The 57671-nt window shown below is 36.0% G+C and carries 53 protein-coding genes and 1 pseudogene (1 of these 54 running past the window's edge); 42 read left to right on the forward strand and 12 right to left on the reverse strand.

Translation table 11 applies throughout. The features are described from left to right. Positions 1–91: 91 nt before the first annotated feature. The 12 genes and pseudogenes from ACIQVU_RS15360 to ACIQVU_RS15415 all read left to right on the forward strand — a co-directional run. Positions 92–1027, forward strand: a pseudogene (locus tag ACIQVU_RS15360) (sodium:solute symporter family transporter); the annotation flags it as partial. Positions 1028–1165: 138 nt separating this feature from the next. Continuing rightward, the gene (hflX, locus tag ACIQVU_RS15365; RefSeq protein ID WP_340807989.1) at positions 1166–2452 is read left to right on the forward strand and encodes a GTPase HflX; all 1287 of its coding nucleotides are present in this window, start codon (positions 1166–1168) and stop codon (positions 2450–2452) included. 485 nt (positions 2453–2937) lie between these two features. Further along, positions 2938–4425, forward strand: a complete 1488-nt coding sequence (locus ACIQVU_RS15370) for a peptide MFS transporter (protein ID WP_340807988.1) — start codon at positions 2938–2940, stop codon at positions 4423–4425. Positions 4426–4664: 239 nt separating this feature from the next. Then, the gene (locus ACIQVU_RS15375) at positions 4665–5810 is read left to right on the forward strand and encodes a M20 peptidase aminoacylase family protein (protein WP_340807987.1); all 1146 of its coding nucleotides are present in this window, start codon (positions 4665–4667) and stop codon (positions 5808–5810) included. Next, positions 5810–6634, forward strand: coding sequence for a GNAT family N-acetyltransferase (locus ACIQVU_RS15380; protein WP_340807986.1), 825 nt, complete (start codon positions 5810–5812; stop codon positions 6632–6634). Before ACIQVU_RS15375 ends, ACIQVU_RS15380 begins: the two co-directional genes overlap by 1 nt. A gap of 22 nt (positions 6635–6656) precedes the next feature. Beyond that, a complete protein-coding gene (menC, locus tag ACIQVU_RS15385; protein WP_402896225.1) occupies positions 6657–7763 on the forward strand; it encodes an o-succinylbenzoate synthase in 1107 nt (368 codons plus the stop codon). A 37-nt stretch (positions 7764–7800) separates the two neighbouring features. Next, positions 7801–8853 (forward strand): YkvI family membrane protein, encoded by a 1053-nt coding sequence (locus ACIQVU_RS15390; RefSeq protein WP_340807983.1) that lies wholly within the window; start codon positions 7801–7803, stop codon positions 8851–8853. Positions 8854–9333: 480 nt separating this feature from the next. Next, on the forward strand, positions 9334–10284 hold the full coding sequence (locus tag ACIQVU_RS15395) for an ABC transporter permease (protein ID WP_340807981.1): 951 nt from the start codon (positions 9334–9336) through the stop codon (positions 10282–10284). After that, a complete protein-coding gene (locus tag ACIQVU_RS15400) occupies positions 10277–11230 on the forward strand; it encodes an iron chelate uptake ABC transporter family permease subunit (RefSeq protein WP_340807980.1) in 954 nt (317 codons plus the stop codon). The genes ACIQVU_RS15395 and ACIQVU_RS15400 overlap by 8 nt, the downstream gene beginning before the upstream one ends. Then, positions 11227–11988, forward strand: coding sequence for an iron ABC transporter ATP-binding protein (locus ACIQVU_RS15405; protein WP_340807978.1), 762 nt, complete (start codon positions 11227–11229; stop codon positions 11986–11988). Before ACIQVU_RS15400 ends, ACIQVU_RS15405 begins: the two co-directional genes overlap by 4 nt. A gap of 60 nt (positions 11989–12048) precedes the next feature. Next, a complete protein-coding gene (locus ACIQVU_RS15410; protein ID WP_340807976.1) occupies positions 12049–13074 on the forward strand; it encodes a siderophore ABC transporter substrate-binding protein in 1026 nt (341 codons plus the stop codon). Between the two features lies 1 nt (position 13075). Beyond that, complete coding sequence (locus ACIQVU_RS15415) at positions 13076–13390, forward strand: antibiotic biosynthesis monooxygenase family protein (RefSeq protein ID WP_340807975.1); 315 nt, start codon at positions 13076–13078, stop codon at positions 13388–13390. A gap of 175 nt (positions 13391–13565) precedes the next feature. Here the strand turns inward: ACIQVU_RS15415 and ACIQVU_RS15420 are convergent, their stop codons facing one another. Next, on the reverse strand, positions 13566–14114 hold the full coding sequence (locus ACIQVU_RS15420; RefSeq protein WP_402896229.1) for a hypothetical protein: 549 nt from the start codon (positions 14112–14114) through the stop codon (positions 13566–13568). 331 nt (positions 14115–14445) lie between these two features. Here ACIQVU_RS15420 and ACIQVU_RS15425 point away from each other — a divergent pair, with 331 nt between their 5' ends. The 7 genes from ACIQVU_RS15425 (at position 14446) to zupT (ending at position 21819) form a co-directional block, all read left to right on the forward strand. Continuing rightward, on the forward strand, positions 14446–15348 hold the full coding sequence (locus ACIQVU_RS15425) for a polyprenyl synthetase family protein (RefSeq protein WP_402896230.1): 903 nt from the start codon (positions 14446–14448) through the stop codon (positions 15346–15348). A 12-nt stretch (positions 15349–15360) separates the two neighbouring features. After that, positions 15361–15519 (forward strand): competence pheromone ComX, encoded by a 159-nt coding sequence (comX, locus tag ACIQVU_RS15430; RefSeq protein ID WP_340807970.1) that lies wholly within the window; start codon positions 15361–15363, stop codon positions 15517–15519. 71 nt (positions 15520–15590) lie between these two features. After that, positions 15591–17813: an ATP-binding protein gene (locus tag ACIQVU_RS15435; RefSeq protein ID WP_340807969.1), complete on the forward strand. Its 2223-nt coding sequence runs from the start codon at positions 15591–15593 to the stop codon at positions 17811–17813. Continuing rightward, the gene (locus ACIQVU_RS15440) at positions 17797–18411 is read left to right on the forward strand and encodes a response regulator transcription factor (RefSeq protein WP_340808639.1); all 615 of its coding nucleotides are present in this window, start codon (positions 17797–17799) and stop codon (positions 18409–18411) included. The genes ACIQVU_RS15435 and ACIQVU_RS15440 overlap by 17 nt, the downstream gene beginning before the upstream one ends. A 422-nt stretch (positions 18412–18833) precedes the next feature. Continuing rightward, positions 18834–19736, forward strand: a complete 903-nt coding sequence (locus ACIQVU_RS15445) for a hypothetical protein (RefSeq protein WP_340807968.1) — start codon at positions 18834–18836, stop codon at positions 19734–19736. A gap of 456 nt (positions 19737–20192) precedes the next feature. Further along, positions 20193–20789, forward strand: a complete 597-nt coding sequence (locus ACIQVU_RS15450) for a phosphatase PAP2 family protein (RefSeq protein WP_340807967.1) — start codon at positions 20193–20195, stop codon at positions 20787–20789. A gap of 220 nt (positions 20790–21009) precedes the next feature. Beyond that, complete coding sequence (gene zupT, locus ACIQVU_RS15455) at positions 21010–21819, forward strand: zinc transporter ZupT (RefSeq protein ID WP_340807965.1); 810 nt, start codon at positions 21010–21012, stop codon at positions 21817–21819. Between the two features lie 311 nt (positions 21820–22130). Here the strand turns inward: zupT and thrB are convergent, their stop codons facing one another. Next, positions 22131–23027 carry a homoserine kinase gene (gene thrB / locus ACIQVU_RS15460; protein ID WP_340807964.1) on the reverse strand — a complete coding sequence of 299 codons (897 nt, stop codon included), beginning with the start codon at positions 23025–23027 and terminating at the stop codon, positions 22131–22133. After that, positions 23024–24076, reverse strand: a complete 1053-nt coding sequence (thrC, locus tag ACIQVU_RS15465) for a threonine synthase (protein WP_402896234.1) — start codon at positions 24074–24076, stop codon at positions 23024–23026. The genes thrB and thrC overlap by 4 nt, the downstream gene beginning before the upstream one ends. 203 nt (positions 24077–24279) lie before the next feature. Between thrC and ACIQVU_RS15470 the strand changes: the two genes are divergently transcribed. Together ACIQVU_RS15470 and ACIQVU_RS15475 are read left to right on the forward strand one after the other, a co-directional pair. After that, positions 24280–25509: an MFS transporter gene (locus tag ACIQVU_RS15470; RefSeq protein WP_340807960.1), complete on the forward strand. Its 1230-nt coding sequence runs from the start codon at positions 24280–24282 to the stop codon at positions 25507–25509. Between the two features lie 320 nt (positions 25510–25829). After that, positions 25830–26696, forward strand: a complete 867-nt coding sequence (locus tag ACIQVU_RS15475; protein WP_340807958.1) for a MurR/RpiR family transcriptional regulator — start codon at positions 25830–25832, stop codon at positions 26694–26696. A 211-nt stretch (positions 26697–26907) separates the two neighbouring features. On the opposite strand, the gene ACIQVU_RS15480 is transcribed toward ACIQVU_RS15475, so the two are convergent. Next, entirely contained in the window at positions 26908–27714 is an 807-nt protein-coding gene (locus tag ACIQVU_RS15480; protein ID WP_402896237.1) for a GNAT family N-acetyltransferase, read from the reverse strand. Positions 27715–28108: 394 nt separating this feature from the next. Between ACIQVU_RS15480 and ACIQVU_RS15485 the strand changes: the two genes are divergently transcribed. Further along, positions 28109–29035: a manganese-dependent inorganic pyrophosphatase gene (locus ACIQVU_RS15485; protein ID WP_340807956.1), complete on the forward strand. Its 927-nt coding sequence runs from the start codon at positions 28109–28111 to the stop codon at positions 29033–29035. 34 nt (positions 29036–29069) lie between these two features. Here ACIQVU_RS15485 and ACIQVU_RS15490 read toward each other — a convergent pair whose 3' ends face one another. Then, complete coding sequence (locus tag ACIQVU_RS15490; RefSeq protein ID WP_402896239.1) at positions 29070–30449, reverse strand: FAD-dependent oxidoreductase; 1380 nt, start codon at positions 30447–30449, stop codon at positions 29070–29072. A gap of 126 nt (positions 30450–30575) precedes the next feature. Here ACIQVU_RS15490 and ACIQVU_RS15495 point away from each other — a divergent pair, with 126 nt between their 5' ends. From ACIQVU_RS15495 to ACIQVU_RS15505, 3 genes are all read left to right on the forward strand, one after another. Next, positions 30576–31283 (forward strand): DsbA family oxidoreductase, encoded by a 708-nt coding sequence (locus ACIQVU_RS15495; RefSeq protein WP_340807952.1) that lies wholly within the window; start codon positions 30576–30578, stop codon positions 31281–31283. Positions 31284–31447: 164 nt separating this feature from the next. After that, positions 31448–32074 carry an FMN-dependent NADH-azoreductase gene (locus tag ACIQVU_RS15500; protein WP_340807951.1) on the forward strand — a complete coding sequence of 209 codons (627 nt, stop codon included), beginning with the start codon at positions 31448–31450 and terminating at the stop codon, positions 32072–32074. 304 nt (positions 32075–32378) lie between these two features. Next, positions 32379–34739, forward strand: a complete 2361-nt coding sequence (locus ACIQVU_RS15505; RefSeq protein ID WP_340807949.1) for a bifunctional 2',3'-cyclic-nucleotide 2'-phosphodiesterase/3'-nucleotidase — start codon at positions 32379–32381, stop codon at positions 34737–34739. Between the two features lie 211 nt (positions 34740–34950). Here ACIQVU_RS15505 and ACIQVU_RS15510 read toward each other — a convergent pair whose 3' ends face one another. Further along, positions 34951–35478 (reverse strand): YceI family protein, encoded by a 528-nt coding sequence (locus ACIQVU_RS15510; RefSeq protein ID WP_340807947.1) that lies wholly within the window; start codon positions 35476–35478, stop codon positions 34951–34953. A gap of 290 nt (positions 35479–35768) precedes the next feature. Here ACIQVU_RS15510 and ACIQVU_RS15515 point away from each other — a divergent pair, with 290 nt between their 5' ends. From ACIQVU_RS15515 to ACIQVU_RS15565, 11 genes are all read left to right on the forward strand, one after another. Further along, positions 35769–36074 (forward strand): winged helix-turn-helix transcriptional regulator, encoded by a 306-nt coding sequence (locus ACIQVU_RS15515; protein ID WP_340807946.1) that lies wholly within the window; start codon positions 35769–35771, stop codon positions 36072–36074. 180 nt (positions 36075–36254) lie between these two features. Then, positions 36255–37169 (forward strand): UDP-N-acetylmuramate dehydrogenase, encoded by a 915-nt coding sequence (gene murB / locus ACIQVU_RS15520; RefSeq protein WP_340807944.1) that lies wholly within the window; start codon positions 36255–36257, stop codon positions 37167–37169. 53 nt (positions 37170–37222) lie between these two features. Continuing rightward, complete coding sequence (locus ACIQVU_RS15525) at positions 37223–37999, forward strand: exodeoxyribonuclease III (RefSeq protein WP_340807942.1); 777 nt, start codon at positions 37223–37225, stop codon at positions 37997–37999. Between the two features lie 179 nt (positions 38000–38178). Further along, positions 38179–38550 carry an ArsR/SmtB family transcription factor gene (locus ACIQVU_RS15530; protein ID WP_340807940.1) on the forward strand — a complete coding sequence of 124 codons (372 nt, stop codon included), beginning with the start codon at positions 38179–38181 and terminating at the stop codon, positions 38548–38550. Beyond that, entirely contained in the window at positions 38531–40654 is a 2124-nt protein-coding gene (locus tag ACIQVU_RS15535; protein WP_340807939.1) for a heavy metal translocating P-type ATPase, read from the forward strand. The genes ACIQVU_RS15530 and ACIQVU_RS15535 overlap by 20 nt, the downstream gene beginning before the upstream one ends. 170 nt (positions 40655–40824) lie before the next feature. After that, positions 40825–41121, forward strand: coding sequence for a late competence development ComFB family protein (locus ACIQVU_RS15540; protein WP_402896264.1), 297 nt, complete (start codon positions 40825–40827; stop codon positions 41119–41121). Between the two features lie 122 nt (positions 41122–41243). Then, on the forward strand, positions 41244–41663 hold the full coding sequence (gene mntR, locus ACIQVU_RS15545) for a transcriptional regulator MntR (RefSeq protein ID WP_053996941.1): 420 nt from the start codon (positions 41244–41246) through the stop codon (positions 41661–41663). Positions 41664–41703: 40 nt separating this feature from the next. Next, on the forward strand, positions 41704–42561 hold the full coding sequence (locus ACIQVU_RS15550) for a CvfB family protein (RefSeq protein WP_340807936.1): 858 nt from the start codon (positions 41704–41706) through the stop codon (positions 42559–42561). A 210-nt stretch (positions 42562–42771) separates the two neighbouring features. Next, positions 42772–43686, forward strand: a complete 915-nt coding sequence (locus ACIQVU_RS15555; protein WP_340807935.1) for a DUF1002 domain-containing protein — start codon at positions 42772–42774, stop codon at positions 43684–43686. A 130-nt stretch (positions 43687–43816) separates the two neighbouring features. Further along, on the forward strand, positions 43817–44098 hold the full coding sequence (locus ACIQVU_RS15560) for a GNAT family N-acetyltransferase (protein ID WP_340807933.1): 282 nt from the start codon (positions 43817–43819) through the stop codon (positions 44096–44098). A gap of 417 nt (positions 44099–44515) precedes the next feature. Beyond that, complete coding sequence (locus ACIQVU_RS15565; protein ID WP_340807932.1) at positions 44516–44827, forward strand: hypothetical protein; 312 nt, start codon at positions 44516–44518, stop codon at positions 44825–44827. 114 nt (positions 44828–44941) lie between these two features. On the opposite strand, the gene ACIQVU_RS15570 is transcribed toward ACIQVU_RS15565, so the two are convergent. The 3 genes from ACIQVU_RS15570 to ACIQVU_RS15580 all read right to left on the reverse strand — a co-directional run bounded on the left by ACIQVU_RS15570 (position 44942) and on the right by ACIQVU_RS15580 (position 48901). Continuing rightward, entirely contained in the window at positions 44942–46084 is a 1143-nt protein-coding gene (locus tag ACIQVU_RS15570; RefSeq protein ID WP_340807931.1) for an MFS transporter, read from the reverse strand. A gap of 289 nt (positions 46085–46373) precedes the next feature. Further along, on the reverse strand, positions 46374–47897 hold the full coding sequence (gene scpC, locus ACIQVU_RS15575; RefSeq protein ID WP_340807930.1) for a succinyl-CoA:acetate CoA-transferase ScpC: 1524 nt from the start codon (positions 47895–47897) through the stop codon (positions 46374–46376). A gap of 353 nt (positions 47898–48250) precedes the next feature. Then, on the reverse strand, positions 48251–48901 hold the full coding sequence (locus tag ACIQVU_RS15580; protein WP_340807928.1) for a LytTR family DNA-binding domain-containing protein: 651 nt from the start codon (positions 48899–48901) through the stop codon (positions 48251–48253). Positions 48902–49405: 504 nt separating this feature from the next. Here ACIQVU_RS15580 and ACIQVU_RS15585 point away from each other — a divergent pair. From ACIQVU_RS15585 to ACIQVU_RS15600, 4 genes are all read left to right on the forward strand, one after another. After that, positions 49406–50200: a helix-turn-helix transcriptional regulator gene (locus ACIQVU_RS15585; RefSeq protein ID WP_340807927.1), complete on the forward strand. Its 795-nt coding sequence runs from the start codon at positions 49406–49408 to the stop codon at positions 50198–50200. A gap of 164 nt (positions 50201–50364) precedes the next feature. Continuing rightward, the gene (yidC, locus tag ACIQVU_RS15590; protein ID WP_340807926.1) at positions 50365–51126 is read left to right on the forward strand and encodes a membrane protein insertase YidC; all 762 of its coding nucleotides are present in this window, start codon (positions 50365–50367) and stop codon (positions 51124–51126) included. Positions 51127–51184: 58 nt separating this feature from the next. Next, entirely contained in the window at positions 51185–51436 is a 252-nt protein-coding gene (locus ACIQVU_RS15595; RefSeq protein ID WP_340807925.1) for a hypothetical protein, read from the forward strand. A gap of 152 nt (positions 51437–51588) precedes the next feature. Beyond that, on the forward strand, positions 51589–52374 hold the full coding sequence (locus ACIQVU_RS15600; protein WP_340807923.1) for a M15 family metallopeptidase: 786 nt from the start codon (positions 51589–51591) through the stop codon (positions 52372–52374). A 42-nt stretch (positions 52375–52416) separates the two neighbouring features. On the opposite strand, the gene cls is transcribed toward ACIQVU_RS15600, so the two are convergent. After that, positions 52417–53874, reverse strand: coding sequence for a cardiolipin synthase (cls, locus tag ACIQVU_RS15605; RefSeq protein ID WP_402896249.1), 1458 nt, complete (start codon positions 53872–53874; stop codon positions 52417–52419). Between the two features lie 86 nt (positions 53875–53960). Next, a complete protein-coding gene (locus ACIQVU_RS15610; protein WP_340807920.1) occupies positions 53961–55133 on the reverse strand; it encodes an MFS transporter in 1173 nt (390 codons plus the stop codon). 316 nt (positions 55134–55449) lie between these two features. On the opposite strand from ACIQVU_RS15610, the gene ACIQVU_RS15615 reads away from it, so the two are divergent. Then, positions 55450–55587, forward strand: a complete 138-nt coding sequence (locus ACIQVU_RS15615) for an Lmo0850 family protein (protein ID WP_004232019.1) — start codon at positions 55450–55452, stop codon at positions 55585–55587. 59 nt (positions 55588–55646) lie between these two features. Here ACIQVU_RS15615 and ACIQVU_RS15620 read toward each other — a convergent pair whose 3' ends face one another. Next, complete coding sequence (locus ACIQVU_RS15620) at positions 55647–56834, reverse strand: FtsW/RodA/SpoVE family cell cycle protein (RefSeq protein ID WP_340807915.1); 1188 nt, start codon at positions 56832–56834, stop codon at positions 55647–55649. Between the two features lie 214 nt (positions 56835–57048). Between ACIQVU_RS15620 and ACIQVU_RS15625 the strand changes: the two genes are divergently transcribed. Further along, a protein-coding gene (locus ACIQVU_RS15625; RefSeq protein WP_402896251.1) for a hypothetical protein crosses the window boundary here: on the forward strand, positions 57049–57671 show its 5' portion. It continues 130 nt past the right edge of the window; 623 of the gene's 753 nt are visible here — the first part of the coding sequence; the start codon lies at positions 57049–57051; the stop codon falls past the right edge of the window.

Raw genomic sequence — 57671 nt, forward strand, 5'->3', positions numbered from 1 at the left:
TGCTGTCCAAGGCTTTATCCAAATGATTAATCAAACACCTGAAAATACGGTGAATAGGCTGTGCTTGAAACTCTAATTTTCTTTCACCGTATATACAGATTTTATTCAAGGACTTATTATGTTTATAGCCCTTATTAGTGTGCCACTATTCGGTGTGTTTGTAACAGGGGGATTAGGAGATACGATTACATCCATTAAAGCTGTTAACCCTGACCATCTAAATTTATTACCTGTTACAGCGACAGCCGCTGGTATTATTTCTTCTATTGCATGGGGCTTAGGTTATTTTGGGCAGCCACATATTATTGTACGCTTTATGGCGATTAGCTCTGTTAAGGAAACAAAGCAGGCTCGTCGTATTGGAATCGGCTGGATGATGTTAAGCCTTTTTGGTGCGATTGGAACAGCCTTAGTAGGTGTCGCATACTACGAGCAAAACGCTGGCGAATTAAAAGATGCTGAAACGGTATTTATTGTGATGGGGCAAATTTTATTCCATCCATTTATAGCAGGTATTATGCTGGCAGCAATTTTAGCCGCTGTAATGAGTACCATTTCTTCACAATTAATTGTAACGTCCTCAGCGCTTGTGGAGGATATTTATAAGGCTCTATTTAATAAAACAGCAGACGATAAACATTATGTTTTGGCTGGCCGTATGGCTGTATTAGTCGTTGCTATTATAGCCATTATCCTAGCATGGAATCCAGATAATTCAATTTTAGATTTAGTTGGCTTTGCATGGGCAGGCTTTGGTGCTGCATTTGGTCCTATTATTTTGCTGTCTTTATATTGGCGCAAGCTAACGAACTATGGAGCAATTGGTGGTATGATTACAGGTGCTATAACAGCATTTATTTGGGGTAAGGTTGATGCTTTATCCGATGCATTATATGAGATTGTACCGGGCTTTCTTGTTTGTTTAATTGTTGCAGTTGTTGTCAGTATTATGACATATAAACCAAATCCAGAAATTGAAGAGGAATTTAATCGCTCAGAGCAATTATTAAAAGAAGAAAGAACATAAACAATGTTGATGCGCCTTGCTTAAGAGGCGCATTTTTGGGAAAAAATAATAATTGTTTATGAATACGAGTAATATATTATATGGTAAGATAAAGGAAATTTGCCGTAGGGACACCAAGGCTTTGGTGGGAGGATGCTAATGGATAAAATTAAAGAAGTTGATGTATTAATGGAAAAAGCCATATTAGTTGGCGTCAATATACGGAATGATGAGCATTTCGATTATTCAATGGAGGAGCTGCAAAACTTAGCAGAGGCTTTGCATGTGGAAGTAGTTGGTGTTGTGACACAAAATTTAGAGCGTGTTACACCATCTCATTATGTGGGCACAGGTAAAATAGAGGAAATTAAAAATTTCTATGAGGAAGCGCAAGCCAATTTGGTCATTTTTAATGATGAATTATCACCTTCGCAAATTCGTAATTTAGAGCGTGATTTAGTAACAAAAGTAATTGATCGCACGATGCTAATTTTAGATATTTTTGGACGAAGAGCGAAAACACGTGAGGCACAAATGCAGGTGGAGTTAGCACAGCTACAATATATGCTGCCGCGCTTAGTAGGCTTGCATGCATCTCTAAGCCGTCAAGGTGGGGGAACTGGAGGCGGCTTTAAAAACCGCGGTGCTGGTGAAACGAAGCTTGAGCTTGATCGTCGAAAAATTGAGGATCAAATTGCAAAAATTAAAAAAGACCTTGAGCATGTTCAGGAGCAGCGAGAAACACAGCGTAAGCAGCGCCGTAAAAATGCATTGCCAATTGTGTCGATTGTAGGTTATACAAATGCTGGGAAATCAACGATTATGAATCAGCTACTTGCAGCAATAGGGCAAGAGGAGCATAAACAGGTTTTTGAGAAGGATATGCTCTTTGCTACGCTGGAAACGTCTGTGCGTCAAATAGAGTTGCCTGATAGAAAGACCTTTTTATTAACAGATACAGTTGGCTTTGTCAGTAAATTACCGCACCATTTAGTAAAAGCATTTCGCTCTACATTAGAAGAGGCACGAGATGCAGATCTTTTACTTCATGTTGTCGATGTTTCCAACACTGAGCACGGCTTTATGATGGATGTAACAAATGAAACATTAAAGGCAGTTGGCGTTGAAGCCATTCCAACTATTTATGTATACAATAAGGCTGATGCTGCGAATGTTCCGTATCCTGTAGTAAGTGGTGATAATATTTGGATTTCCGCCAAGCAAGGGATAGGCTTAGAGGAGCTATTACAACTAATCCGTCAGCATATCTTCTCCGATTATGTCACATGTGAAATGTTAATACCTTATGATCAAGGCAATATTGTTTCCTATTTGAACGAGCATGCCTCTGTGCATCAAACAGCGTATGAAGAGGATGGCACATGGCTATCGCTAGAGCTAAAGCAGGCAGACTATGCTAAATATCAGCATTATGTGGTGAGCTAAATCAAGTAAAAAACCAAACTATTACGAAACTCTCAATGGGCGTTTCGTGGAATAGTTTGGTTTTTTTCGTTTTAGGTTATGAAATTATTTTGGATAAGGCGTACCAAAGCTTTATAGCATGCTTTTTTTTATAAAAGGGCATAGTAGCACTAGAGAACATTTATATAGTTATACTGTAGAAAAAATAGTATAAATTTGTATAAAGAGTTATAAATCAGAATTTTATATATTTTAGAATAATTTAATGAATGCCAAGGATATGATCTTTACTAAAGAATAAGAAAACTTAGATATATCAAAGGATTTAATGTTTTTTAGAAAAATCAATCAGAATTTATTGAAAAATAATAAATTTTCAACATTTTTTAAAACTCTTGCTAAAGTTTAAAAAAGAATTTAGTATGATGAAATAAAGTTTTTCTTCTTAAATTAGGTCGAAAAATATTTTTTCAGAATAATTAAATTAAATCAGGAGAGGGTATTATATGTCTAGTAAAGATGAAGTTGTAAAATCGGTCCCTCAGCAGGGCTTCGTTGGACACCCTAAAGGGCTCTTTACTTTATTTTTCACAGAATTTTGGGAACGTTTCTCATATTACGGAATGCGTGCCATTCTTATTTTCTTTATGTATTATGAGTTAAATGAAGGTGGATTAGGCTTAGATCGTGGAACAGCGAACTCGATTATGGCAATTTATGGTTCACTTGTTTATATGTCTGGTATTATCGGTGGCTGGATTGCTGACCGAGTTTTAGGAACACGTAAAACAATTTTTTATGGTGGCGTTTTAATTATGATTGGTCACCTATTGCTGGCATTGCCAGGCGGTGTAACAATGCTATTTGCTTCAATGGCATTTATCGTGATAGGGACAGGGTTATTAAAACCAAATGTTTCAAGCATTGTTGGGGATATTTATGCAGAAACTGATAGTCGCCGAGATGCAGGCTTTTCAATTTTTTATATGGGTATTAATATGGGTGCGTTTGTTGCACCATTTATTGTTGGAACAATCGGGCAAAAATATAGCTTCCACCTTGGCTTTGGCTTAGCAGCACTTGGAATGCTACTTGGTTTAATTGTTTATAAATTAACAGAGAAAAAATATTTAGGCTTAGCAGGGCTGCAGGTAAATAATCCATTAAAGCCTGAAGAGCGTAAAAAAATCTTTACACAATTTGGGATTGTAGCTTTACTCATCATTATTCTAGGTGCTGTAGGTATTAAAACAGGTACATTAACAATGAATGTATTTAGTGTAATTATTACAACACTTGGTGTATTAATCCCAACTATATTCTTTATTTATATGTATCGCAGTAAAAAAACAACAAAAGATGAAAAATCACGCCTGCTTGCCTATATTCCGTTATTTTTAGCAGCGGTTATGTTCTGGGCTATTCAAGAGCAGGGAGCAACGATTTTGGCAACCTATGCAGATGAGCGTACACAATTAAGTATTGGTAGCTTCCAGCTTCAATCTTCATGGTTCCAATCACTGAATCCGTTATTTATTATCACATTAGCACCTTTATTTGCGATGCTATGGTTAAAATGGGGAGATAAGCAACCAACAACACCACGTAAGTTTTCCTATGCATTATTCTTTGCAGGTTTGTCTTTCCTTGTAATGATGATTCCAGCACACTTATCAGGCGGGGAAACATTAGTTAGCCCATGGTGGTTAGTGCTATCGTTCTTCTTAGTCGTTGTAGGAGAGCTATTATTATCACCAGTAGGTTTATCTGCTACAACGAAATTGGCGCCACAAGCTTTTGCGGCACAGACAATGTCATTATGGTTTTTAACAAGTGCAGCAGCACAAGCTATTAATGCACAGCTTGTAAGGGTCTATGAAGTCGTAAGTGAATTTACTTACTTTGGCTTTTTAGGGTCACTATCCATTGTGATAGGCATCATTTTACTACTCATTTCACCGATTATTTCTAAAGCGATGCGGGGCATTAATTAACAAAAAAGATGTAAGCATAGTCTGCGTATAGACTGTGCTTACATCTTTTTATATTGTGTTAAAGTGGTGATTTGATAGTGGCTTAAGCTTTGGAATTATGGGGTATCTATTAAAATTTAGTATGAATATAATATTTTAAGTAGTTATTTTGCTGAATACGGGTATAAGTTTCTATGTAGAACATTAGTATTTTCGTTATAATAATCTTAATAATATGAAAATTTAGGGGGTTGGAAGCTATGAAAGAAGAGTTGAATCGTTTAAGGCCAAGGTTAATGGAGATTTTTACGCATTTACATGACCATCCAGAAATTAGCTGGCAGGAGATAGAAACAACCAATTATATATTCGATTTATTAACACAAGAAGGTTTTTCACCTAAACGCTTTAAAAATTCCACGGGGCTTTATGTTGATATTGGGCATGGAACACCAAAGGTAGGCTTACGAACAGATATCGACGCATTATGGCAGGAGGTGGATGGCGCTTTTCGTGCAAATCATTCCTGTGGACATGATGGACATATGACAATGGCTATAGGTACGTTATTACTTTTAAAAGAGCAAAAGCCATTATTGAATGGGACAATCCGTGTTATTTTCCAGCCTGCTGAAGAAAAGGGGACAGGGGCATTAGCTGTTTTAGAAGAGGGTGTTATTGATGATTTAGATTTTTTATTTGGTGTCCATGTAAGACCTGTTCATGAGCTGGAGGATGGTACATATTGTGCTGCGTTATATCACGGAGCCTCTCGCTTAATTGAAGGAGAAATTATTGGAGAGGATGCCCATGCTGCAAGACCACATCTTGGTGTCAATGCAATTGAAGTCGGTGCAACCATTATTGAAGATTTACGAACAATCCATACAGACCCGATGGTACCTGTATCTATTAAAATGACAAAATTTCAAGCTGGTGGCGAATCAGGAAATATTATTCCTGGGAATGCCGCATTTACGATTGATATACGCGCACAGCAAAATAGTGTGATGGACGATTTAGCACAAGGCGTAAAGCGTGTAATTGATTCCGCTAAGATTTTGCATAAGGTGCAAATTGATTCACGTACCGTAGCAAATATCGTAGCTGCTGAGGTGGATGCAAGTGCGCAATATATTATGGAGCAGGCAATTATACAGGCGGCAGGATTATCCAACCTGAGAAAGCCTGTCCACACACCGGGAGGAGAAGACTTTCATCATTACGCAGTGAAGCGTCCTCATTTAAAAACAACTATGCTAGGGTTAGGGTGTGGGTTAACGCCAGGGTTGCATCATCCAAAAATGAGATTTAAGCAGGCTAGGCTTGTTACAGGAGTTGAAATTTTAACGAAGGCTGTGCTGTTAGCATTAGAGGCAGGACATGCGAAGGAGGCGTCGGCATAATGTTAGAAAAAGTGCGTATTCATAAAATCATGACACCTGTAGAGATTGCAGAAGCACAAAAGTTAAATGCTGAAATTTGGGGAACACAGGCTATTCCCTCCCACCAATTATTAGCTGCGGTACAAAATGGCGGCTTGGTGCTTGGCGCTTATTTAGAAGAAAAGCTAATCGGCTTTAACTATTGCTTTGTTGGCTACCAAGATGGAGAAATGTATTTACATTCACACATGATTGGTGTGGAGAAAGCATATCGTGAACAAGGTGTAGGTGAGCTATTGAAGCACGCACAACAAGAATATGCAAAAGAACACGGTTTTCAGTTAATTCGTTGGTTAATTGAGCCACTAGAAGCACGTTTAGCAAATCTAGCATTTTTCAAGCTTAATACGGTTAGTTATCAATATGAAATGGATTATTATGGCGCATTGCAGGATGATTTTAATGAAGGACTGCCTTCAGATAGACTCGTTGTTGAATGGTGGATTGAGCGCAAACAAATGACGGATAGCTTGGATGAGCTAGAGGAAATTGCACAAGAAATTGTACCATGGTCATTAACCGTTGATGGCTTGCCTGTACTTGATGTTGATAATGCATTTCAGCTTCAACAATCCTTTTATAAGGATGCCTATTTATTGTCAATCCCTCAATATTTGCAAAAAATGAAAGTTGAAAGCCCTAAGCTTGCAGAGGATTGGCGCTATAAAGTACGAACAATTTTAACAACCTTATTTAAACAAAATTATGCCATTGTACGCATGAAAAAGCACCCTGAATATGTTCATAGCTATCTATTAGTCAGACGTTCCTTATTAGCTTTATAATGGGAGCGAGGAGTTGACGATTGTGAAATTAGAAGAAATCACATTACGGCACTTAAAGATGCCAATGAAAGCACCATTTACAACGAGTTTTGGTACAGTTGCTGAAAAGGAGCTGTTATTGATAGAGGCAAAAGATGCGTCAGGTGTAACAGGATGGGGAGAAACAGTTGCGTTTGTAGCACCTTGGTATACAGAGGAAACATTACAAACAACATGGCATATGCTCAAGGATTTTTTAATACCTATCTTGTTACATACAGAAATTAGGCATCCTGATGAGGTGTCTGCATTATTTGCATCTATTCGTCGAAACTGTATGGCAAAAGCTTCAATTGAAGGTGCTGTATGGGATATTTATGCTCAACAAACAAAGCAATCGCTTGCACAAGCGCTAGGTGGACAGAAGCAGCGTATTGAAGTAGGTATAAGTGTAGGCATTCAATCGTCTACCGCTAAATTAATCGAGCTAATAAAAGAGCATATGAATAGCGGCTATAAACGAGTGAAAATCAAAATAAAGCCAGGTTATGATATTGAGGTAGTACGAGCTATTCGCGCTGAACTACCAGACCTACCTTTAATGATCGATGCCAATTCAGCCTATACATTAAATGATATTAATCTATTACAGCAGCTTGATGACTATCGTTTATTAATGATTGAACAGCCATTAGCGACTGATGATATTGTAGACCATGCGATATTACAGAGAAGTTTGCAAACGCCTGTTTGTCTTGATGAAAGTATTACATCTGTTGAAGATGCTCGAAAGGCCATTGAGCTTGGAAGCTGCGGTGTGATAAATATTAAAATTGGACGAGTAGGTGGCTTAACAGAAGCAAAGAGGATTCATGATTTATGCCAAAAGAACAATATTCCAGTGTGGTGTGGTGGTATGTTAGAGGCGGGCATCGGACGAGCGCATAATATTGCCCTAACATCGCTTAGTAATTTTGTTTTACCTGGAGATACTGCAGGTTCTAGTCATTATTGGTATGAGGATATTATTACGCCGGAAGTAAAGGTGATTGATGGTTATATTCATGTGCCACAATCAGTGGGCATTGGTTACACGCCTAATCAAGCTATTATTAATAAATTAACAATGAGTACAGAGGTTTATCGATAAATCAACCTTGCATCAGTATAAACGAGGAGAGAATTGTTTGAAAAAAAGCTTGCAAATCGGTGGTGCCTATGTAGGAATTATCGTTGGTGCAGGATTTGCTTCTGGACAGGAGATTATTCTGTATTTTACAAGCTTTGGTTTTAAAGGAATTTACGGTGCACTATTAGCGGCTGTCTGTTTTGCATTTGTCGGCATGTGCATTGCGCAAGTTAGCTCAAGATTACGTACAACATCACATAAGGATTTAATTTATCAAATTTGTGGGAATGGAATAGGCTTTATATTGGATTTTATATTATCTATTTTCTTATTCGGTGTGGCTGTAATTATGTTTGCCGGGGCAGGAGCGACCTTTCAACAAATGTTTGGGCTGCCTGCGTGGTTAGGAAGCATTTGCATGGTTGTCCTAACTCTAGCAACTGTTATGCTGAATGTAAAAAGCATTATTAATATCATTGCACTGGCAACACCATATTTGCTAGCGATTGTATCCATCATTGCGATCTATGCCATTGCTACAATGGAGCTTACCTTTGCGGAGCAGGCGGTTATTGCACAGCAAGCTCAAATTAGCATGAATAGCTGGTGGGTAACTGCCTTATTATATATGGCATTTAATATAGGGGTAAGTTTTTCACTTCTTACTGTGATGTGTGGAGCAGTTCGCAATGATAAGGTAGCTAGCATGGGTGGCATTATAGGTGGTATTTTGCTAGGTGCTTTAATTTTGCTTATTCACTTATCGTTACTTGCTAAAATGAATATCATTATTGGATTAGATATTCCGATGCTAGCATTAGCAAACGAAATTCATCCAATGGTTGGTCTGCTTATGACCATTGCCCTTTTAGGGATGATTTATAATACTGCCGTAGGGATGCTTTATTCATTTATCGTAAGATTTATAGAGCCTAGTAGACCAAACTTTAAACTGGCTGCTATTTTAATAGGTGGTCTAGGCTTTTTAGCAAGCCTAGTAGGTTTTACAACACTTGTTGCCAAGCTCTATGCAGTGATGGGTTATGTAGGGCTAGTATTAATCATATTTATTGTAGCCGCATGGTTAAGAGGTGTAAAAAGAGCTAGATAATGCTAAAAAGGTAGTTGAGAAAATTTATTTATTCTCAATTACCTTTTATTTTGGTTATTGAAAATGACAGATGTTTCTATGTTATAAGCTTAGAGCTAAGATAAAAACCTTGGCGGATGTACCGAAAGTATTAGCGACAGGTACAATTACGCTAGGGCGTAATTGATTGAACGTGAAAGAGGACAAAGCCAATATGAGTGTCAAAGCAGCAAGCTCCTTTCTCCGCAATAGCATGGAACTAGCTGTATTGAAATTTAGTCATTGCGAATAATAAATTAATTGAAGTAGAAAAAATAACGAAATTACAGAATTTTTGTCGTTCATACGAATTTTTCGGAAATTATCAAATAAAACGAGAATAATTCTCAATTGCTTGTTGACTGAGAATGAAAACATGCTTATAATGAGAATCGTGAGTAATGATAATCATTTTCACTAAAGGTGAATTACACACAAAAATGAAATCTACCGGGGATTACTATGAAAATAAGATATCTTTTAACAGCAACAATTGTGTTGTCTATTGTGTCACTATTTATCGGTGTAGCCGATATAAAACCAAGTGATCTATTAGACTTCCACTCAGAAGAAACTAGACTATTTTTAATTAGTCGTGTACCTCGGCTTGTGGCTATTTTGCTGGCAGGTGCGGGTATGAGTATTGCTGGTTTAATTATGCAAAGCTTAAGTAGGAATAAGTTCGTATCACCAACAACAGCAGGTACTTTAGATGCTACTCGATTAGGTGTTTTGATTTCGATGATGTTTTTTACAAATGTCACGTACTTTCAAAAAATTTCCTTCGCTTTCATATTTGCTTTAGCCGGCACATTATTATTTATGCAAATATTAAATCGAATTAAGTTTAAAGATGCGATCTTTATACCACTTATTGGCTTAATGTTTGGTAATATTTTATCGTCTGTTACAACATTTTTTGCGTATAAGGCGAATATTATCCAAAACATTTCTGCATGGTTACAAGGAGATTTCTCATTAATCATGAAAGGTCGTTATGAGTTACTATACATAAGTGTACCAGTGCTTATTTTAGCTTACATTTATGCAAATCGCTTTACAGTCGCTGGAATGGGGGAGGATTTTGCTAAAAACCTTGGGTTATCCTATAAATTTGTAGTGAATTTAGGGTTAGTGCTAGTAGCGCTTATCTCAACAACAGTGGTGTTGACAGTTGGTGTGATTCCATTTCTGGGCTTAATCATTCCAAATATTATTTCATTGTTTAGAGGCGACAATTTAGCAAAAACATTGCCACATACTGCATTGCTCGGCATGTCCTTCTTGTTATTCTGTGATATTTTAGGACGCGTGCTTATTTTCCCATATGAGATACCAATTAGTATGACGGTTGGTGTTATCGGAAGTGCTATCTTCCTATTCATGTTGTTTAGGGGGAGAGCATATGCGTAATCGTACAAAAATGTTTATTTTAGTGGGACTAGCAGTCGCATTCGTGTTACTGTATGTATTTTATCAATTAAACGGAAACTATCATTATGCATTTCCACGTCGCTTAATGAAAGTATTAGCAATGGGATTGACAGGCGTAGCTATTGCCTATTCAACAGTTGTTTTCCAAACGATTACACATAATCGTATTTTAACGCCAAGTGTTATGGGATTAGATTCTTTATATATGCTAATCCAAACACTAATCTATTTCTTCTTTGGCTCGATATCTATCTTGGTTATTAATGTGCACTACAATTTCTTAGTAGCGGTTTTTGCTATGGTTGTATTTGCGTTAATTTTCTACCGAGTATTGTTTAAAGAAGGCAAGCGCCCAATTCATTTTTTACTGCTTGTTGGTATGATTGTTGGTACATTTTTAGGTAGCATTACAACATTCCTTCAGGTGTTAATTGATCCTAATGAGTTTTTGGGCTTACAAAGTAAAATGTTTGCAAGCTTTAATAATGTCAATTCTGATTTAATTTGGCCAGCGGGTATTATTATTGTACTAACATTTATTTATGGCTGGCGTCATATGAATCAATTAGATGTTATGTCATTAGGGCGGGATACAGCGATTAATTTAGGTGTACCGTACGATAAACTAGTACAACGCATGTTAATTTTATCGTCTATCCTAATTGCTGTTTCCACAGCACTTGTTGGTCCGATTACATTCTTTGGTTTAATCGTTGCCAATCTATCATATCAATATTTTAAAACATACAAGCATTCCATATTAATTACAGGTGCCTGTGTGATGAGTATTATTGCTTTAGTCGGTGGACAATGGATGGTTGAACGAATTTTCAGCTTCAATACAACACTCAGCGTTATTATTAACTTTGTTGGTGGAGTATACTTCATTTACTTATTATTAAAGGAAAGTAGGTCATCAGGATGATTCAAGTCAAAGAGATTACAAAGTTTTTTGGGAAAAAACCTGTTGTTCAGGATGTAAGCGTTGATATTGCTTCTGGAAAGATTACCTCATTTATTGGACCAAATGGTGCAGGGAAATCGACACTACTTTCGATGGTAAGCCGATTATTAAATGCAGATACTGGTGAAGTGCTACTCGATAAGGCAGATGTGCGTCGTTGGAAATCAGATGATTTTGCAAAACGAGTATCTATTTTAAAGCAATCTAACTTTATGAATGTACGTTTAACGATTCGTGAGCTTGTATCGTTTGGACGTTTCCCATATTCAAAAGGCAATCTTAAACCAGAAGATGAAGAAAAGGTTGACGAAGCTATTCAATATATGAATTTACAAGAAATTCAACACAACTATTTAGATGAGTTATCGGGTGGTCAACGTCAACGTGCTTTTATTGCAATGGTTATTGCACAGGATACTGAATATATCTTACTGGATGAGCCGCTCAATAATTTAGATATGAAGCACTCTGTACAAATTATGAAAATTTTACGTAAGCTAGTTGATGAGCTAGGGAAAACAGTTGTTATTGTGTTACATGATATTAACTTTGCCTCTGTTTACTCAGATCAGATTGTGGCATTAAAGGATGGACGTGTTGTGAGAAATGGTCCTACAAATGACATTATTAACTCACATGCGTTAAAGGAAATCTATGATATGGATATTCCTGTTCAAGAGCAAAATGGCTGTAGAATTTGTGTTTATTTTAATTCTTAAAAATAGTAATAGATGGAATGAATATTCATTAACTATATAAAAGAAAAAGGAGAATTTTAAATGAAAAAGTGGAAATTACTTACGGTTTTAATGGCAATGATGCTATTAGTATTAGCTGCTTGTAGCTCAAAAGAAGGGGCAAAAGAAGAAGATAAAGGTGATTCAGCTGATAAACCAGCAGAAGAGCAAAATGAAGCATCTTCAGCATACCCACTTACAATTCCAGGTAGCACAATTGAAGGACGCGATGGTAGCACTACTTTTGAAGAAGTAACACTTGATGAAATTCCAGAAAAAGTGGTTGTGTTTGATAATGGCTTCCTAGATACTTTAGATGCTTTAGGCGTTGAACCTACTGCTGTTGTACAAGGCTCATTACCAAAGTATTTAAGTAAATTTGAAGATAGCAAATATGTAAACGCTGGTACATTATTTGAGCCTGATTATGAAAAATTATCTGAAATCGACCCAGATATTATTTTTATCTCTGGTCGTGCATCAGCAGCATATACTGAATTATCTAAAATTGCACCTACAGTATATGTTGGTGTAGATAATACAAACTTCTTAGAATCATTTAAAACAAATGTAGAATTAGCAGGTAAAATTTTCGGTAAAGAGCAAGAAGCAGCAGATGCACTTGCTGACTATGAAGCAAAAGTAGAAGAAGTGAAAGGTAAAGCCACTGCATCAGAAGAAAAAGCATTAATCGTTTTAGGTAGCGAAGGTTCATTATCTGTATTTGGTCCTGGTTCACGTTTCGGTGTTGTTCACGATGTATTTGGTGTAAAAGCTGTAGCTGAAGCTGATGGCTTTAAAATTGACTCACATGGTGATAACGCAAGCTTTGAATTTGTACGCGAGAAAAACCCTGATATTTTATTCGTAGTTGACCGTGATGCGGTAGTAAACGAAAATGGCGAATCTGCTACAAAGGATGCAATTGAAAATGAAATCGTAAGTGCAACAAATGCCATTAAAAATGGTAAAGTATTCTACCTAGACCCAGAGGTTTGGTACCTTTCTGGTGGTGGTTTACAATCAGAAGCACTAAAAGCTGACGATGTGTTAAAGGCGTTTAACTAATATGTTTGTACAAATTAAACGTATTGTTGTGACGGAAGGGAATTCGGACAAGGTTGTAGAGCGTTTTGGTGCTAAACCAGATGCTCCATCATTGCTTGAACAGCAGCCTGGCTTTATAGATAAGCAAGTGCTTGTAAAGAAAGTACGACGTGGCGATGAAGAAGTGCTTGTAATGGTTCGTTGGGAATCAGAGGAAGCATGGAAAAATTGGGAGAAGAGCCCTGAGCATATCGCTGGTCATAAGGCAAATGCAGGTAAGCCAAAGCCTGATCATGTAATTGAAAGTGGACAAGAAGTCTATTATGTAAAAGGTTAATAATAAAAAGATGTCTCAAATTATTTGAGGCATCTTTTTTATTATCTTGGTTCAGCAAATTCTTTTTGTATCGAAAGTGAAGCGCATCAGGAACAACCTGTAAAAAACGATTGGTGACACATCCAATCAGCAGGAGCTTTCACAAAGCTCCTGCTGATTGAAGGTTCACCTTATTTTAATGCTTTATCGATGCTTTCCTCCATCGATTACATGTTGCATCCATATTAAAGGAGATAGTGCTTTCATGAATTGATAACTCAGAAATATTTATATGATATGTTTCACTATCATTTTCTATATTGTTAGCGGCACCTTTCTCAAAGTCTAATCCTCTTGCGTTAATAATTGTATAATGCGGCGTTAAGTAAATGGTGGATGAATGGATATTTAGACCAAAATTTAATGGATTTACAGTGGACATTTTGGAGAAACTTTCGTTTGAGATTCTAGTAATGCCGTATTGTTCAAGGTAATAATCCCTCTTTTGTTGAAATGCTTCCTCAAACCCAGGAGTATCGCTAATAAAATTTGAAACAACTGAGATGTTTTTATAGGTTGCTAATGTTTCTTGATAGGCCTTTAACTCAGATTGAATAATGCTTTGTTCAATCTGTAATTGCTCATTTGTAGGCTTTTTAATTATAATTTCTTCTGCTGTAACAGAGATATTACAGGAGAAAGAAGTTGTAAGTATAAAAACATTTTCATGTATTCCATTTTTCATTATTAAACACTCCCAGTACAAAAGACTTTCATTTATCCTTCTATCTTTCTAATTTCTATGACGCTTGTATTAAGCGTAACATTAGCAAGAACGCCATTTCAATGGTGAATTCACGCCAATTTAATGGCGGTGTTTGCTACCACACCGCCAAATTTTTAGTAATTATTAACAAAAAAATGGCGTGGTTTGCAAGAATAACGCCATTTTTTGGCGGTCTGTACCTTTATGAAGGAAAAAATGTAATTAAATGTATCTTATAATGATAAAGCTAGTATTATTTCCCACTAATATATATAATATTTATTAATAAAACAAAAGGGGGAGAGGACTATTGAAGGGGTTGGATAAACATATAAATGAATCATTAGACTTTCTGATTGACAATGAGGCATTGCTTAGTTATGAGCTGAAAACGCTATTAAAAAGCTTTAAAGAAGAAAAAATAGCTGTGGGCTTTTCATTTGGCAAGTTATGTTTCTGGCATTACGAAGCGTTTGTAGATAATGTGCATGAAGATATTTATAAGGTTGCTGCAGCAATTGAATTATTAATCTTATCATTTGATATTATTGATGATTTACAGGATAAGGATTCAGATTATAGCTGGAGCAAAATACCTGAGCTTTCGTTAAATGTTGCTCTAGCAATGCTAGTAATGGCATCAAAAGCAATAGAAGAAACATCCTTCGAACATAAAAGATCGGCGATTACTTTGCTTGAGGAGCATGCATTAGCAAGTATAAATGGTCAGCAATTAGATTTATTAAATAATTGCCGTGATGAAGATTCCTATATACAAATGATTACGCAAAAGTCAGGCTCTTTAACAGCAATGGGTTGTTTGATTGGGGAAATCCTTGCGAAAGGGGAAGTGTCGAAGGAAGTGCAGGAATACGGGAAATACATAGGAGTCATCCAACAAATTAAAAATGATATTCAAGGTTTGAAAAGTTGGGGGCCTAAGAATGATCTACTAAACAAAAGATATTCGTTACCGATTATTTATCTTTTATCACAAAAAAATGATGTTTCAAAATCAGTTGAGAACTATTATAATGATGATATAGTTACAGTTTTGGATAATAATGCAATAGAAGACGAATTGACAAATGGTGGAGCAATCCGCTATGCCATTACGATTAAAAATGTCTATAAATTTAAAGCATTAGAGAATCTTGAACGAGTAGCTATCAATGAGTTAGGTAAAGAATACCTACAAAAACTAATACGATGAGGAGAGATAAGTATGTTGAATGTAATTCAGTATTTAGAGCAAAATCCGAGCCTAGTAACGTTGTTAAAGGAACAGAAAGCCTCATTAATCGGAGTTTCATCTGTAGAGCAGCAGGCAATTTTAGAAGCGTTTAATGGTGAAATGAATACAGAAAGTGAAATTTGGAATTAAAAATTTTGTATCGTAAGTTGTTTTGGCCTGCTATAATTCTCTATTTGGTGATAGGTCTTTATCTCAATTATGTGAATTATAGCGCGCCTTATGTAGAAATAGAGGTAGAACAACAAGATGATAAATGGCTCGTATCTCAACTCTATTATAAAAAATGGGCAGAAAAACAAAATATATCCGTAGGTGATACAATTGTAACTGTAGATGGACGTCAAATGGATGATCTTAAACAGGTAAAGTATAAATCTAGGATATTATCTGCGAATAAATTAACAATTATGAAGCCAGATGGGGCTCTAATCCATATACATATTAAGCATTTAGATATCCCTCAGCAATTTATTTATATATTTATGATTCCAGCCTGTTATTTTATTTTAACATTGTTCGTGGCAATTTATTTACATGTTAAACAACGAAATACAGGATTAACAAATTTACTGATTCTTTTTATTTTAACAGTATCCATAGCTTATGTAAGCGGCGGTGCTTCGGGTAGATTGAATGGGGTTGGAATTATTGTTAATCGTAGTAGTATGCTGTTATGTTTAGTAATATTATTACATTTTTTAAGAAATTATTATTCATTTATGAAAACGAATTGGGCATTTACAAGTCATATTAAATTATTTTATATCTTGCCCTTGCTTGCTTTTATACTAGGGTGCATTGGTACAATTTATCCTGCTTCGAACAATATTCTTTCTTATGTTGTATTAGCATTTTTCTTTATTCTCCTTGTGATGATTCTTAGCATTTTATTGCTAAGCTATTTCAGATACAGTTCACCTCAGTTGAAAATTTTATTGAACAGTATATTAATACCGTTTCTACCATTTCTTTTTTTATATGTATTCCCTAAAATTCTATTCCATACGTATATACTTTCAACTGAGATTAGCGCATTGTTTTTATTGGCGATACCTTTTAGCTTTATTTTTACACAATTAGCAGAGCGATTATTTGACGTTGAGTATCATATTACAAGATTGCGCTATTACGTTATTTTTTCAATGATCTTCACATTATGGTTTACAGGTGGGCTGTACGTCATTGCAGGACGATATTTAACAATGTCTGCTGTATCAGGCTTTGCTCTTTTTACATTTTTATCATTGGTTGTGCTTTTTTATATAAAAGAAAAGGTTGATTATCGAAAACGGAAAATTTTATTTTCAACAAAAGGCGATTATATTCATCAACTCTATACAGCTGTTGATAAAATTGGGAAGACCATTAAAATTGATGAGCTTTTAGAGAAATTTGCACATGAAGTTTCTGTACATCTTGAATTAGATAATGTTTTTGTCTTAACGTATAATTATCACACAAATGAATTTACAACAAGAGTTGAAGAAAATATCATTATACAGTCTGAACTAATGGAAGAAATGCGACTAGGAGAAATTCGAAAGATTGATAAAGTTTATTTAGCCTATCTGCACCAAGATACACATTATAAAAGAGCTTTAGTGCTTGGACATAACAATACCATTCATTTAAAGGATGAGGAACTGCTATGGCTGGAGTTGCTGCTACTATATGTGAATAATTTTATTGAAAATACAAAAATGGTAGAAGAGCTATTAGAGGAATTAAAGCATATGAAGCAGGCTGATGATGGTCAACTACCTTGGCTAAATAAGCTATTATGGTTGCGATTTGAAGAGGAAAAGTACCAATTGGCGCAAGAGCTACATGATACTAATTTGCAGGAGCAGCTCCATATTGCACGAGAGGTAGATGTTTTAGTAAATACAAAAGATACAGAGGATATTCAGGAGCAGCTAGCAAAAATTCATCAGCAAATGGTTGCTTCTCTGCATGAGCTAAGAGTATATTGTGAAAATTTAAAGCCGCCATTACTAGATACATTAGGCTTAAATGCAGCGTTAGAAAAGTTAATAAGAAATGTTACAGAACGAGCTAACTTTATGTTAATCTACACGATAGATCGCCTTTATTTAGAGGATGAACGTATGAATTTAATGATTTATCGACTGTTTCAGGAATTGTTAAATAATGCATTAAAGCACTCCTATGCAACAATGGTTGATATCCATCTTAAAGAAAAAGATGATGGTTTTGAAATCCTTTATAAGGATGATGGTGTAGGTTGTAATGTGGAGGATATTATTGTTGCAGAGTCAATGGGGATTCGAGGAATGCAGGAGCGCGTAAAAGCATTTAATGGACAATTTTATATTGATTCCCATATTAATCAAGGGATGTCCATTCGAATTACTGTAAAAGAAGGGAGTGAAGCACTTGATTACGATGCTCATAGTGGATGATCACCCAATAGTATTAGAAGGAACTAAAAATCTATTTCAAGAAAATGAAGATATTATTATTGATACAGAAAGTGATGCAACAAATGTTATTCAAAGAATCAAAAGTAAACCATATGATATTTATTTAATTGATATCAATATGCCATTAGAAAACGGAATAAACTTAGCCCGTAATATAAAAGCTATTCAGTCAAATGCTTCAATTATCCTTTATACAGGTGATGATATTACAGATTATTATCACCTTATTTTAGAGAGAAAAATAGAAGGCATTTTGGCTAAGACGGCTTCTAAAGAGCAAATTATACGAACAGTAAGAGCAATCGCCAATGGTGAAATTGTGTTGCCAAATAATTTCTTAGATTTTTTAGATGATAAGTTTCAATTACAGAATGCTAAATTTGATATTCATTTGAATGAAAAAGAAAAGAAAATATTACGGCTAATTGCAGAAGGGCATACAAATAAAGCAATTGCCATTGAACTAAATATTCCTCAGCGAACAACTGAGCGATATTTAACACAGCTTTTTTCTTTGCTTAATGTAGATTCACGTACAGAAGCTGTAAATCTTGCTGAAAAAATGAATTTACTGTAAGCTAACTCTATGTTATAATATTGGTATATTTTTCAATTATAAGGGAGCGATTTGGGAATTATTTAACCCATATATTACCTTTAGTATATATTTCCTATATTATATGATAAAAAGCCTATAAAAAATTTTGACACCGCCAAAAAGTGGCGGTGTTTTTTATATGTCCGCCAAATCACGCCAAAAATTTGTGGAAAGAACGCCAAAAAATTGGCGTAAACCCGAAGTTGAAATGGTGGTATAACTACTGGTACGCTTAATTTAAGAGTGGTTAAGTAGATTTGCTATCAAGAGTAATAGACAAATAATTTCTTTAAAACAAGCAACCTGATTATCTATGCATAAGGTAGAGATAGTAAATTGTACAATATTACTAGTTGGTTAACATACTTTACCATAAAACTATATAAAGGTAGGCGTGTATTGTGAAAGTAGAACTTGAAAATTTATTTTCTATAGATGAATCTAGCCAAGATCAAGTTATTAACGTTTATAATCGTCATGGTATTGCTGTTGGTGCGCCTGAAATTAAAAAAAGAAATTTAAAAACAAAATTTAATCCCATTTTTACATTAAATGAAGAAGTCACATATGAACAAGTAACGGCTTTATATAAATCATTAGAGCGTGAATTAGGTATTGTTTCAATAGGAGAACGGTTTTACTTTGAATTTTCAGAGCAGGAATATATGCAAGCACCATTATTTACTTTAAATTCAACGGGTAATTCACCAGAAATGTTTTTAGAGGATAAGGGGACATTATTTTCTTTAAGTACACATTGTAAATCTTGCGGACTTATGGACAAAGAACAGTTATCACCAATTGTGATAGATACATCTCAAATGAAGGATCGCTATTTAGTACATGTAAGTGGTTACTGGGTTGCCTCTCAAGAGCTAGTGTCATTAATGAAACGTGAAAATTTAGAAGGTTATGAATTGTTAGAGGTTATCCATAAAGGACCTGAGGAAGGAAAACAGCCTGCTTATCAAATTATTCCTACACAAATTCTACCGTCATGCAGTAGTGATAGAATTAAGCTATATTTCGCTACTGAGCAGCCTCCATGTAGCTGTGGTTTAAATGGTGTTATTAATGGTCCAGATATCTATCATCGGGAGGATTTAAATCATTTAAAAGGTGATGTTTTTTACTCTGCTGAATGGAGCCATGATGGAAGATATTTATATCGAAAAACTTTATTTAGTAAAAGGTTCAGAGAAGTAATTATTAAGCATAATATTTCTCGTGATGTAAGAGGCGAGAAGGATTCAAATTTTGGAACAAAAGATTGGCTATTTGATCCCGTATTAATACAGCAGTAGATGTTAAACAATGCTATAAAGTGAACCTTCAATCAGTGAAGTTTTCCTCATCCCCACACTGATTGGTGATAGAGGAACACAAGCTAAAAGCTTCACATCCTGTGAAAACGCTTGTATGGCCAACATCGTGTTGGGCTCAATCGGTTTTTACAGGCTGCTCGCCCCTGCTGCTGTCGCTTCGCTTTTAGTACACAAAAATTGTTAATACTGGATAAAATGGTTAGGGGAGTGTTTATACTATTGAAAAAAATACTACCTATAGTGGCAATTTTATTCATTGTTGCATTGGCTGTGTCTATTTATTTTCATAAACAAGAGGAAGTATCAATTATCTTTACTCAAAAACATCAAGAGATATATTTTTCTAAAAACTATAGCTATTCACCATCTAGAATAAATTGAATTATGTTATGATGTGAAGAACATAGCATGAATGTTTTTGAGGTGAAGAAATAGATGAAAAAATGGGCATATCCATTAGCAATTATCACGTTTATTATATTTATTGTATTAAGAGCTACTTATCAAAGTGATTTTGTGAATAAATTTGATACAAGCATAGCAGAGCTACTTTTTGGCAATCGTTTTATTGATGTTTTTCATTATATAGGGGAACCTCAATTTGTGGTTGCTGTGGCAGTAGTTTTAATGGTGTATTTAGCTTGGCGGGTAAAAAATTACCGTGCTATGCTGTTGGTTGTCTTTACATTTGCAGCAGGCAATGTTTTAAATCAACTATTAAAAAAATGGATTCAACGACCAAGACCTGAAATTGAAGAACAGCTAACATCCTTTAGTTTTCCATCTGGGCATGCTATGACAGGTATTTTGTATTTGTTCACAACGGCTTATATTTTAGCTGAAAATACTAGTAAGGGGCGTAAAGCTTTACTATGGCTTGGCGCAATACTATTAACAGTGCTTATTGGATTATCCCGTGTTGCAGGTGCTAGACACTTTGCATCAGATGTCCTAGCTGGCTGGAGTATTGGATATACATGGTTTATTATTTGTGTTATCTGGTACGAACGCCGTAAGAAATTATATCGATAAGTAAAAGCAGTATTTGTATTCATTCATGAAACGATACTGCTTTTTTTTGATTCAGTAGGTGCATAAGCATCTCTCGAACCAAGATAAAAGTTGGAGAAGCGTTAGCCAAGATGTAATTGATATGGGGAAGTATAGTATTTTCCTGATAAAAAAGAATTGCGTACAGGAAACTTTTGCGTTAAGATGAGTACAATAAGAAAAAGGGTAAAGGAAGAAGGCAATGGAAGGAAACGTTTTACTAGCATTAGGGCTGACCCTTTTTGCTGGACTTGCAACAGGTGTAGGCAGTTTAATAGCCTTTTTCACCTCAAGAACGAATACAAAGTTTTTATCACTAGCATTAGGCTTTTCAGCAGGGGTGATGATTTATGTATCACTTGTTGAAATCTTTGTAAAAGCAAAAGACGCGTTAACAAATGCATTAGGTACAACGAATGGCTATTGGATGACTATTCTTGGATTCTTTGGTGGTATGCTATTTATTGCATTAATCGATAAGTTTATTCCAAAGGCCACTAATCCGCATGAGGTAAAGCTTGTTGAGGATGTAAACGCGATTAAGCCACAGGTTAATGAAGAGCATTTAATGAAGATGGGCATTTTTACCGCCCTTGCTATTGCCATTCATAACTTTCCAGAGGGTATCGCAACATTTATGTCAGCGATTAATGATCCAAATGTAGGTATAGCCATTGCTATTGCAGTAGCTATTCATAATATTCCAGAGGGCATCGCTGTGTCTGTGCCAATTTTCTTTGCCACAGGTAATCGACGTAAAGCCTTTAAGCTATCATTTTTATCAGGATTAGCAGAGCCTGTTGGGGCATTAGTAGCGTTTTTAATTCTTATGCCATTTTTAACGGATGTTATGTTCGGCATTGTTTTTGCAGGTGTTGCAGGTATAATGGTCTTTATTTCATTAGATGAGTTATTGCCAGCAGCACAGCGATATGATGAAACACATTTATCGATGTATGGCTTAGTAGGTGGAATGGCGGTTATGGCCATTAGTCTAGTATTACTAGCATAATTGTACCTGCGCTGATGCTTTGTTTTCGATACAAAAAGAATTTGCTGAACCAAGATAAATAAGGAGGAAGTCATCTATTTAGAAGGTGGCTTCCTTTTTATGCTATCTAGGATGTAGTAATCATTTGGTAGGATGTCACAAGCTCTTGCGCAGCCCTAAAGGCATTTGATAGCTGTAATCTCTAGCTGAAACTATAATATTAGACTTTGCAGCAGCCATAGCCTTTTTTGAAGAACAATAAAGATTCATTAAAAAATCAATACCGCTCCTAACAATATAAAAAACGCCTACCATGATAGTAGGCGTTCAGCTTAGTTATTGACTTGCACGCCGTGTTCATCGGCTTTTGTAAGGATAATTCGATGTGCTGGAAATTTAGCTTTCATTGCTTGCACAAACTCATCAGCAATCGCAGTAGGAATAATGGAGATTAATGTTGGACCTGCTCCACTCAGTGCCGTTCCATAAGCACCATTTGCTTTTGCTGCTGTGCGAATTTCTGTATAGGCAGGAATCAGCTTTGCACGAAATGGCTCATGAAATAAGTCAGCCTCCATATACCGCCCAGCACGTTCAAAATCACGTGCCATTAAAGCCGCCGCTAACATATTTGCATTTGCGGAAGCATTTACAGCATAGGCACGGTCAAATTGCTCTGGTAATACAGAGCGAGCTTCACTTGTTTTAAGCTCAACATCTGGTATATATACAACAAAGGATGCATGGATATCATTTATATGGAATGTATCGACTATGCCATTTTCATCCATTGAAGAAATGGTTAAGCCACCTAAAACAGAGGCTGTTGCATTATCAGGATGTCCTTCAATCTGTGAGGATAGATTGAGCTTATCTTGAACGGTTAAGCCAAGCTCACATACTTGGTTTGCCAGCTCAATCCCTGCAACAATAGCGGCTGCACTACTTCCGAGCCCGCGTGCTAATGGAAGCTCACTTGCCATTTCAACACGACAAGCAGGTAGTTGCTTGCCATATTGCTCTGCAATTTTTTTAGCAATTACGTATAGTAAATGTTCTTCAAGCTCAAACTCTTTAGGACCATTGTTATCAAGATGAATAATCTCCCATGTATCTTGTAAAGAAACTGTAAGCTTTAAGTAAAGGGACAAGCCAAGTCCTATTGAATCGAAGCCAGGCCCTAAATTGGCTGTGCTTCCAGGAACTGAGATTTGCCACATATTACTCATAGTACACCCTCAATATACGCACGAATTTCTTGTTCATCATTTTGTAGGGATACAACTTCTACAGTAGATGTATTCATCGCTGTATCAGGGTCTTTTAGTCCGTTACCTGTGAAGACAGTTACTACTTTAGAGCCTTGTGGAATTTTGCCATTTTCCACAGATTTAATAACACCTGCTAATGAAGCGGCTGAACCTGGCTCAACAAAAACGCCTTCTGTATTGGCAATTAATTTATAGGCAGCTACAATTTCCTCATCTGTAACGGAATCAATAATACCACCAGACTCATCGCGAGCAGCCTCTGCAAGTTTCCAGCTAGCAGGGTTACCAATACGAATAGCTGTTGCCACTGTTTCAGGGTTTGCAATCGGCTCTCCTTTTACAATTGCAGCAGCACCTTCAGCTTCAAAGCCGTACATTTTTGGAAGACCACTAGCCTTTGCAGCATGGTACTCTTTAAAGCCTTTCCAGTATGCTGTAATATTTCCTGCATTACCGACAGGGATGCATAGATAATCAGGTGCTGAACCTAACGCATCAACAATTTCAAATGATGCTGTTTTTTGACCTTCAATGCGATATGGATTTACTGAGTTAACAAGAGCAACAGGTGTTGTTTCACTTACTTGACGCACAATATTTAAGGCATCATCAAAGTTGCCATCGATTTCAATAATTTTTGCACCATACATTGTTGCCTGTGCAAGCTTACCAAGAGCGACCTTTCCTTTAGGAATAACAACGATGGACTGGATACCAGCTCTTGTTGCATACGCAGCGGCAGCAGCAGAAGTATTTCCTGTAGAAGCGCAAATAACGCATTTACTGCCATCTTCAATTGCCTTTGCCACAGCAAATACCATACCTCTGTCTTTAAATGAGCCAGTTGGGTTTGCACCTTCAATTTTCCCATAAAGCTCAATACCTAATTTTTTAGATAAATTCACTAAATGTATAAGAGGCGTATTGCCTTCGTTTAACGTTAATGCGGGTGTATTTTCTGTTACAGGTAAAAATTGTTTATATTCTTCAATAAGGCCTTTCCACATAATAGTATGATCTCCTTTTGTTCTTATAGAAAGAACAGCTGTTTTTGTATAAAAGACATTTTAACGAAATAACCCTGTAATTTCAATAGCATTTCGCAAATTGTCGAAACAATTTGGTAATTTGAATTTTACTTGTCACTTTATTGAAACAACTGTATAGTAAACATATATTGTATAGTCAAGTGTAAAGACAGGTGGTTAGGATGACAACAAATACTATAGGAACAAATAAACCTCAACAAACTATTTCTAGAAATAAGCTGCTAGGTGTAGCAGGAATTGGCTGGCTTTTCGATGCAATGGATGTTGGCATATTATCCTTTGTGATTGCCGCATTGGCAGCTGATTGGGGGCTATCACCGAGCCAATCTGGTTGGATTGGTAGTGTTAATTCAATAGGGATGGCAGTAGGGGCGCTTGTATTTGGCGTTTTTGCTGATAAAGTAGGACGTAAGAAAATTTTTATGTGGACACTTGTGCTTTTTTCGGTAGCAAGTGGTTTATCTGCTTTAACAACAACGTTGGTAGCTTTTTTACTACTACGCTTTTTAGTAGGAATGGGGCTAGGGGGAGAATTGCCTGTTGCTTCAACATTAGTGTCTGAAAGTGTAGAGGCAAAAGAAAGAGGACGTGTAGTTGTTTTACTAGAAAGCTTCTGGGCGGCAGGCTGGCTAATTGCAGCATTGATTTCGTATTTTGTTATTCCGACATGGGGGTGGCGAGTAGCACTTATTTTAACAGCACTTCCAGCCTTCTATGCTATTTATCTTCGCTGGCATTTGCCTGATTCACCACAATTTACAGTAAAGGAAGAATCCAAAAAGCGAAGCATTAGTCAAAATATAAAAGAGGTATGGTCAAAGAAATATGCACGTTCGACATTAATGCTATGGCTCTTATGGTTTACAGTTGTATTTTCATATTATGGCATGTTTTTATGGCTACCAAGCGTAATGGTTGGGAAAGGCTTTGATATGATTACCAGCTTTAAATATGTCTTAATTATGACATTGGCTCAACTACCAGGCTATTTTACAGCAGCATGGTTTATTGAGAAGATTGGACGAAAGTTTGTGCTTGTGTCTTATCTAATTGGTACAGCAGTTAGTGCGGCTACATTTGGCAATGCAGAAACGCTTAGCGTGCTATTAATTTCAGGTATGTTTTTATCATTTTTTAACTTAGGTGCATGGGGTGCTCTTTATGCTTATACACCTGAGCAGTATCCAGCGGTTATTCGTGGAACAGGTGCAGGGATGGCAGCAGCAGTAGGGCGTATCGGAGGAATTTTTGGACCATTGTTAGTTGGCTTTTTATTAACAGCGGGCTATACAATTGGCTTTATCTTTGCTATTTTCTGTGTAGCAATTATTATTGGTGTAATAGGTGTAATTTTCTTAGGAAAAGAAACGAAGCAGCTAGAGCTAGAATGATCATATTATGATAAATGTCTTGGATAATAAATTATCCGAGGCATTTTTTTATCTTGGTTCATTATCAAAAGATGTAGTTGACTGGAGCGAGCAGCGCGAGTGAAGCAGAAGTCAACCACAAGTTATGGTGAAGCGTCAATTACTATACAAATAAGGTTGAAAATATATTACCGTATTAGCAAGTTGAAGCGCTAAAGATTTTTCAGAAAAGTCATTGTATTCAAATTGTAATCATGATACTGTATTTCTAATCGAATTTTGAGGCAGTAGGAAACAATCTCCTATTCGTGATAAGGTCATTGAAAGAAAGGTTGTTAGAAATGAGTATTCATGAAGATATAAAGAAAAGGTTTGTAAGGTTGTCAAAGGGGCAACGTAAAGTAGCGCAATTTGTAATGGATAATCCTACAACAGTTATTGCTAATGGTGCAGCAGAAGTAGGAAGGATGGCTAATGTCAGTGAGTCAACCGTTATTCGTTTTTGCTATGCGATGGATTTATCGGGCTATGTAGAGCTTCAGGAAGCAGTGAGAGGCTATGTTATGTCACAAAATGATGGCATACATTTACAGCCTACACAGACTACAAATAAGTTAAGTCAGTCTAGCTTTGGTAAAGTGATGCAATATGATAGTCACAACATTCAAGAAGCGATTCAACTGATTAATGATAAGCTTATTCAAAAAAGTTCAACATGGATGCATGAGGCAGACAATATTTATATTTTAGGCACTCGTCAAGCTGTTTCTATTGCAGATTGGCTGTCCTATACATTAAAAACGTTACGTCCCCATGTGAAGCAGCTACGTTCAAACTCTGAGGATATTTTGCAACAATTAAATAGCATGAGTGAGCGTACAACTTTAATTGTCTTTACTTTTGATAAACAGCTAAAAGATATTCAAGCAATTGTTGAAATTGCTAAGATGAAAAAGGTAAAAATTATTGCTATTACGGCTTCTGCATTTTCACCTATTCGAGAATATGCTAGCGCAGTATTTGCGCTTGGTACAAAAAATCATTCTTCACTAGATATTGCCCCTGTTTTAGTATCATTTTTGCATGCTCTAATAGAGGAAATGGTCAGTCAGGACAAGGCACAATATGAAAAATATCAACAATCTTATGAGCAAGTAGAGAGCAATGTATTATTCCTCGATGCTGCTAGAGAGAAGCAGGTTTTTTAAAACAGACAGCGCATAGATGCAGTGTGATAAACATGGCTCTGTGCGTTTTTTCATACAATCAATTAATTGTACCTGTCGTTAATGCATTCGGATTTTTTGTGTACTGAAAGCGAAGCGACAGCGGCGGGTACAGGCTATAGGCCCTCTCCACTGAACCAAGATAAAAAAAGATGCCCAAATATAATTTAGACATCTATCGAGGAAAAGTGAATTATATCATTTTACTTAAGCTATATTCATTAACATAGGTATAATCGTTTAATTTTATAGCATTTTGGCGAATGCCTTCTTGCTGAAAGCCTAGTTTACTAAAGAGATGTAAAGCTATTTTGTTATGCTCCATCACAGATAATTCTAGACGCGAAATATCATGCTGTTTCGCCCAATTCTCCACTGCTTTCATTAATGCAGAGCCAATCCCTTTTTGCTGATACTCTTGCTTAACAGCTAAACGAATAGAGGCTATATGTTTTACTTTTGATTGCTTATAGCCGTGTATTACAGCATAGCCTGCAAAAATACCATTTAAGACACAAAGTAATATTGTACGGTTTTTTAGTTGTTTCCAATAGGCTAAATTTTTACGTAGCTGTTGCACTGTTAAATCTGATTCATTTGGTGCATTATACATGAAGTCAGTTTGCTGAAAAATTTCTTCTTGTAAATGAATAAACGATCTAGCATCAGATGCCTCAATCCCTCGAATTATGTATGCAGATGGTTTTTCTTCATTGTTAGAAGTATCATTTTCAGAAGACTTCATTTGTGTACGTGAGAACGTTACACTAGTACCAAGTTTCACTTCAATGACATAGTAGCCTGCATTTGTCCATGACAAATAGTGTGAAAGAGGGGGCTTTGTTTTTTTCCACCAGCTCTTATTCAGGTAGGCAGCATTGGGTAATGATTGACCCATGATGTTTTCTAATTCATTAAAGGATAGAGTGATTTCTTGTTGTGAAGCAACTTCAAAATAATTTGCCAAAGGAATATACTTTTTTTCCATCTTCTTTATCATCGTAATCCCCATTTCCTGTGTATCTAAAAATATAGACTACCTGATGATAGCATAAAATTATGCTTACTTAAATACGAAACCCCAACTAAATATCTATATATGCTAATTTATCTTAAAAAAAGGTGCATTTTTATTATTAAATGTTAAAAATAGGATGGTAAAATTAGGGGAAATCATCTGCACAAAATAATATTCAAATAAGTTATAATGTATATATCTTATTAGAGAACTAAGGTATGTGAGAGTATGAAATTATACTTGTATATGAATCAACATAAAGTATGTAGTGGGAGATGGTGATTTTAAATAAAGTTTAACTTTCTCACTTGCTAGTTCTTAAGATATGATAAAATAAAATACAAATGTAAGTGTCACTTTAGGAGGAATTGATTCAATGAGCAAAGTTTTAGTTTTTGGGCATAAAAATCCAGATACAGACACAATCACATCTGCTATTGTCTATGCCTATTTTAAACAGCAAATAGGTCAAGAAGCTGAGGCAGTACGTCTTGGAGATGTAAATAATGAAACACAATTTGCACTAGATAAATTTGGCTTTGAAGCACCTCGCTTTATTGCATCTGTAGCAGGGGAAGCGGATAAGGTTATACTTGTTGACCATAATGAATTCCAACAATCCGCTGATGGAATTGAAGAGGTGCAAATTACAGAGGTAATCGATCACCATCGTATTGCTAACTTCCAAACAGCTGATCCGCTATACTACCGTGCAGAACCAGTAGGCTGTACAGCTACAATATTAAATAAAATTTTTAAAGAACATAATATTGAAATCCCAGCGAATATTGCAGGTTTAATGTTATCTGCAATTGTTTCAGATACATTGCTTTTCAAATCACCAACTTGCACAGAGCAGGATGTAAAAGCTGGTGAAGAGTTGGCGGAAATTGCTGGTGTGGATGCTGCTGAATATGGTTTAGCAATGCTAAAGGCAGGCGCTGACCTATCAGATAAAGCTTTAGAAGATTTATTATCATTAGATGCAAAAGAGTTCCAGTTTGGAGAGTACAAAGCAGTTGTGGCACAAGTTAATGCAGTGGACATTAATGATGTACTTAATCGCCAAGAGGAGCTAGAGGCACTATTAAATAAAAATGCCGCTGACAATGGCTTAGATTTATTCTTCTTTGTTGTAACAGATATTTTAAACAACGATTCTACAGCAATTGCTATTGGGCAAGCAGCAGAAGCAGCAGCAAAAGGCTTTGGTGCTGAGCTTATCCAAAACCGTGTTGTATTACCAGGCGTTGTATCCCGTAAAAAGCAGATTGTACCAGTATTAACAGAAGCATTAAAATAACATGGGAGAGGTTGTCTATACGGCAACCTCTTTTTTAATCCAGCTTTAACGGTTGGACAGCAGGACCTTCAAGTACCTCACCTTTTGCATTAAAGCGTGAACCATGACATGGGCAATCCCATGTTTCATCAGCCTTATTCCATTTTGTTTTACAGCCTAAATGCGTACAGGTTGGGGCAGTGGCATGCTTCATATAGCCAGCGATATATTCCTTCGCAACAAAGCCTCCTACCTTTAGCATCTGCATAAATTGAGCACCAAACTTTGTGCGTGATGGTGAGTAAAGAGCGATAGCACCATCCTCACTTCTTGCACCAGTGATTAACGAGGACAAAATATCACCAGCCACAAAGGAATTAGAAATGCCCCATTTTCGATAGCCAGTAGCAATTAGCACATTCGGCAAGGAATTTGTAATTCTCCCCACATATGGCACAATATCAGGTGTTTCAATATCCTGAGCAGACCAACGATAAAGCGGCTGTTGCTCAAAATGTTCTGCTATTTCGCTGGCAATTGCTTCATAATATGGCTCTGTATGAACGGTTTCTCCCGCAATATGATTGGCTCCTCCTAATACTAAATAATGCTCATCGTTAATGGTAGCTGTTCGGATGGAGCGAGCAGGAAAGTCAACGGATAAATATTGCCCCTGCATTGTTTCAGAAATTTTACTTGCCACCATATAGGAGCGACTATTTGATAGCTTAAAAAGTTGCAGCCCTTTAAATGCTTCAATTGGATAATGCGAGCACAAAATAAGCTTATTGTATTGAACCGACATATTTTTTTCGGTATGTAAGTTATTTTGTGATATGTTTAATTGCTGAACACGGGTATTTGTATAAAGTCTTGCTCCTTGTGATTGGGCAGCCTTTGCCAAGAAATTACTAACCTCTACAGGGTTGATTTGAGCCTGCTGTGACATGCTTAATGCTTTTGTTACAGGGAAAGGCAGCTCTGTATCAGAGGTAATGGCTGATTTAATATTTAATACCTTATAAGCATTCCACTCTTTTAATAATTGCGCATAGCCTTCCTTTTTTTGGCAGTATAGCAATGAGTCTACTTGTCGTACATGCTCTTGTGGAAGCAAATGTTTAACCTTATCAATTGCTTGTTGGTTAAGTTGATAATAAAGCCTTGCCTCGTCTACAGATAGCTGTTCTAAAAGGTTTGCATAAATAAGGCTATGCTGTGCTGTTAATTTTCCTGTTGAATGACCAGTTGTACCGTGGCCAACATGTGTATTTGCTTCAAGTAAGACTACATCAACACCTGCTTTTGCTAAAGTATAAGCTGTGTATAGCCCTGTTAACCCCCCGCCAATAATACAAACATCACAAGTAATAGATGAAGTTAGTGACGATAGCGAAACAGATTCAGACGTTGCCAGCCAAAGAGATTGCGTCATAGATAACCCTCACATTGTTTTTTAACCTCAGTATGTAGATTCGCTTGAAAATTTATGCAATGAAGCATAAAAATTGCCTTGGGATTTGCTCTGCCGCTACAATGTAGCAAAGGGAGTGAGTCATAAATGAAAATTGAGATTTGGTCTGACTATGTATGTCCATTTTGTTATATTGGTAAAAAACAGCTAGAAAAGGCGATTCAGGATACAGGCTATGGTGGGCAGGTGGAGCTTATTTATAAAAGTTATCAGCTTGATCCAACAACACCAGTAGATTCAAATGTTACTGTTTATGAATCATTGGCGAAAAAGTATGGCATGTCCTTAGAAAAAGCACAGGAAATGACAGAAGGTGTAACAGCTCGTGCCAAAGAGGTAGGCTTAAACTACGATTTTAGCCATTTGATGGAAGAGAATACACTAAAAGCACATCGACTTGTAAAATGGGCTGAACAACAGGGAGATGTTACAGCGCTTGTGGAAGCACTTTTACACGGTCATTTTATCGAAGGAAAGCGTATTGGACAGGACGAGGTATTACTAGCCATTGCTGAACAGGTGGGTCTACAGCGTGAGGAAGTAGCAAAGATTCTTGAAGCAGATACGTTTAAAGATGAAGTAGAGGCGGATATTCAAGAAGGTCTACAGCTCGGTGTTCGTGGGGTGCCATTCTTTGTGTTAAACCGCAAATACGGTATTTCAGGTGCACAGCCACAGAAGGCATTTGAGGACACTTTACGTAAAGTAGCCGAGGAAGAGGGCTTGCAACCAAAGCTAAAGATGGCTGGCTCAACGGATACAGGTGTTTGCACAGATGATAGCTGTAAATTTTAAGAGGGTTTAACCCTTTTTAAAGATAAGCGAAAAAATCCTAACATAATATTTCAGTCAAAAGTCTGAGGTAGGTAGCGTTGACATTTGGCGTGAAATTTTTTAAGATAAAAGCATATCTTGAATTCGAGATATTGAATTATGAAATTTAAGGGAGAATTTATATAATGAACGTTTTAGTAGTAAAAGCTAACAACCGTCCAGACGGTATTTCAACAAAAATGTATGATACATTTATGGAAAATGTGCAAGGTGTGAATGTTACAACTTTTGATGTATTTGCAGAAGATATGCCTTATTTTGGGCAAGACCTTTTCAATGCATTTGGTAAGGTGCAAAATGGTGGAGAGCTAACAGATGTTGAATCACGTCTATTAGCTGCTAAGCAAAAGGCAATGGATGCTTTAACTGCAGCTGACTTAGTAGTATTTGCTTTCCCACTGTGGAACTTAACAATTCCAGCACCATTACAAACATTTATTGACTATGTATATCAAGCTGGCTTCACATTCAAATATGATGAAAATGGTCAACTGGTTAGTTTAATGACTGACAAGAAGGCAATTATTCTAAATGCTCGTGGTGGTTATTATTCATTACCAGAAGCACAACCAATGGAAATGTCAGTAAACTACATTAAAAATGTTGTAGGTGGTATCTTCGGTATGGAAATTATCGAAGAGGTAATTATTGAAGGTCACAATGCTTCACCTGATCAAGCCCAAGAAATTATTGCAAATGGACTAGAAGAAGTGAAAAAAGTGGCGCAATCTCTACAAACTGTTAACGCATAAAAAATATTTTTTAACAAAAGTCCTCTCACTTTAGAGAGGATTTTTTTTATGTTATAAACAGAGGTATGGTGAGGTATAAAGATCAGACATATTGATATTTGTTCATTATGTGGAATTTACATTTACTAACATCATACTGAATGGAAAGTTAAGAGGATGATAATAATCTATTATTTTATGCAAATGTAAATTGCCATTCTTTTAAAAATACATATAATTAGGACTATTTGTTCAGCAAAAACTAGAAGTTGTTTAATATAATAGGATTTGTAGGAAAACATTAGATGAATAAGGAGGTTGTTGCATGAATAAGAAATTAATAACTAAATTCTTAGCGGTGCTACTAGTTTTATTTGCATTTCTGCCATTTGGATTATCTGCCAATGCACAAGCTGATAATGTAACACGCGGAGATTATGTAAAAGAATTAGTAGAAAGCTTAGATGTAGAGCTTGGTGACGGTTCTTCTATTGCCTTTACCGATGTTTCTAAAAATTTAGCGCCTTATGTAGAAAAAGCAGTCCAATTAAAGCTAATTAAGGGTAAAACAGCAACGACATTTGGTCCAAATGACAAATTAACACGTCAGCAGGCATTTGTAATCTCTGCTCGTGGACTAGTTAGTGAAAATGCACCTCTTTCAGTATTAGATCAATTTAAAGATGCAGATCAAATTGCTAAAGTGCATAAACAAGATTTAGCGAACGCTGTTGCAGCAAATATTCTTCAAGCCTTTGAGGATCGTACAATTCGTCCTCGTGACTATGTGACAGCAGAGCAAATGACAAGCATTATTGAACGCTTTGTAGCAGAATATAAAGCGCCTTCAACTGCAGTAGCTGTAGACCTTCAAATTTTAGGAACAACAGATATTCATACAAATTTAGCTAACTACAATTACTATTTAGATGCAGAATCATCTGAATTAGGCTTAGCAAATACAGCGACATTAATTGAACAAGCACGTACTAAAAATCCAAATACATTACTATTTGATAATGGGGATTTAATTCAAGGAACGCCACTAGGCTCTTATAAAGCATTAGAAAGTGTTTTAAAACCGGGCGAAATTCATCCAGCTATTGCAGCATTGAATAAGCTAAAATATGATGCTGGTACTTTAGGAAATCATGAATTCAATTATGGCTTAGACTTTTTAGATGAAGTATTAAATGATGCAGAATATCCAGTAGTAAATGCTAATACGTACGATGCCAAAACAAAAGAGCCTATGTTTACACCGTATATTATTCTTGATAGAGAAGTAGTAGATAATGCAGGAAATAAGCATACAATTAAAGTTGGTGTAACAGGCATTGTCCCAACGAAAATTACTGAATGGGATGCCATTCATTTAGCTGGAAAGGTTGATATGCAGGAGCCTGTTGAAGCAGTTAAAGAAGTAGTACCAGAAATGCAGGAGGCTGGAGCAGACATTATTGTTGTTCTTTCACATTCAGGCATTGGGGAAGATACGTATGTGGCGGGTGCTGAAAATGTTGGTTACCAAATCGCTGAAATTGAAGGTATTGATGCTTTAATTACAGGACATTCTCATTTAACATTCCCAGGTGATTATAAAGACTTGAAAAATGTAGACCAAGAAAAAGGGACAATTAATGGGGTTCCTACTGTAATGGCAGGTAGCTATGGCAGCCATCTTGGTGTTATTGATTTAAAATTAGAACAACAAGGTTCAGAATGGGTTGTAGTAGATGGAAAAGGTTCCCTACAGTCAATTCAACAAGAGGGTCTTCAGCCATCTAAAACCGTATTAGATGCCGTGAAAGAAGCACATGAAGGAACTTTAGCGTATATTCGTCAACCTGTTGGGGAAACAACTGCACCAATCCATAGCTACTTCTCAATGGTACAGGACGATCCTTCTATTCAAATTGTCACACAAGCACAGAAATGGTTTATTGAGCAAGAGTTAAAAGGTACTGCCGATGAAAATACGCCGCTTCTTTCAGCAGGTGCACCATTCAAAGCAGGCTCACGTAATAACCCACGTGACTATACAAATATTCCTGTGGGACCACTTGCTATTAAAAATATGGCAGACATTTATCATTACGACAATACTGTTGCAACAATTAAAGTGACAGGTGCGCAAGCAGTTGAATGGTTAGAAATGGCTGCTGGTATCTTTACAACAATTGATCCTAATAAAGCAGAAGAGCAAAATATTATTGATCCAGAAGCACGCTCTTATAATTTTGATGTGTTAGATGGTCTAACTTATCAAATTGATGTAACATCACCAGCAAAATATGATCGCGGTGGCAATCTTATAAATGAAAATGCAAACCGTATTAAAAATGTACAATATAATGGTAAACCAATTGATGTAAACCAAGAATTTATCATTATTACAAACAACTATCGTGTTGGTGGCTCTTATGGCGCAACATTTAAAAATGCTGACGGTTCAAATGTAACAAGCTATGCTTACGAAAATCGCCAAGCTGTTGTTGACTATATTATGGCAACAAAAACAATTAATCCTGCTGCGGATAATAACTGGTCATTTGTACCATTCCCAGCCAATACAAAGGTTGTATATCTATCTGCGAAAGATGCACAAAAAGTAATTCCAACAGATAGCAATATTGAATATTTAGAAGACACAGAAGCTGGCTTTGCTAAATATTTAATTAAATAATGTAAGCAATATGCTAAGCCCCTCTTTTCATGAATTTTCTTAAAAGAGGGGCTTTTGAATAAAAGTCTAATAAAATGAGCCTTCAATGATAAACAGTTGTTTATGTTAAATAATAGGTTAATGAATATGTCCATTATCGTAAAATATTCTCCATCCATAAATAAATTTTAGTTTATGGATGGAGAGTATTTTGTTTTTTTTACTGTTTAACTTATAACGGGTTTAACTCAAGGTCTACAACCACATCTATATCTTCGCTAATTAATACCCCGCCTGTTTCTAGAGGTGTGTTGTACACTAAATTAAATTCTCGTCGATTAATTTTTGTTTTTGCTTGGAAGCCATATACTTCTTGTGCCCATGGGCTAATGCCATTACCTGTATATGTTGCTGTAAAGACAATTGGCCTTGTTACGCTTTTAATTGTTAAATCTCCATGAATGGCAAAATTGTGCTCATCTAGTTTTTCGATGTATGTAGAGGTAAATACTATTTTTGGATAAACATCTGCATCAAAAAAGTCAGGCGATACGAGATGAACATCACGGTCAAGATTTTTGGTGGAAACGCTTGCCACTGCGATTGTAATAGTGATAGTGGCATCTTGCATTTGTTCAATATCAGTTGCCACGATTTCTGCGCTATACGATTCAAACGTACCATGTATTCGTGAAACCATCATATGACGTACAGAGAAGCTAATAGTGGAATGGCTATAATCAATCGCATATTTCTTCATTAGAAAACCCCCTAAACAGCATTCTACAACGAATAATAAATTAAAAAAATTATATATTCAATGAAATTTTAGAAAATAACATGATGACTTAGAAATAAAAGCATATATAAGGATAAATAGTGCATATGTTAGAAAAGAGCTGACATTAATAGTCATTGATTGATCTGTATTTAAGTTACTTTTAGTAAATAAATATACAAAAGTATATAAGTGATGATATATACATAAGTTACTGTAAATTTACATTTGTTATAATAATCGCTACAATAGGTTACATAGAGGTGAAAACAATGGATGAAACAACTTTATGTCCTCGTTTAGCAAAAGCAATGGATCTAATTGGAAAACGTTGGACTGGATTAATATTATATCAGCTGCTGGATGGTCCACAGCGCTTTAATGAAATAGAATCTGCACTACCAATAAGCGGACGCCTTTTATCAGAACGACTAAAAGAGCTTGAAAAGGAAGGGATAGTTGAACGAAAAGTCTATACAGAGGTTCCTGTACGCGTTGAATATTCCTTAACAGATAAAGGGCAAGCATTAGAGGGAGCTATTCGAAATATTGAAACATGGGCAACTAACTGGCTCTAATGTAAACCGATTGTGTTAGAATAGCATTTGGTAGAACTGTCTGTTTTCTTTATAGTATATATCGTTTCTACATAGAGCGATATAAGGGATAAAAAATACCCTTCATTTTACTTGTCAAAATCGGGTTCTAAATCCATACTAGTGTAGAGTAAGAAGGACGTTAGAAAGGAATTAGCTCTTATGACAAAAGAACAATGGGTTAAGGATTTAGCGAAGAGTATTAATCCTGCCAATATTAAGCTAGATGAATCATTACGACAATATACAATGACAAAATTAGGCGGCAAAGCAGATGTATTTGTGCTTCCTGAAACAGAGGAAGAAGCAGCATCCGTTATTCGTTATGCCTATATAAATAATATTCCTTTATTAATGCTAGGTAATGGGTCTAATTTGGTTGTGCGTGACGGTGGTCATCGAGGAATTGTTGTAACATTCTCACGCTTAAATGAAGTTCGTATTAATGGCGTGCACGTTTATGCACAAAGTGGTGCACTGATTAAAGAGGTATCAAAGCTTGCGGCACAGGCTTCTTTAACAGGCTTTGAGTTTGCATGTGGTATACCTGGCTCAATCGGTGGAGCAATGGCTATGAATGCAGGCGCTTATGGTGGTGAAATTAAAGATATTATTGTTTCATCTAAGGTGTTAACAAAAGAAGGCGAAATTTTAATATTATCCAAAGAAGAGCTTGAACTTGGCTATCGACAAAGTATAATCGCAAAAAAGGGCTACTATGTGTTGTCCTCTGAATTTCAGCTAGCACCAGGTATACAGGAGGAAATCGATGCGAAGATTGCTGATTTAACATTCCAGCGAGAGTCCAAGCAACCATTAGAATATCCTTCTGCAGGCAGTGTATTTAAACGCCCACCAGGCCATTTTGCAGGAAAGCTTATTCAAGATAGCGGTCTGCAAGGTAAGGGTGTAGGTGGAGCAGAGGTTTCTACAAAGCATGCAGGCTTTATTGTGAATAAAGGAAATGCAACCGCTTCTGACTATATTGCAACAATCCAAATGGTTCAACGTGTTGTGAAGGAGAAATTTGGAATTGAATTAGAAACAGAAGTGAAAATTGTTGGTGATGATCTATAGCAAAACGCTCTTCGCGATTGTCGAAGAGCGTTTTTTTAAGGAGTGGAAAGAAAGTGAAATTCATATCTTGGAATGTAAATGGGATACGAGCCTGTATAGGTAAAGGTTTTTTAGAGTTTTTTCATCATATAGATGCGGACTTTTTTTGTGTACAGGAAATTAAATGTCAGGCTGGGCAAGTAGAGCTTGCACTTGATGGCTACCAGCAATATTGGAATTATGCACAGAAAAAGGGCTATTCAGGAACTGCTATATTTACGAAGCATACGCCATTATCTGTTAGCTATGGTGTTGGAGATGAAGATTCTCAGGATGAGGGCAGAATTATTACATTAGAGTATAACGATTTTTATTTAGTAAATGTTTATACACCTAATGCACAGCGTGACTTAGCAAGATTACCGCTGCGTTTAGAGTGGGAGGACCGCTTGGCACTGTATTTAAGAGAGCTTGATAGCAAGAAGCCTGTTATTTACTGTGGCGATTTAAACGTGGCGCATACGGAAATTGATTTAAAAAATGCTAAGTCAAATATCGGCAATTCAGGATTTACATACGAGGAGCGTGCGAAAATGTCTGAGCTGCTGGCACATGGCTTTGTGGACTCCTTCCGCTATAAGCATCCTGATGAAACAGACCATTATACATGGTGGTCTTATATGAATAAAGTACGTGAGCGTAATATTGGCTGGCGTATTGATTATTTTATTGTGTCTGAGCGATTAAAGGCACAAATTGCTGCAGCGACAATCCATCCGCATATTATGGGCAGCGATCATTGTCCGATTGAATTACAGCTTGGAGAACTCGCTCAATCCAATCAATTATAAAAGCACTATTAAAGGCTATCATTTCATGTATTGATGAAGTGATGGCTTTTTTGTCGTTATATATTTTAAATATGAAGTTATATGATATCTATCCCTAACATTCAAAGATTCATTTGAATATGATAAGGTAATATGTTACATTGAATACAATCAAATGAGTATTTGAATGAGGTGAGCGGATGACAAAGGAAATATGTGAAACAATGCAGATAAATGAAGCGGCAGTTACAAGAGTACAGCAACAAATGCCAGATTTATCGGGTGTTGCTAAATTTTTAAAAGCATTATCAGATGCAACAAGGTTGAAAATTGCCTATGCTTTAACATTAGAAGATGAGCTATGTGTCTGCGATATTGCTGCTGTTATTGGTTCATCAGTTGCAACAGCTTCACATCATTTACGTTATTTAAAGGACAATCATTTAGCGAAATCACGCCGTAAAGGAAAGCAAATGTATTACTCCTTGGCGGATGAGCATGTATATCAAATTGTAACAATTGCCTATGAACATGCGAAAGAGGGGATTGTGAATGACAGTAACGCCGATTAAACAAGAATACAGACTACAAAATTTATCCTGTGCTAGCTGTGCAGCAAAATTCGAAAAAAATGTTAAAGCTTCTCCAAAGGTAGAGGATGCAAAAGTTAACTTTGGAGCTTCTAAAATAACCATTATTGGTACAATTAGTGTAGATGAAATTGAAGAAGCTGGAGCTTTCGATGGCATCAAAGTTACTCAATTAGCCAACAGAACATTAGAACCAGCTACACCGTTCTATCGTAAAAAGGAAAATATTTTAGCAAGCCTTTCTTTATTATTTGTTATTTTAGGGTATATATTCGCTGCCCAACAAGGAGAGGCATATCCACTGCCAGTAGGAATGTTTATTATTGCTATTCTTGTAGGTGGTATAGGTATTTTTAAAGTAGGCTTCCGTAATTTAGTCCGTTTTGAATTTGATATGAAAACATTGATGACTATTGCGATTATTGGCGCTGCGATTATTGGGGAATGGGAAGAAGCGGCAGTTGTTGTATTTTTATTTGCCGTTAGTGAGGCACTTGAAGCCTACTCAATGGATAAAGCACGACAATCTATTCGTGGATTAATGGATATCGCTCCACCAACAGCTATTATTAAAAGAGCACATGGTGAGCATTTTCATGAGCTTGAGCTACCAACAGAGGATATTAAGATTGGTGATATTTTAATTGTTAAGCCAGGGCAAAAAATTGCGATGGATGGTATTGTTATTAGCGGTATTTCAGCGGTTAATCAAGCAGCGATTACAGGTGAATCAATTCCAGTTAATAAAACCGTAAATGATGAAGTATTTGCAGGTACATTAAATGAGGAAGGTGCACTTGAAGTACGTGTGACAAAACGTGTGGAGGATACAACGATTGCCAAAATTATCCATCTTGTAGAAGAAGCACAGGCAGAAAAGGCTCCTTCACAGCAATTTGTAGATCGTTTTGCTAAATATTATACACCAGCTATTATGATTGTCGCTTTGCTAGTAGCTGTTATTCCACCTCTGTTTGTGGGGGATTGGCAACATTGGATTTATCAAGGCTTAGCTGTGTTAGTAGTAGGATGTCCTTGTGCGCTTGTTGTTTCTACACCTGTAGCTATTGTAACGGCGATTGGTAATGCGGCAAGGCAAGGTGTGTTGATTAAAGGCGGTATTTATTTAGAGCAGTTAGGGCATATCGAGGCAATAGCTTTTGATAAAACAGGCACATTAACAAAAGGTCAGCCTGCTGTAACAGATATTTTAACAATGGACAATTGGTCAGAGGACTATGTATTACAGCTAGTGGCAGCAGTGGAAAAGCAGTCCCAGCATCCTTTAGCGAAAGCTATTTTAACCTTATTGCATAATAAAAACCTACCAGAGCTTGTGTCGAGTGATTTTCAATCAGTAACAGGTAAGGGAGCCTATGCGACTGTTAATCATCACATTGTTTATGTAGGAAGTATAAAGTGGGCTGCTACACTAACAACTATCGATAAAAATATCGAAAAGCAAGTTCAGCAGCTACAAAAGCAAGGAAAAACTGTAGTGGCAGCTGTTTGCCAAAGCGAGCTAATTGGACTGATCGGCATTGCAGACCAAGTACGTGATGAGAGTAAAAGCGTATTACAAAAATTAAAAGCCTTAAAAGTAAAACATATGGTGATGCTAACAGGTGATGCAGAGCCAACTGCACAAGCGATTGCTAAGTCTTTAGCGATAACAGATATGCGTGCTAGTTTATTACCCGAAGAAAAATTAATGGCAATAAAGGATTTACGTACACAGTTTGGTGCAGTAGCAATGGTTGGGGATGGTGTGAATGATGCACCAGCACTCGCTACAGCAAATGTTGGTATTGCTATGGGTGGTGCAGGAACAGATGCAGCTCTTGAAACGGCAGATATTGCTTTAATGGGTGATGATTTAACAAAGCTACCATACACAATTGGCTTAAGCAGAAAAACATTACGCATTATTAAAGAAAATATTATATTTGCCCTAGCATTAAAATTAATTGCCCTATTGCTTGTAATTCCAGGATGGTTAACCTTATGGATAGCTATTTTTGCAGATATGGGTGCTACGCTCTTAGTTGTGTTTAATTCATTACGACTAATTAAAGCAAAAATGTAGTAAGAAAAGTGTGATTTTGTAACAATATGCAGGAATTTCATCCTACTTTGACACTATAAATTTTATACGGATAGATGCTACTAGTGATTCTTGAAAAAGAGCTTTCGACACGCTATTATAGTTTCAGGAGTAATGTAACAATGAAATATAAATGAGGCGAAAGTTTGAATATGTCAGATCCTATTTTAGTAAATGTTACAGAGGAAATTGTGCGTGGTTTAGTAAGCTTTCTACTACGAGGACCGGAATATCAAACATTTTGTAAGTGCAAAGCTTGTGAACTTGACACGGTGGCACTTACATTAAATGCATTGCCAAGTAAGTATGTTACATCTATGGAAGCTAGAGATGAGGCATTTAAAGAAATGAATACTCCTGAAAATATTGAACGTATCAACAAAGAGATTATTCATGCATTACATGTGGTAAATAAGCATCCTCGACACAAAATCGAGCCTACTTCTTAAGGGAAGAGGCTCTTTTTTAGTGGTACAAGAAGTGTTTTTCTAGCATATGTATTTTCAGTTAACTTTTAAGCCAAGCTTGTAGTAAACTAGAGAGTAAGAAAAGGAAAGAGAGGGAAAAGGATATGCCAACACCTAGTATGGAGGACCATATTGAACAAATCTATTTATTAATTGCCAACAAAGGCTATGCGCGAGTGTCTGACATTGCTGAAGCATTATCTGTTCTTCCTTCTTCTGTTACAAAAATGGTTCAAAAATTAGATAAAGATGGTTATTTAGTTTATGAAAAATACCGTGGGCTGACATTGACATCTAAAGGAGAAAAGCTTGGAAAACGTCTTGTGCAGCGTCATGAATTGCTCGAGCAGTTTTTACGAATGATTGGTGTAGACGAAGAACGTATTTATGATGATGTTGAAGGAATTGAACATCATTTAAGTTGGAATTCAATCGATCGTATTGCAGATCTTGTGCAAGTAATGGAAGAAAATCCAGACATCGTGAAAAAATTAGAGGCATCTAAGACACAGCACAATCTTTAAGAATTTTTTAACGTGATGGTGTAAAGGAAAGGAAGACAATATGAGTGTATTAAAATCAGGTGAAGTTGTGACATTAACAGTATTAGAGCAACAAGCATCAAAATGGATTTTAACAAATGGAGTGGAGGAGCTCCCATTAAATGCTTCAGAGGTAACAGAGCCATTAGCAGTAGGTGATCGCCTTGAAGTATTTTTATTTGTAGATCGTCGTGGTGATTTAGCGGCTACTACAGCGATACCAGCTTTTACGCAAGGGGAATATGGCTGGGCACGTGTATTAAAAGTAGTTGAGCGTGAAGGAGCCTTTGTGGATATTGGCACATCTCGCGAAGTATTAGTAAAGGCAGAGGATTTACCAGCATTACAAGAACTCTGGCCAGTGCCAGGCGACCATTTATTTATGACATTGCGTACAGATCGCAATGGTGATTTATTTGGACGTCTAGCAACGGAAGAAAAGGTTTCAGAGCTATATGAGGGTGCATTTGAAGATATGCATAATCAAAATATTTTAGCACGCCCTTATCGTCTATTGCCAGTTGGCTCATTTTTACTAGGTGTAGATATTCCTTACCGTATTTTTGTGCATGAATCAGAACGCAAGGCTGAACCAAGACTTGGACAAGATATAATGGTGCGTATTATCGATGTAAAAGAAGATGGGTCAATGAATGGTTCTCTTTTACCACGTAAGCATGAGCGTCTTTCAGATGATGCACAGCAAATTTTGAATTATCTTCAAGATGTTGGTGGTAGAATGCCGTTTGGCGATAAATCTTCGCCTGAGGAAATTCAAGAAATGTTTAATATGAGTAAAGGTGCATTTAAGCGTGCATTAGGTACATTGATGAAGGCTGGTAAGGTGAAGCAACAAGATGGCTGGACAGAAGAATTATAGTGAAAGCTGAAGCCCTGATAAGCGTGTATCAAGGAAAAAAAGACGAGAGATATCCTTTTGAAACCTTCTCGTCTTTTTTTCGTACTAATAATTATAATAGCCTATATGTTGCTTCAGTGATGCTCTGTGCGGCAGCTTTACCCCAAATAGTAAAAGGGTTTTGAAGACAGGGCATAATGAATAAGCTTTTCATGAAAGGGGTCACATAATTTGAAAAAGACATGGATTAAAATACTAACAGCCACAATGTTGGTATTGGGAGTGATGGCACCAGCAACAGGTTTTGCGGCGGATAATACACCTCCAAAAGCTATTGATGAAAAATTAGGCGTACCCATTGTAGTATATGGTGCAAATTTATCTGAGGCTGAAAAAGAGTCAGTCAAAAAATCATTAAAAGTAAGCGAAGAGCCTGAAATTGAAGAAATTGTTGTATCAGGAGAGGATTTAGTAAAATACATTAAAGACAGTAACGCAAGCTCTCGTATGTATTCCTCTGCTAAAATTACACGTAGAGATGCAGGAGAGGGTCTAGTCATAGAGATTGTTACACCATCCAATATTACACAAGTAACGTCAGAAATGTATGCAAATGCGATGTTAACAGCGGGGATTCAAGATGCAACTGTACAGGTAGCTGCACCAAAGGCTGTGACAGGGCATTCAGCATTAGTAGGGATTTATAAGGCTTATGAGGTAACAACAGGTGAAACACTTGATATTGAGCGTACAGATGTGGCAAATGAGGAGCTATCAGTAGCAACATCTATTGCACAATCAGCAGGGGTAGACGATGCTAAAGTTGCAGAGCTACTAACAGAAATTAAAAAACAAATTGCTGAGTTAAAGCCAGCTACACGTGAAGATGTAGAAAAAATCGTGCAGGAGCAATTAAATAAGCTTGAAATTAATTTAAGTGAAAAAGATCGTCAATTACTTGTTGATTTAATGGATAAAATTAGTAAGCTTGATATTGACTTTAGTAAATGGTCGGATCAATTAAACGATATTAGTAACACGATTCAAGAAAAATTTGGCGCGCTGATGGAAGATGAAGGCTTCTGGGCAAGTGTGAAAAATTTCTTTGCTAATTTAAAAGATACCGTTTCCTCATGGTTTAAATAATATCTTGTAAATTTGCCATATTTACTTGTAATACTAGAGTAGAGTGGCAGATTTTTTTGCTCAATCATAATCACAAATTTTGTGAAAATATAAAAGGCTATGGTACTATGGATAAAAGGAGTGGTGAGAAATGGAATTTCAATTACAGCAATTAGCGGAAAATGAATTTGCTTTTTTGAATGTGCAAGAAGGAGAAAAGTTAGCAGAAATTACTTGGCAGCAAAATGGACAAGTGATGGTCATGGATCACACATATGTATCCGATAAGCTACGAGGCCAAGGAGTGGCTAAGCAATTGCTTGACCGTGCTGCTGATTATGCACGTGAGAATGGTTATAAAATGGAGGCTGTTTGCTCTTATGTAGTGGCAGCATTTGAAAAATCAGACGCATATAATGATGTAAAACAATAAAACAAAGGCAATCTGCTTAACGACAAAGCGGATTGCCTTTTTTAATGTGTAGTGCAATTCATTTGAGCAGCTCCTTACAGTAGAGTAATACTATAAATGAGTAATGTTAAAATACCAGCACCGCCAATTAATGAAGCCATATCTACCCAATCATAAGCTAAATCAAATTTCTTCATCATCATCACATCCTAATTTAGTATTAATCTATTTATTCCCCACTTTTTAAGCTTTTAAACATAAATAATTTAAAAATTCAGAAAAAATATAAAAACTTTATTTTAAATAAGGTGAACAAGCGGAATCTTTCAAACATATATTTATATATGCCTAAGAGTATGAAAAAAGAATGTTTAGCCTACAAAAAATAGGGAAAACCTATATTACATAGCTAGTTTCTATATTTTTAGGAGGTAATTAATGATGGCAAAACGTACAGGAACAGGTGTTGTGATTGCAGGTTTAGTAGGCTTAGCAGCATCTTATTTAAGTAAAAAGGAAAATCGTGATAAAGCATTAACAATGTTGAATGGTATGAAATCAAAAGTAGAATCGTATCTTGCAACTAGCCCTAATATGGATGAAAAAGTTGTAGAGCGAGTAGCAGCAGAAGTAGCAACGGAGGCTGGTACTTCCCCAACTAAAATTGCATCAAATGAAATGGTAGCTGAGGGTGGAGGACACACAGGCGTTCATTTCTATAATGAAGAAATTCAGGAAAAGGAAAAATAATTTAAAGAACCTTCTCACGAAAAGCTTAAACGTAAGAACAGTTTCACAATGTTGATAATGAAATGGATAACAGCTTCCTTTCTTAACTAAGCCAACATTTAAAGACCTTCTCGTTTAAGTATGAGAAGGTCTTTTGTGTGGAATAAGGATAATGCCTGCAAAGAGCAATAATACGATACCAGTAAAAATAAAGCCGCTAACAATGCCAAGAGATAGCCACCCTAGTAAAGAAGAGCCTAATACAACGCCTAAAGAGAAAAATGCATAGAAGTAGCCATAGGCTTTACCTCGTACGTCAGTAGTTGTTGAGTCAATTAATAGTGAATTAACCGAGGGGAATAGGAAGCCAAAGCCAACTCCATAGCAAGCCATTGCGATATAGAGTAGAGCGCTAGCATCTGCTTGGCTTATTAATAATTGACTTAGTCCCATTAAGCATATACCGAAGGACAATGTTTTCAGTGGATTGACCTTATCAAAAATACGATTAGTAGGTAATAGGAAAACGAGTACAGCAACAATACCAAAGGTGCTCATTAATGCTCCGCTTAAACGAGAATCAAAGCCTAAGGTATAAACTTTTAAGGGCAGCAAATAGGCAATAACACCTTGAGAAAACATTAAGAAGAATGCTCCTAAAAATGCTTTAAGTATTCCAGCATTATTGAAAAATACACTTATTGGAATATGTGTAGGAGATGTTGTTTGCTCTTTTTTTACTTGCTTTGCTTGCAGTATAAAGAAGGCAAAAATGCCTAATAGGAGCATAAAGCTTGCTGTAATATTAAATACAACTGGGACGCTTGTTCGACTTGCTAAAATACCGCTAAATGCTGGACCGACAATTGCTGCAATGCCAACAAATGCTCCAGAAATAGCACTGCCTTTTCCTCTTTTTTCATGCTCTGTAGCATTTGCTAAAAATGTAAAGGCAGCAGGAACAATAAAGCCAGCTACAAGTCCATGAATAAAACGGACGATTAATAGAGCAATAGGCTCCTCTACTAAATTATAGAGTATTAATGATAGACCTGTTGTAAAAAGCCCTAAAACTAGAATCATAAAAGGTCCTTTGCGATCTGTTAAAAAGCCTGAAATAATATTACCGAATGTATTAGATAGTGAATACATACCTACTGCTAAACCTGTTAGAAATGCCGATGCACCTAAAGATTCGGCATATGTACTCATAACAGGAAGCTGAGTAAATAGATCAAAAAAGGAGAAGAAAATAATTGCATAAATAAAATTTCGCATAACAAGCCTCCGTTTGATAATAATTCTCAATAATGATTATATCATTTATAAATGTAAAAACGGCATAATCTACATGAATGGCTTTCTAGCATACTGAAAAGCAAAGCTAGTAAGAATATTTGAAAGGGTTAAATGCAAAAAAATAGACTACTAAATTGCCATAAAGTATAGCAACCAAGTAGTCTTTGGAAAATTTCTATAGCATTGTAGATAGAATTTATTACGACAATATTACTGCCCCCATTTTATAACATAATGGGGGCAGTAGGAACAGCTTAGTATAGTTAGATTAAGCTTGTGCAGGTACGCCTTGCTTCATTGTTTTATTTTTAGCAAGATTTACATGCCAAGAAAGAGCTTCCTCTAAAATATGCGGTGTTTGATGGTCACCAGTTGCTTCAACAGCACGGTTGTAGTAATCCCATAATTGCTCTTTGAAGTCTGGGTGTGCACAGTTTTCAATAATTAATTTTGCACGCTCTTTTGGTGCTAAGCCACGTAAGTCTGCAATTCCTTGCTCTGTTACGATAATATCTACGTCATGTTCTGTATGGTCAACATGCGATACCATTGGAACAACAGAAGAAATAGCGCCGCCTTTTGCATATGATTTTGTCACGAAAATACCTAGGCGAGCATTACGTGCAAAGTCACCAGAACCGCCGATACCGTTCATCATTTTTGTACCTGATACATGCGTAGAGTTTACATTGCCATAAATATCTAACTCAAGGGCTGTATTGATGGAGATTAAGCCCAAACGACGGATAAGCTCTGGGTGGTTAGAAATTTCTTGTGGACGTAAGCAAATTTTGTCCGCATAGTTTTCTAAATTGCCATATACTTTTTTCTGTAATTCTTCAGTAAGTGTAATGGATGTTGCTGCGGCGAATTTTACTTTACCTGCATCGATTAAGTTGAATACTGCATCTTGTAATACTTCAGAAGCAACAACTAAATCTTCAAATTCTGAATCAGCGAAGCCATCTAATACAGCATTAGCTACAGAACCTACACCTGATTGTAAAGGCATTAAATTATTTGTTAAACGACCTGCTTTAATTTCGTCACGGAAGAAGTCTAATAAAAGGTTTGCCATTGTTTGTGTTTCTTCGTCTGGTGGTACGATTAGTGACGGAGCATCTGGCTCTTCAGAAATAACGATTGCTTTAATTTTAGCAGGGTCTACTTTAATACCGATGTCACCAATGCGTTGTTGTACGTCTGTCATTGGGATTGGCTCACGAGCACCTTGCTCTGCTGGTACATAAATATCATGGATACCTACCAATGCTTCTGGATGAGAAACATTTAGCTCGATAATAATATTTTCAGCATATTCAGCAAAAATTGGCGAGTTACCTACTGAGTTTGTTGGTACGATGAATCCATCTTCTGTAATTGCAACAGCTTCGAGAATTAAATATTTAATTGGTCCAATAATACCTTGACGCACTAATTCAGCATTATGTGAAAGATGTGCATCCACATATAAAATATCACCAGAATTAATTAAGTTACGAATGCCAGCGTCTCCTTGGAATGGTCCACGCTTACGAATTACACCAGCTTCAGCTAAGTATTTATCTACTTCAGGTCCTAAAGAAGCACCTGTATAAACATCGATCTTGAACTGCTCATTTTTAGCACGTTCCACCAATGCCATAGGAACTACTTTTGCATCCCCAGCACGAGTAAAACCACTCATACCAACTACATCACCGTCAGAAATAAGTGCTGCCGCTGCTTCAGCAGTAACAATTTTACTTTCAAGCTCCTTTAAACCTAGGCGTTTTTGAACATTTGCATCCATAAAAAAAATCCTCCCCTAAATAATTTTGATGGAAACCGTTTACAAAACAGGAAAAAACCTTTGGGAATTTTCTGTTTATTTAGTTGTAGTATGACTTCAACCATTTGAATTATATTATCACCATATTGTCACAAAAACTTTATATATAGCATTAAATTAAGTAAAAAAAGAAAAATCGAGCATTAAGATGACTTTTCGACAGAGAAAACGTTTTATTGTAGAGCTGTATAAATTTAGAGGGAATTTTACATAACCACTATGTAAAAATTAGAAATTAAAGGCTGTAACTAACTAAATAATACCCAAAAAAATACAGCGAACAATTATTGTAAAATGTTCGCTGCGTTTTGTAATTAGAAGCCCAAAGAGCGACGGAAGTAGCTTGCGTAGCGTTGACTAACAGGAATACGCGTGCCGTCCTTCATAATTAATAAAAACGTTGAGTGAGAATCTGGCTGAATTTCATCGATGTAGTCAATGTTGACAATATAAGAGCGGTGACAACGAATAAATGAATCTGGTGCTAAAAATAACTCAAGGTCACTTAAATTTAGGCGGTGATAACCTTCACGAGTCATTGTTTTAACAAATGTTTTACGGAGCTGTGTTTCTAAATAAATTACTTGATCGTGTGGAATTGGGTACCAGCAATCATCAATTTTGATTGTAATGTAGTTTGTTAAGAAAGCTGATGGTTTTTGTGGGAAGACAGCTGTAATAGCTCCTTTTGTTTCACCCTCGTCCATTAAAGGAATGCTCATACCATAATAGGCTACACCAAAAACATCAGGCTCAATGTAAGAGCTAATTTTTTGACCATAAGATAGTGCCTTGTGAGCTGCTGAACCCTCTTTAATAGGGTCACCTGGTTTAATTTTTAAATCAATTTTTTTGCTTGGTTGGTAATATAGATATTCATTTGTATCAGAAATCGCAATGGAAGTATTCTCTGGGAAGAACTCTTTAATAATATCCATAATTTCTTCTATTTGCTTTGGATCCACGTTAAACACCTCGTTTAAACTTTTAAAAATAATTTTATTATCTATTTTACTACATATTCGCATAAATTATATAGAGAAGATTTAGGAATAAAATAGAAAAATGTCGATTGATCTAATAAAATGGTGTAATATGTTTTGTATAATTTGTAAATACATTAATTTAATAACTAATTTTTTTTGATAGGTATATGGTAAAATTTAATTGTAAGGAATAAGTTTACGAGGTTTCTACTATGCATATGTGATAAATTAGCACTAGAGTAACAATTAAAATGTGGTTGAAAGGAAATCGCAGAATATGGTAACATTCACTGTATAGTCTATTTTTTAAAAATCTGGTGTTTTAGTCGGGTTGTTTTTTAGTTATTTTTTTAAAAAAATATGAAATAGGACTCAGTTCTTATGGGAAATAAGTAAATACTATTTTCTTATTTTTAATTCGTTGGGATTGATGTCAAATATTGTTAGTCAATTCGTGTACTCTGAGGAAAGATGGGGAAGATTATGCAACTACATCAACATTCTATGTCAGAAACGATATCCAAAAGATACTTCCAAGAAATCGATAATATTAACCAATATGTCGGTGTCGAAGAATTTTTTAATATTGAGTCGAAGTTAATTTTTGAGATTTACCATTTAGAATCTGCAAAAGCAAAGAAATCTTTGCATGAATTAATTGATATTCTTTCAATACGTTTTGGCAAGCAGGTTATTAAAATTGTACGAAGTTATTTTTCTATTTTATCATCAATTGTTGCTCGTAAATTATTAGATAATCAAGTGCCTGCTAAAAAAGCATTTGCTTTTAATATTGCTTGTAACGATATGATTGAGAATCAAATGAAGGACGCGGAATTTTTACAATTTGCAGATGATTTAATTGACTTCTTTGTTTACTTTATTGCAGATCGCAAACAGCCGACTTTCCGACACCAAACGGTCAATAAAGTGATTATGTATATAAATGATGAGCTAGAAAATGATTTAACAGTGGAAAGTATTGCTAATCACTTCCATATAAGCACTAGTCACTTATCGCGTATTTTCAGAGAACATGTAGGTATTACACTTGTTGAGTATCTCAATGTTCGACGTGTAGAAGAATCACAATACTACTTGCGACACACAAACAAAAGTATTACTTCTATTTCTGACCAATTCCATTTCTGTAACCAAAGCTATTTTACTCGTATTTTCAAAAAATATACAGGTGTTACACCTAAACATTTTAGGGATGAGCTTCATCATGAGTTTTATCGTTTTGAAATGGCAGAAGCAGAATTACAAAATGTATAATTTTCAAATATCAAAATGAAAAGATGCGAATGGTTTAGCAGTGCTAAGGCTCGCATCTTTTTGCTCATTATTAGCGAGAGGAAATAGTAGCACTTGCTATTTGATAAAGTTGGAGCCTATAAGGTATACTTCACAGTAGTTGATAAATAATAGTAGGTGGAAAAATGAAAAATTTGAAATTATTTTCAGTGCTTGGGCTTGCTGTTTTTGTGCTTAGTGGCTGTCAAGCTGTGGAAAACAAAGAAGGTTTTTTCTATAGTATCTTTGTGAAACCTATGGAATTTTTATTGGAGTTTTTCGGGCATGATATTTTTTCTGGAAGCTACGGCTTAGCCATTATTGCCATTACAGTACTAATTCGTTTAGTCTTAATGCCGATTATGTTAAAAAACTATCGTCAACAGCAAGTAATGAAGACGAAAATGGATGCGTTTAAGCCTGAAATGGAAGCTGTTCAGAAAAAAATGAAGGAAGCGAAAACAAAGGAAGAGCAAACGCAATATCAACAGGAAATGATGGCTCTTTACCAAAAGCATGGCATTAATCCATTGAATATGGGCTGTTTACCAATGTTAATCCAAATGCCAATCATTATGGGGCTTTACTTCTCGATTTTATATTCAGCAGATGTGAAATCACATGAATTTTTATGGTTTAGCTTAGGATCACCTGATATTACAATGACAATTATTGCAGGTATTGTTTACCTTGTTCAAGCACGTGTATCATTATGGACTGTACCTGAGCAGCAAAAAGCTCAAATGAAAATGTTTATTTATATTTCACCAATTATGATTGTCTTTATCTCGATGTCCTCTATGGCTGCATTGCCTCTGTACTGGTCTGTTAGTGGTGCATTGCTGATTCTTCAAACATATATTGGACGTAAATATTACTCGGAGCATCCTGAAAAAGCAACATCATAAATTGGTTAGTTACTATGTCGAGGCGCCTTTGTTGCCTCGATTTTTTTAGGAGGACACTATGTTAAATAGAAAATGGTTATCATCAATTTTAGTGGCGATTTTTAGTATTATCGCACTTGTCTTTATTATTATGGGGAATTTTAACTTTGCTGTGTTGGCGATGACAATTATGTTTGCATTATCGAATGGATTTCGAGCAAAAAGCTTTGAGGAGCAAGGTTACATAAAAGAGGCAAAATGGATGAAGTATATGGCAATCTTTTTCGCGATTGCGTCTATTGTAGTATTATTTATTATTCTTACAAACTAATTTAAATAATTATGTAGGAATTTACACCTAAAGATGTGAACAGTGTTAAAATAAGAGTATAATAGTCAAATCAATAATAGAACAGGTAGGAATAATGTTCTCGTTATTTGTTGAGCTTTTCGTACCTGATATTTTTAAAAGGGGTATCAATAGTGAAAAATAAACGTCTTCCACTTATCATTGGTGCATGTATTTCGATCACATTGATTGTTGCTATTTTTGTAGTGTATAACTATAAAAATAATCAAGCGAATATAGCATCAAATGAGCAACCTAAAATAACCGAACCAACCGAACCAGTAAAGGAGGATTCCTCTCCTACAACAGATAAACCAGACAATACAGCTGAGGTTCCTGCTAAGCCAGAACAGCAAGTGGATGAAAATGGCTATGTTCCAAATCAAGAGCTACCAACAGAGCCGACTTATATTAATGGTATTTTATTAGCAAATAAAATTTATCCGTTGCCATCAACCTTTGCGCCTGGTGAAAATCCAGAAGCAAAGCAAGCATTAGACCAAATGTTAGCTGCTGCCAAGCAACAGGGCTTTGATTTAGTTGCCTTTAGTGGTTATCGTTCGTTTGAATATCAAACAACTTTATATAACAATTATGTGCAGCGTGATGGACAAGCAGCAGCGGATCGCTACAGTGCTCGTCCAGGCTATTCAGAACACCAAACAGGTCTGGCGTTTGATATTGGGGAACGTGGCAAAGAAGATTTATGGCTAACAGAGGAATTTGGAGAAACGCCAGCAGGGCAATGGTTATTTGCACATGCACAAGAGTACGGCTTTATTTTACGATTCCCGCAAAATAAAGAGGATATTACAGGGTATATGTATGAGTCCTGGCATTACCGTTACGTTGGTAAAGACATCGCGAAAGAAATTACTCAGCAAAACATTACATTAGAAGAATATTTAGGTGTGAAATAAAAAAAGGGAAGAGTAGCGTTCAGCTCTCTTCCTTTCTTTTATTTATAGTATTGGCGTTAATAAACGTGAAATGGACTCTTTAAATTTAATAAGAGAGGAACGATTTTTATACATTTCCCATGTTAGCTCTGTACAATCAAAAATATCCTTTTCAAATAGCTCTGCAAGCTGGTGCGAGATAGTAGCATCATAAATAAAGGCATTGACCTCAAAGTTTAAGCTAAAGCTTCGGACGTCAATATTTGCTGTGCCAACAGTTGATGCCTCATCATCAATAATAATTGCTTTAGCGTGAATAAAACCTTTTTCATAAATATAAACTTTCGCTCCTGCGCGTAATAGCTGCCCTACATAAGAGTATGTAGCCCAATAAACAAACATATGATCAGGCTTATTTGGAATCATAATGCGAACATCAATGCCAGATAATGTAGCGATTTTAATAGCATCTAAAAAGCTTACATCTGGAATAAAGTAAGGTGTTTGAATATAAATATATTTTTGTGCCATATTAATCAGCTTTAAATAACCAATTTTAATTTGCTCCCAATCTGAATCTGGTCCGCTAGATACAATTTGTAAGCCTACATTCCCTTTTTGGGGGATAGCAGGGAAGTAGCGATCAGAGTAGCCCATTTTCTGATGTGCGCTTGCTTGATTCCAGTCTAATAAAAAGCGTGTTTGCAATGGGTGAACAGCACTACCTTCGATACGTAAATGTGTATCTCTCCAGTAACCAAACTTCTTCTGTAAGCCTAGATATTCATCACCAACATTAAAGCCTCCAATATAGCCAATTCGACCATCAATAACAACGATTTTTCGATGATTTCTAAAATTCAGGCGGGGATTAAGAAGAGGAAAAATAGATGGGAAAAATACTTCTACTTCACCACCAGCATTTAGTAATTCTTTGAAATGGCGCTTTTTTACATTACGTGAGCCCATTTCATCATACAGAAGGCGTACTTTCACACCTTGCTTTGCCTTTTTTATAAGTGCATTAACAATACGCGTTCCTAAGTCATCAAGACGGAAAATATAATACTGAATATGGATATGATCTTTCGCCGCTTCAATATCTTTTAAAAGCTGTTCAAATTTATTAGCACCATCATCAAAAATATCGAGATGGTTGTCCTGTGTTAATACGGCATTGTTTGTTTTCAAATGCATATAAATCATTTCTTGATAATTCTCAGCATTGGCAATACGGAACTCGAATGTTTCTTTTCGAATAGCCTCCATTTGGTAGCTAATAAGATTATCAATCCCGATATCCTTACGTCCTTCCCAACGGAATAAATGTTTTTTTCGTAGCTGTCTTCCGAGTAATAAATACAAAATAAACCCGACTAACGGTAGGAAAAATAATACGAGAATCCATGCCCATGTAGAGGTAGCATCTTTACGTTCTAAAAAGATAATGGTTAGGGCTGCTAAAATATTAAAAAATGAAATTAAAGGTACTAAATATTGTACATCTGTAAAAATGCTCATTCTTATACCTGCCTTTACTGTAATTCGCAATATAATAAGTATAGCCTACTTTACATAAGGAAAGGAGATATGTAGCAATATCTTCTTTAATCTTGAGCTTCTTTAAAACGCAAAGATTTACTAGAAGCTTTATAGAAATAAATAAGACTTATTGAAAGAATAGCTATAGCTGCTGATGTATAGTAACCAAGGCTTGGTTGTACTGTAAATAACCAAGTGAAAAATAATGGTCCAAGAATACGCCCTAAGTTGTCCATTGAATAGGATAGCCCTGCCGCCGTTCCATATTGACCACCTGACTCTTTTGATGATAGTGATACCACACATGTTCTAGCAAGCGCGTTTCCAGCCGTAAAGACACATAGCGCAAGTCCAGCCAGCAATAGATTTGCTGTAAGTGTAAATAATAGCATTCCTATAGCTGTGATGAGCTGTGCACCGATTAACCAAGATGTTTCGCTGCCATTTTTTATTCGTCGTACAACGCCTCCTTGAATGGCTGCATCCACGAAGCCACTAAACATAAATAAATAGCCAATTTGCAATGGGGTAATTTGAATTTTCTCGATTTGAAATAGCTGGAATGTAGCCTCAACACCAGCCAGCATAAAGGTTACTAAAAAAGAGAACATAAATAAATAACGCACCCGATATTGCAGCATTTTTCTAGCACCTTGCGGCACGATAGCACGTTTATTGGCATCTTTTCGTTTTTCAGGTTCTTTTAAGACAATACTTGCATAAATAAATAATAGTGCAATTAATACAGCAGAAGTTATAAATGGTAATTGAAGACTATAGTGCCCAAGCATTCCTCCAATAGCAGGACCGAAGATAAAGCCTAGACCGATGGACATACCCATAAAGCCCATATATTTATTGCGATTCTCCTCATTAGATATATCTGCAATAAAGCCTGTTACAGCTGTATAGAGCGCTCCTGAAAATAAACCACCTACAATACGTGATATATACAAAATAGCTAGATTATTAATAAACAATGAGAAAATAACGAAGCTAAGACTAAAGCCGATTAAGCCTGTTAAAATTAGTTGTTTACGACCTATCTTATCTGATAGCATGCCCCAAAGTGGAGCAGTAAAAAAGCTTGCAAGTGAATATACTGTCAATAAACCACCAACATGAAGATCATTCCAATGTTGCTGCACAATAACCTCTGGTAAGACAGGAATAATAATACCAAAGCCTAAATAGACGAGGAATTGAACAGACATTAACAATAAAATTGCCCTTTTCATACAGTTCCCTGCTTTCATACGATAATTTCAATATGTCTATTCTACCCTTCTTGTTCCTACTATTACAAGGAACGGAGGAAGAGGATAGCTAGAATAATGAAATTTATTCAAGCTCAGTATGCATAACATAGTATAATTTAGGGTAGTATAAATTTGTGGATATTGATGCAAAATTTACATTGTAACAAAAATGAAAAATTTAAAAGTCGAGTTAAATGGTATGATAAAATTGTCAGACATCATACTCGTGAAAAAATGAAACTTTTTTTGTACATGATACGTTATATAAAATCGAGGAAAGATTGAGGTGGAATGTATGACGAAGGAAGTAGATTTGAAAAAGATTGTTTCGAATTTATCTAAGTTGGGTGTAACAGCCACTGTAACAAAGTCTCGACTAGAACTTTTAAAAGTGCTGACACCACCAACGCAGACTCCGCAAGTTCAAGCTTAACTCGTTTACAATAGAAAAGGGAAATCTCTTCATGCCAAGAGGTTTCCCTTTTTCTATCATTATTCATCTTCGTCATAGGTTGTAAACATATATGTGCGATAGTGGAATCGCATACTAAAGACTAGACCAATCGCTAAGGCATTGCCCATCAGTGAGCTTCCCCCATAGCTAATGAATGGTAGAGGGATGCCTGTAATTGGTAATAACTGAATCGTCATTCCTATATTTTCAAAGACATGGAACGTAATCATCGCGATAATGCCAGCACATACATATGTTGAGAATGGGTCTTTTAATAGCAGTGTTGTTTTTGTTAAATGATAAATTAATAAAAAGAACATACAAATAACAATACTTGCACCAATAAAGCCCCATTCCTCGCCAATAACTGTAAAAATAAAATCAGTATGGTTTTCGGCAACGTATACTTCACGGTTTCTAAAGCCCTTACCGAAAATTTCACCTGAGCCAATGGCATTTAACGATGTTATTAAATGATAGCCGTCGCTAGAGGAATATGAATATGGGTCTAGCCAAGAATAAATTCGAGCAAATTGATATGTCTTAAAGCCGAATGTGGTTTCTAAGAAATCTTGCATATACAGTGCCATCCAAAGTAATGCACCACCTGCTGCGACACCGCCGAAAAAGACTGGTAAAATGATTTTCCAAGAGATGCCTGCTACAATAATAAGTGCTGCAGTAATGGCAAAGAACACTAGTGCCGAACCAAGGTCAGGCTGCTGCAAAATAATCGCCAAAGGTATAATTAATGTTACAGCAATTTTTCCTAATAATAAAAAGTCCGTTTTGAGTGAGCGCAATGGATGAATTTCATGATGCTTACTAATTAGTCGTGCAAGCGCTAAAATATAAAAAGTTTTCATAAACTCGGAGGGCTGAATGTTCCCAATTGGTGTATGATACCAGCTTTTTGCACCATTTACGGGTTGACCAATCTGATTTGGTCCCTCAGGCATAAAAATCAGCAATACTAACAAGGCGATTCCTGCGCCATACATATACCATGACATTTTTTTATATTGCTCAGGTTCAAAAAACATGACAATGCTAATAATAATTACACCAATTACATACCATTGTATTTGCTTTGGTACATAGTTGATACCATATTGACCAGATGTTTGTGCTGAGGCAATAGCTAATAAACTAATGATTAGAAAAGTAAAAAGAATAAAAGCAAGTGTCCAGTCAAAACGATTTGCGAAATTTCGTTTATTTTCCATAAAAGCCACCTAAATTAAAATAGTATCTCAATATCAGTAGATATAATATATTACATTACATATACTTATTGAGTAGTATGCAAATGCATGTGTAACGTTCCTATTATAACGCAAAAAACATTTTTATGCCTGTGTATATAGTTGTGACGACAATTCATATAAAATGTTTCAAAAAAATTACGTTTAGACTTATAATGTAGTGAAGAATGGGGTGATGGTTGTGGCTAAAAAATTAAAGTCAGCTGATGATTTTATGTATCATATTTATGTTCATATGAATGAGGTTGATAAATTTGTCATTTTTAGCGGGTTAAAATTTTCGCAATTTGTGGCTGCACTTGAACCACTGCATCACTTACTGTTGTTAAAGCATTCCTATGATGATGGCTCCTTTAATATGCATACACAGTTTGAATATGTGCTGGACGAAGAAGTTCCTCGATTTGTTAAAAAATCAGCAGAGTCTAAGGAGCTATGCTGGGTTGATTTTATGGATGAAAAAAGGTTAGATCATTTAACGCCAATGGAGCAAGGTGAGCTACTTTACATAAGCCATAAAAAGGAACCGATTACATCTCCGTTTTTTAATAAATTACAAAATAGATTTGTTTATTATTCTTCAAAGGCAGAGAAAATGACTAAAATTTATTTTCGACATTTAAGCGATTCAGATGTGTTAGTTGCAAATGTTTTTAATTGTTTAATACGTGAAAAGGAGCGAACTACAGGCTTTTGGCGTCGAAAGGCCAAGTCCAGTATTCCTACTATTTCACCTGATTTTTTACGTTCCTATCGCTCCTTTGCGAAAGAGGGCGCATTATTGTCATTATATCGCAT

Source organism: Lysinibacillus sp. NPDC098008 (assembly GCF_044760715.1).
GTDB lineage: Bacteria > Bacillota > Bacilli > Bacillales_A > Planococcaceae > Lysinibacillus.

Coding starts and splice junctions, on each gene's coding strand:
- hflX (WP_340807989.1), top strand. CDS start 1,166: ATGGATAAAATTAAAGAAGTTGATGTATTAATGGAAAAAGCCATATTA.
- ACIQVU_RS15370 (WP_340807988.1), top strand. CDS start 2,938: ATGTCTAGTAAAGATGAAGTTGTAAAATCGGTCCCTCAGCAGGGCTTC.
- ACIQVU_RS15375 (WP_340807987.1), top strand. CDS start 4,665: ATGAAAGAAGAGTTGAATCGTTTAAGGCCAAGGTTAATGGAGATTTTT.
- ACIQVU_RS15380 (WP_340807986.1), top strand. CDS start 5,810: ATGTTAGAAAAAGTGCGTATTCATAAAATCATGACACCTGTAGAGATT.
- ACIQVU_RS15395 (WP_340807981.1), top strand. CDS start 9,334: ATGAAAATAAGATATCTTTTAACAGCAACAATTGTGTTGTCTATTGTG.
- ACIQVU_RS15400 (WP_340807980.1), top strand. CDS start 10,277: ATGCGTAATCGTACAAAAATGTTTATTTTAGTGGGACTAGCAGTCGCA.
- ACIQVU_RS15405 (WP_340807978.1), top strand. CDS start 11,227: ATGATTCAAGTCAAAGAGATTACAAAGTTTTTTGGGAAAAAACCTGTT.
- ACIQVU_RS15410 (WP_340807976.1), top strand. CDS start 12,049: ATGAAAAAGTGGAAATTACTTACGGTTTTAATGGCAATGATGCTATTA.
- ACIQVU_RS15415 (WP_340807975.1), top strand. CDS start 13,076: ATGTTTGTACAAATTAAACGTATTGTTGTGACGGAAGGGAATTCGGAC.
- ACIQVU_RS15420 (WP_402896229.1), bottom strand. CDS start 14,114: ATGAAAAATGGAATACATGAAAATGTTTTTATACTTACAACTTCTTTC.
- comX (WP_340807970.1), top strand. CDS start 15,361: ATGTTGAATGTAATTCAGTATTTAGAGCAAAATCCGAGCCTAGTAACG.
- ACIQVU_RS15440 (WP_340808639.1), top strand. CDS start 17,797: ATGCTCATAGTGGATGATCACCCAATAGTATTAGAAGGAACTAAAAAT.
- ACIQVU_RS15450 (WP_340807967.1), top strand. CDS start 20,193: ATGAAAAAATGGGCATATCCATTAGCAATTATCACGTTTATTATATTT.
- zupT (WP_340807965.1), top strand. CDS start 21,010: ATGGAAGGAAACGTTTTACTAGCATTAGGGCTGACCCTTTTTGCTGGA.
- thrB (WP_340807964.1), bottom strand. CDS start 23,027: ATGAGTAATATGTGGCAAATCTCAGTTCCTGGAAGCACAGCCAATTTA.
- thrC (WP_402896234.1), bottom strand. CDS start 24,076: ATGTGGAAAGGCCTTATTGAAGAATATAAACAATTTTTACCTGTAACA.
- ACIQVU_RS15470 (WP_340807960.1), top strand. CDS start 24,280: ATGACAACAAATACTATAGGAACAAATAAACCTCAACAAACTATTTCT.
- ACIQVU_RS15475 (WP_340807958.1), top strand. CDS start 25,830: ATGAGTATTCATGAAGATATAAAGAAAAGGTTTGTAAGGTTGTCAAAG.
- ACIQVU_RS15480 (WP_402896237.1), bottom strand. CDS start 27,714: ATGATAAAGAAGATGGAAAAAAAGTATATTCCTTTGGCAAATTATTTT.
- ACIQVU_RS15485 (WP_340807956.1), top strand. CDS start 28,109: ATGAGCAAAGTTTTAGTTTTTGGGCATAAAAATCCAGATACAGACACA.
- ACIQVU_RS15490 (WP_402896239.1), bottom strand. CDS start 30,449: ATGACGCAATCTCTTTGGCTGGCAACGTCTGAATCTGTTTCGCTATCG.
- ACIQVU_RS15495 (WP_340807952.1), top strand. CDS start 30,576: ATGAAAATTGAGATTTGGTCTGACTATGTATGTCCATTTTGTTATATT.
- ACIQVU_RS15500 (WP_340807951.1), top strand. CDS start 31,448: ATGAACGTTTTAGTAGTAAAAGCTAACAACCGTCCAGACGGTATTTCA.
- ACIQVU_RS15505 (WP_340807949.1), top strand. CDS start 32,379: ATGAATAAGAAATTAATAACTAAATTCTTAGCGGTGCTACTAGTTTTA.
- ACIQVU_RS15510 (WP_340807947.1), bottom strand. CDS start 35,478: ATGAAGAAATATGCGATTGATTATAGCCATTCCACTATTAGCTTCTCT.
- ACIQVU_RS15515 (WP_340807946.1), top strand. CDS start 35,769: ATGGATGAAACAACTTTATGTCCTCGTTTAGCAAAAGCAATGGATCTA.
- murB (WP_340807944.1), top strand. CDS start 36,255: ATGACAAAAGAACAATGGGTTAAGGATTTAGCGAAGAGTATTAATCCT.
- ACIQVU_RS15530 (WP_340807940.1), top strand. CDS start 38,179: ATGACAAAGGAAATATGTGAAACAATGCAGATAAATGAAGCGGCAGTT.
- ACIQVU_RS15535 (WP_340807939.1), top strand. CDS start 38,531: ATGACAGTAACGCCGATTAAACAAGAATACAGACTACAAAATTTATCC.
- ACIQVU_RS15540 (WP_402896264.1), top strand. CDS start 40,825: ATGTCAGATCCTATTTTAGTAAATGTTACAGAGGAAATTGTGCGTGGT.
- mntR (WP_053996941.1), top strand. CDS start 41,244: ATGCCAACACCTAGTATGGAGGACCATATTGAACAAATCTATTTATTA.
- ACIQVU_RS15550 (WP_340807936.1), top strand. CDS start 41,704: ATGAGTGTATTAAAATCAGGTGAAGTTGTGACATTAACAGTATTAGAG.
- ACIQVU_RS15560 (WP_340807933.1), top strand. CDS start 43,817: ATGGAATTTCAATTACAGCAATTAGCGGAAAATGAATTTGCTTTTTTG.
- ACIQVU_RS15565 (WP_340807932.1), top strand. CDS start 44,516: ATGATGGCAAAACGTACAGGAACAGGTGTTGTGATTGCAGGTTTAGTA.
- ACIQVU_RS15570 (WP_340807931.1), bottom strand. CDS start 46,084: ATGCGAAATTTTATTTATGCAATTATTTTCTTCTCCTTTTTTGATCTA.
- scpC (WP_340807930.1), bottom strand. CDS start 47,897: ATGGATGCAAATGTTCAAAAACGCCTAGGTTTAAAGGAGCTTGAAAGT.
- ACIQVU_RS15585 (WP_340807927.1), top strand. CDS start 49,406: ATGCAACTACATCAACATTCTATGTCAGAAACGATATCCAAAAGATAC.
- yidC (WP_340807926.1), top strand. CDS start 50,365: ATGAAAAATTTGAAATTATTTTCAGTGCTTGGGCTTGCTGTTTTTGTG.
- ACIQVU_RS15595 (WP_340807925.1), top strand. CDS start 51,185: ATGTTAAATAGAAAATGGTTATCATCAATTTTAGTGGCGATTTTTAGT.
- cls (WP_402896249.1), bottom strand. CDS start 53,874: ATGAGCATTTTTACAGATGTACAATATTTAGTACCTTTAATTTCATTT.
- ACIQVU_RS15610 (WP_340807920.1), bottom strand. CDS start 55,133: ATGAAAAGGGCAATTTTATTGTTAATGTCTGTTCAATTCCTCGTCTAT.
- ACIQVU_RS15615 (WP_004232019.1), top strand. CDS start 55,450: ATGACGAAGGAAGTAGATTTGAAAAAGATTGTTTCGAATTTATCTAAG.
- ACIQVU_RS15620 (WP_340807915.1), bottom strand. CDS start 56,834: ATGGAAAATAAACGAAATTTCGCAAATCGTTTTGACTGGACACTTGCT.